The following is a 57,671-nucleotide window of genomic DNA, read 5'->3' on the forward strand; positions in this document are numbered from 1 at the left end:
ACGATAACTAGTCCATCCAAATGCAATCAACATTCCCATCAAGATACCAAGCGCTGCTCCTAAAACAGCATATTTTTTAGCAGATGGGCTAGTCTTGCTAGTAACATCCTTTTCCTTGGCGGGTGCAAGCAATTTGACTTCAGCAGAGGAAGGATTCATTTGTTTGAACTCATCTTTAAAGGCTTTAGCCACAGCATTGGCAATCTTAGGTGAATTCTTTTTGCTGCTCGTAGTTGCTTTGATTTCCATTACTAAAGAATGGTCTTCACTACTTACATGAACATCACTTTCAATCTCCTTAGCTGAATATTTTTTGCGCAAATTTTTGGGCAATAGCGAATGAGCTCGATTCATAACTTGTGGATCTTTAATTTGATCTTCATAAGTGTCCATCATGTTTAAATCTGACATTACCGTTGAGTTCCGATAATGAACCTTATCTAGATTATGACCAACAACGATGTTAGTTCGAGCAGAATATGTTGTTGACTGTTTATGCTTTGCATATAAACCTGCAAGGCCCCCGCCTAAAACCATACATACAACAATAATAATTATGTTTTTTACAATTAATTTAAAAAATCTGCCTAGACTGTATTCATTCTTCATCAATTTTTCCTCCAATGCGAGTATCCACATTCCTAGCAAGAAGAGCAATTAGAAATGGATTAAAAGTAATTTCCACCAAATGTTGATCAATCATACTACTAATCGTTACCAGCAAAAGTATTGTTGGCATCAAATACTGACCTTGTAAAGTTGAACGTAAAGAGATAACTACAATACACAATATTACCAGTAACCCAATTATGACTCCAAAGATCAATAACAAGCGCAAATAGGAAGAGTCAATAAAAAAGTACTTCCAAGGGTTTCTATGGAACATCTTTGCTCCATTAACGCCACCCCAACCGCGCTCTTTAATATGTTGACCAAGCAATGTACAGCCATACTCATCCAAGCCTTGTTTTCCTAATGATAATCTTCCTGACAAAGCATCATTAAGGTGTCGCAAAAGGTGATTTTCTTTTGAGTAAAACCAACTAACTAAAAAATAAGCATAAGGTAAAATCATGTCTAAGCCCCAATAGGCCTTCACTACATTAGAAGCCAATGGATGTTGATTATAAGCAAGCTTTGAAATATAGACACAAATTAGCGTTAAAAGAATTAGCAAAACATCTAAGCGAGCATTTGTGATTATGAATAATGCTGCATCCATTAAAATGATCAAGAAATACTCTTGCTTATGTAGAGACTGGTAATTTTTATATACCCATGCTAGTAAAAAATAAAAAGCATAGGCAGCTAAGTCTGTTGGATAATCAATCCCTAAGGCAAAACGAGGAATGTGATTTCGATAATAGGTTAAATTTACTATGATGCCAAATAAAGAATAAATGAAGATGGTGACTAATAAGCATCCATTGATCCATAAATAGCTATTGATAACTTTATGAAAATCCACTCCACGCGCAGCGATAACAAACGCAGTCATAATCATTAGAGATGTAATTTTACTGTGTCGCCATGAGATAACTGACAACCCAAAAATTGCAAACAATATTAATAACTGCCACCAGCGGTAATGATCAAACGTCACCATCTTTATAAGCAGAATACCCACCATCAAATAAGTGATGTAATTTAGGTACTTAACCACTAAATATGACATAAAGGTGGTATTAATAATAAAAGAAACGAACAGCACTACACCAAATGCAAATAAGTACAGGTCTTCCCCTGTAATCTCTGCATTCATTATTGCTTGCCATTTGTTCTTTATCTTTGAAGCCACAATGATTCCTCACTTAATATCAGTCAATTTCATCCAGGAATTTTGCCAGTGCTTCTTCCCAGGTTGGAATAGTAAAACCAGTTGCTTCCGCCTTCTTGAGACTCATGATTGAGTGACGCGGACGGTAAGCCTTTTGCGGATACTGTTCTGAAGTAACGGGCTCTACGTCAACTGACTTATCCTTCAAAATTACTTTTGCAAATTCGTACCAGGAACAGCTATCTTCATTGGATAACTGATAGGTGCCAAATTCACATTGATTTTGAATCAGGTACAGCATGAAGTTAGCCAACGTATTAGTCCAGGTTGGCCGCCCTACCTGATCATTCACAACCGTTAATTTATCATGACTTTCTGCCAGACGCAACATGGTGTAGACAAAGTTATGACCATATTTACCAAAGACCCATGAAGTCCGAACAATGTAGTAGTCATTTAAGGTGTTACGCACTGCTTGTTCACCGGCAAATTTAGCCCGACCATATTCATTCTTCGGGTTTGCTTCATCATCTTCTACATATTCTCCTTGGTTAGTCCCATCGAAAATGTAGTCAGTACTGATATAAACCATCGTTGCACCCACTGCCTTCGCAGCGTTAGCCACATTTTGGGTACCATCAACATTAACGTGCCAATTCAAATCCTTCTTTTTGTCTTCAGCCGCATCGACGGCAGTGAAAGCCGCACAATGAAAGATAACCTTGGGCTGTTCAGCCTTAATGACACTCATCGTCTTATCAGCATCCGTGATGTCCATCGTATCGGCATCATGGGCAGTGTAAGAAATACCCTTACTATCCAAGAGTTTGCGCAGTTCAGTACCTAATTGGCCGTTAGCACCAGTAATTAAATAATCAGCCATTATTAAACCTCCAAAAAAAGAGGGAGTGAATCTCCCTCCCCTTAATTCTTTACTTCAACTTGGCTTTAGCCTTCAATGGACGCCACCAATCTTCATGACTAGTGTACCAATCAATCGTCTTGATGATTCCGGTATCAAAAGTGTATTCTGGCTTCCAACCTAATTCAGTCTCGATCTTGGTTGGGTCGATACCGTAACGCTTATCATGACCCAGACGGTCTTTAACGTGTTCAATCAAGTCTTCTGAGGCGCCTAAGTGCTTAACAATCAACTGCACAATTTCGTTGTTGTTACGTTCGTTGTGGCCACCGATGTTGTAAACTTTACCAGACTTACCCTTCCGCATAACCAGGTCAATTGCCCGGCAGTGATCAGTAACATAGAGCCAATCACGGATGTTCTTACCGTCACCATAAATTGGCAGCTTCTTACCTTCCATGGCGTTGGAAACCATCAAAGGAATCAGCTTTTCTGGGAATTGGTAAGGACCGTAATTATTAGAACAACGGGTAATGTTAACGTTCATCCCGTAAGTGTTGTGGTAAGCACGTACGACCAAGTCAGCACTGGCCTTAGATGCTGAATACGGTGAGTTTGGTGCAATTGGAGTCGTTTCCTTGAAGAAACCATCCTTGCCCAAAGTACCGTAAACTTCATCGGTTGATACTTGCAAGAACTTTTCCACGCCTTCACGCTTAGCAACGTCCAGCAATGCCAAAGTCCCCTGCACGTTGGTTTCGATAAAAATTTCAGGATGTAAAATTGACCGGTCAACGTGAGATTCGGCCGCAAAGTTAACAATGTGGTCAATGTTAAACTCGTGAACCAAGTGGGTAACCAGTTCACGGTTCACAATATTGCCCTTCACAAAGTGGTAGTGAGGATTGTCCTTGATGTCATCCAAGTTGTGGATGTTACCAGCATAGGTAAGCAAGTCCAGGTTTACCAGATTGTCATCTGGATGAGCCTTTAACATATAGTGAATAAAGTTACTGCCGATAAAACCGGCACCACCAGTTACTAAAATGTTCATTCTACTTTTCCTCCCAAGTAAAGTTCATTTCAGCATCCTTGAATGATGGGTGATGCTGATCTTTTTCGGATAAGATCAAGTGGTCAGTTGGCATTGGCCAGTCAATTGCCAAGTCAGGGTCATCATAAGCAATACCCCGATCAGCTTCTGGAGCGTAGTAGCCATCAACCTTGTAAGCAACATTAACGTTTGGTGTCAACGTTACAAAGCCATGAGCAAAACCCTTTGGTACCAACAGTTGACGGTGGTTCCATTCGCTTAAGATAAAGCCTTGCCACTTGCCAAATGCAGGTGAACCCTTACGAATGTCCACAATGACATCGTAAATTGCACCGGTAACAGCCCGCAGCAACTTAGTCTGTGAGTATGGAGCTAATTGGTAGTGCATTCCCCGCAGAACACCTGGTTCAACGGATAATGATTGGTTATCCTGAGTAAATTCAACATTGATGCCGGCTTTTTCAAACTTGTTCTTGGTGTAAGTTTCAGTGAAGAAACCACGGTGATCACCAAAGACATCGGTTTCCACAATCTTGGCACCTGGTAATTTTGTATCAATAACCTTTAATGACATTCTGACGTTCTCCTTTATTTTCCTTGCTTTGCTAAGCGCAACATGTATTGACCATAGTCATTCTTCTTCAGTGGCTGTGCTAATTCCACCAGCTTATCGGCACTGATGTAACCCATCCTGTAGGCAATTTCCTCTAAGCAAGCCACTTTAAGGTTTTGCCGCCGTTCGATGGTTGCAATGAAGTTAGATGCTTCCAGCATGGAGTCGTGCGTCCCAGTGTCCAGCCATGCGTAGCCACGACCCATCAGCTTAACATCGAGCTTGCCTTCACGCAGGTATTCACTGTTAACATCCGTGATTTCCAGTTCACCACGTGCTGAAGGCTTAATGCCCTTAGCAATATCCACAACATTATTGTCATAGAAGTACAAACCGGTGATTGCGTAATTACTCTTCGGATGCTTTGGCTTTTCTTCAATTGACAGAGCGTGCATCTGGTCATCAAATTCAACCACACCAAAACGTTCAGGGTCGTTGACATGGTAACCAAAGACCGTAGCTCCTTCTGTCTTCTTAGCAGCAGACTGCAACAGCTTGGATAAGCCAGAACCATAGTAGATATTATCGCCTAAGATCAGGCAGACACTGTCGTTTCCGATAAATTCTTCACCCAGAATAAAGGCTTCGGCCAGTCCATTTGGCTTTTCTTGGACCTTGTAGGAGAAGTTCATACCGATATTAGAACCATCACCTAACAGATCCTGGAACAAAGGCATGTATTCTGGAGTGGCAATAATCAATACGTCCCGAATACCTGCCAACATCAACGTTGATAATGGGTAGTAAACCATTGGCTTGTCATAAACCGGAATCAACTGTTTTGAGATGCTACGGGTGATTGGGTACAGACGTGTGCCAGAACCACCTGCTAAGATAATACCCTTCATAATGACCTCCTCGATCATTTCAAACTAATTAAACACAATTGATATTTTACCATATTCACATGCTGACGAAGCATTAAGGGTGACCAATGATCTTACGTTTGAGGAAGTTGCCACCTTTTACCAACCAGTTGGTATGTTCCATGAACACGTAATCCACTTCTTGAGTCTTGTACTCTTGATGCTTGTCGAGCCAAACGTCTAATAGTACTTCGCTCAAGAAGCCGTACACCCGTTGTTCATAAGGTGTGTAGCTGGAAACATCGGTCTTAGCTTCCACCTTGCCCAAAACTTCAAAGAGCCATGACACATATTCATTCAGTGGTTGTTTCTTCATAATGAACATGTTGAACATGTGCGCCCAAGTCCGCTTCATCACCCGTTCAAAGGACGCGGAATATTCAGGGTATTCGTCATTGATAATTTGCCGAAGCGTTTCAAATGGGGCGTGTTCGTGTGAATGCAGGTAATGTGATTCGTTCGTTTCGATATAGTAACGACGCTTTTGCGGCAAAATGATGTCGGCAATCTTCAGTATTTCTTCCGTTTGATCCGTTGAGAGGATGGCCGACAAATCCTTTTCATGGTTCAAACTCAGGTAACGCCGATAATGAACCAGCCCTAAGGCATCATAATCGAGATTTTTCCATCCCCAATACAGAGCAGTCAGTTCATTGTAGTGGGCATTCTTTTTCGAAATATTGTCGCCAATGTTGTCGCCTTGAAAAGTATGGTTCACATCTGGATGCAGATCTTTACCAACAAAAACCGGCAGATACATCGGATCTGTCGGCATTTTGTAATTCTTATGGGTTGCAACTAAAACTTTGATATTCATCGTTGTTCACCTCAATAAGCACCAGTACTCTTGAAGATACTGATCACGTTTTTAAACATAATTCTTACGTCATACCAGTATGATGCATTATCAACATATGATAATTCCACATCACACCGGTCAGGATAAGGAATATTACTGCGGCCGGTAGCCTGCCAGAGCCCCATGGCACCAGGCTTTACTGACAAGAACTTATCGACACGATCGCCATATTCGGCCAGTTCTTCTTTGACAATTGGGCGTGGACCCACAATACTCATTTCACCCTTTACGATGTTGATAAATTGTGGAATTTCATCAATTGAAGTCTTACGCAGCCAATGACCTAACTTGGTGATCCGAGGATCGTCTTCCGGTTCCAGTTTGTAATTGTTCTCGACGTATTCTTGATACAACTTCTTATCGGCATGCAGAATTTCATCCGCATTTTCAACCATCGAACGGAATTTATACATTTTAAACGGCCGGCCATTCTTGCCAATCCGCGTTTGTTTATAAAAAAGTGGTCCTTTATTGTCACCCATATAGTCAGCAATCCGGACAAACAAAAAGATTGGACTAAAGACAATCAATGCCAGGATTGACAACACAATATCTGTCAATCGTTTCCAAAAAAGGTACCACAAAGATTGTTTTTTGATTTGACGATTCGTCATAATTCAACCTTATTTCTTATTCTATCAATCGCAGTCATCATTGACTGTATCTTCCTAATGATACCAGTATCTGAGTACTGTGGAAAGCCCTAATCGTCTTCCACATGCATTTCCAGCCACCGTTCCACATCATCTAGATCAAATCCTTTGCGGAACAAGGCTGCTTTAACCTTCATTTTGCGCGCATAGCCTTCTTGATTACGGTAATGGTACCAAGCCTTGCTGGCCGCCTGATCAAGAATTGCTTCTTGTTGTTCCTCGTCCTGTGACGGACTAACTCTGTCTTTAATCTCGTCAAACAAGTTACCATCAAAGCCGTGGGTCATCAATCCTTGTCGCACTTTTTCGGTTTGACGCCGCAACGGTTGTTTTTGATAACGCCGATAGAGTTTCTTAGCTAATTCAGCTGCCCGTTCAACTTGGCTGCCATGATCAAATTGTTCAAGAGCATGGTCGATGTCGATTTCACCAACACCTTTTTGCCGCAACTTCTGCCGGATCACGCGGGGCCCCTTGAGTTCCGTATTCATGATTGTCCGCACATAGCTTTGTGCATAATTCAGATCATCAAGATAGCCTTGTGCTCGCAGCTTGCGCATGACCGGTTCCACAAATTCCGGTGGGACGTTGGCCACCACCATTTTTTGCCGAACTTCCTTTTCCGTCCGCAATTGGTGGGCTAAGAAATCCAGCATTTTGGAATAAGCCTGTGCGATCTGATCATCGTCGCTGATTTTGGCAGCTAATTGATCATCAATTTCCATGCCGCGCATCAGACGGTACTTAATGAGGACGCTCTCCGCTACCGGAAAGGCATACTTCCCGTCTAGGTAGACATTATAGCGTCCCTTCCGCTTCTGAGCTTCAATTTTACTAATCTTTTTAGTCATTTAATAAATTCCCCGTTTACATATCAAGAGCTGAAACGTTATTAAAGGTGTAAGCAGTGATCACCACTTACCAAAATAAAAAATGATTGGAGTAAATTATTATGGATACAGAATTTAAGTCAAACAAGTTACAACTGAAGGTTACCAACCCTGCTGCCCCGCGTGCTTTCCATCGTTTGTTCAACAACGTGTGCCAAGCACCAACATCTGGTCAGGTAACGGCCGTCGTTGATATGCTACAAGTCTTAACCGCTGATCATGTGCAAAACATTAGTCTAGCAACGTCTCAACAAATCACGCTCAAGTAATCAGGAGGTAATTGAATATGAAGACTTTAAGCTTAATTTATAAGGGTTCTCTGGGCAAAACACACACGCTGCGTTTAAAGTACGCCAAGGATGGCTTGGATGCTAAGGAAGTCCGCCAAGCAATGACCGACTTAGCGACGGCCAACGTTTTTAAGAAGGATAACGAGGACTTGTTCGTTGTCCCGGTTTGTGCTAAGTACATTACGACCACCGAAAAGACCATTTTCGATGATCGGAAAGGCAAATCAGAAGCCAAGTAATTAAACCCCTGCAGAAGTAATTAGTCATGTAAATTGTTAGTGGTCATGTTGATTGGTCGCTAACTACACTAAGAGGTCTCGGTGCACAGCAGCACTAGAGACCTCTTTTTTGTCAATGAAAATCAAAATTGATCATGATTGTCTGCTTTGTGCCGCCGTGGAAAGCCATCCAGCCATTGGCGTAACTGCCGGCGTTCGGCAATCTCACCTTCGTGCATCTCCTGCAAGGTGGCATTGATCGTCGCACCCACCATGACCAGCATTCCGGAAAAGTCCAGCCAAATCATCATTGCCATGAAGGCACCAATTGTCTTATAAGACGTGATTCGCGAATTCATCAGGTATGCATACAGCGAGAAGATCCGCGACAGGCCCATCCAGCAAAGGGTGACCACCAATGAACCCACCAGTACGAAACGCAGGTGAACGTGGGCATTCGGCACAAAGTAATACAACAGCGTCAACGCGATGAACAGACCCATGAAAGTGACCGGCCAACGCAATTGGATAAATGTCTTCACGTAAGCCATGTTGTAATGGAAGATCGGTTGCAAGTGCTGCAGGATCGTTTCACCAATACCATATGTAATGGCCAAAACAAACAGGATCAAGATAACGACCAGCATCCATATAAATGATAAGACCCGGTTCATAATCGCGTTCTGGTTCTCTGCCACTCCATAGGCCCGGTTAACGCTACGCTGAAATGCAGCAATTCCTTGGCTGGTCGACCATAATGCCACAATGGCACCCGTTGTCAGCATGCCCCCGCTTCCGTGCTGGAGGAAGTCATAAACAATAGGTTGAATGAAGGAAAAGACTGATTCCGGCATGGCCGATTCAAGGTATGCGGACACTTCCTTCGCACCCAGGCCCACCATCGGCAACAGGTTACCAACGATCAGGATTCCTGGAAAAATCGACAACAAAGTGTAGTAAGCCAACGTTGCCGCCGATGAGGAAACCTGGGCCATGTGAAAGTGATGCATGAACAAACGCACACATTGTTTAATTTTACTATCTGGTTCTTCCATGCCGTCCCTCGTTCATTTCGTCCGGAGTATTAGTGGCCTTATTTTAACATGTGACCTTCGTCAGCGACAAAAAAGGAGCGTTACATAATTTAACGCTCCTTTGTTATTCAGTTTAATGAGCCTTATTCAAAGTCCTTAGCCACTTTAGCAGCGATCTCGCCGTAGTGTGCCAGTTCCTTGGCGTAATTATCATCGTACATGTACTTGGCATCAGCTTCTGGATCCTGTGAAGTCAAGATCTTTGGACCATCGTTGGTGATGACCAAGGTGTGTTCATATTGACATGACCAGCCACCATCAGCCGTCTTAGCCAGCCAGCCGCTTGGATCGCTAGTATCAGCTTCCCAAGTGCCGGTGTTAATCATTGGTTCAACCGTGATGGTCATTCCGTTACGTAAACGCAATCCCTGACCATGTTCGCCATAGTGCGGTACCATTGGGTCTTCGTGCATCGTTGGCTGAATCCCGTGTCCAACGAATTCACGCACGTCACCGTAGCCATTTTCGTCTTCAGTGTAGTGCTGGATCACGGCACCAATGTCACCAATCCGATTACCCGGAACACATTGGTCAATGCCCATGTACAAAGCCTTGTGGGTAACATCCATCAGCTTCTTGATTTCAGGCTTAACCTCACCAACTGCGTATGACCAGCAGGAGTCGGAGAAGAAACCGTCAATGGAGATGACAGTGTCGACTTTTGCCAGGTCGCCGTTCTTTAAAATCAGCTTCTTGCGTGGGAAGCCGTGACAAATTTCATCGTTCACGCTGACACAGGTTGCATATTTGTAGCCTTCGAAGCCAATCTGTTCAGCCTTAGCATGGATCGCCTTGAAATACTTGCGGGCGAACTCTTCAATTTTCCAGCTGGAAATACCTGGCTTGATAATGTGACGTAAACCCAGGTGCATGCCGGCCAAACCAGCACCAGCCACTTCCATCGCGCGAATTTCACGTGGCGACTTTAAACTAATCATGTCTAATTACTCCTTGTTTTTCAGTCTCGACTACTAGTATAGCACTCAGCCCCTTTTGTGCTATACTGTCAAGTGCTATTAAAAAACTGAGGAGTGAAATTGCCATGAAAGCAGTAGTCGTATATGCCACCATTACCGGTAATAACGAAGACGTTGCCGATATCATTACCGATGCGCTTGAAGAACACAATGTGGAAGTGGAAGAGAGTGAAATCTCCACTGCCGACGTGGCTGACTTTGAAAATGCGGACATCTGTATCGTCTGTCCTTACACCTATGATGAAGGTGCCCTGCCCGATGAAGGATTAGACTTCTACGATGACCTGAAAGAAACCAATTTGAAGGGTAAAGTTTATGGGGTCGCTGGTTCTGGTGACACCTACTATGCTGAATACTACTGCATGGCTGTTGACAAGTTTGGCAAGGCCTTTGACCAAACCGGTGCAACTAAGGGTGCCGAAAACGTCCACATCAACCTGACTCCTGATGAAGATGACGTCAAAAAGCTGGACCAATTCGTGAATGATTTACTGGCAAAGGCAAAATAGGTGAATCATGGCAGAGTTAATTCGGAAATGTTGGAATAAGTACAAGTCGATTATCGCCTACCTCTTCTGGGGTGTGGTAACAACCATTGTTAACATCGCTTCCTATCAAATCATGAGTCCGGTCTGGCACTGGAACTACGAAGTATCAACGGTAATTGCCTGGTTCTTGGCGGTTCTAGTTGCTTACTTCACCAATAAAGTCTGGGTCTTTGGCTCCCACTACACAACGGTTAAGGCCTTCGTGATTGAGATATGTCAGTTCTTCTTCTACCGAGCCTTGACCCTTCTGATCGACATGGCTTTCATGTGGGTCGGCGTGAGCATCTTGGGACTGCGATCGCCACTGCAGCAATTCATCGTCAAGACTTTGGATAACGTGGTGGTCATCATCGCCAACTACATCTTCTCTAAGTGGTTGATTTTCAAGACGAATGAAAAAATAATCGATAAGTAAAACAAATGGGAGCGTGACAGAAGCTACTAATGGCTTCGTAGTCACGCCCCCGCGAGCAACAATAGGCTCCAACGTTCGGCTTAGCCAGAACGTTGGGGCCATTGTTGTACCGCCTGTCAACTTTCGATGTATGTAAAAGGGATTATGTCACAAGGCCTTTTTTCATTTAGTAATGTTCTTTTAGTAATTTTACAATCCGTTCGGCCGCGTGACCGTCACCAAACAGGTTGCCGGCTGATGTCATCTTCTTGTAGAGATGGTGGTCGTTCAACAATTCAAAGACCGCCTGCTGAATGCTAGTAGGATCAGTCCCCACAACCTTGGCAGTCCCGGCTTTGACCGCTTCTTGCCGTTCAGTAATGTCACGTAAGAGCAGGACCGGTTTGTGGAAAACTGTAGCTTCTTCAACTGTCCCGGCCGAGTCGGTCAGAATAAACAGACTGCGGGCCGCCGTGTTCAAGAAGTCGCCCAGATTCATCAATGGCATGACGTGGATCCGGTCGCGGTTAGCCAAAATCCGGGTGGCAATGGTAAAGGCCTCCGAATCAGTGGCTACCGGACAAATGAGTTCAAGATCGGGGTTGGTCTCGATAACATCACGCAGCGTGCGGAAGACCCGCTCCATTGGCAGGCCGGTGTATTCAACCCGCCCCATCGTTGCCAGAATAAACTGGTGATTTGCTGGAATCGACGACAAGAGCTCGCTTTGATAATCGGCCCGGTAGTTTGCCTTAACCGTGTCCACGATCGGGTTGCCGGTGACGAAGATGCGATCAGCTTTGACGTTCTCCTTCAACAGATTGTCCCTTGCACTGTTGGTCGGGGCAAAGTAGATATTGGACAGTTCATCGGTGAGCCGCCGCTGCAGTTCATCCGGGAACGGCCGGTATTTGTTGTCGGTCCGTAAGCCCGCTTCGATGTGGGCCACCGGCAAATGATTGTAAAATGCCGACAAACTAGCAGCTAAGGTGGTCATCGTGTCCCCCACGACCAGCAAAAGATCTGGCTGGGCTGCACTGATCACCGTTTGGAAGTTGTGCAACAGCTGAGACAGGTGCTCGATCGATCCAATCTCTCTTGCCGAGCTGACATTCAAGTCAAAGTCAGAGGCAATGTTGAAGTAGCTGATGGCCTGGTGCAGCTGCTGGTATTGTCGGGAAGCTAGGACGACGATTGGCTTGAAGTTATCCGGATCAGCCTGCATCAACTGAATCACCGGCGCCATTTTGATCACTTCCGCCCGGGTACCAAATAAAATCATCGTTCGCAGCTGTGCCATTTTCTCACCACCTTAAAATTTGCTTAATTTATTGTAACTCACTTTTAGTGCTGGTATTTGATTTCTTTGTGAACTCAGTTGAAAAAGAAACAGAAAGGCCTGGCAAGCATGAACTTCCAGGCCTTATTTATATGGTTCTACCCGGACTCGAACCGGGATCAGCCGCTTAGGAGGCGGGCGTACTATCCAGTTATACTATAGAACCAGCACAAGAAAATTATCCCATGCTTACTGAAACGTGTCAAAATTACTGCTGCTTCTCGTGTTCCCGACGGTGGCGCAGACGAATCCCCTTGTTCTTGCGTTGCTTCTTGTGGCGCCGCTTGTGGGGTTTGCTAAAGCGATCCAGCGTCCGGTGCACCGTCTTCTGAATGCTGTCGGCACGGCGATGCTGCCCCTTTCGCAGTTCACGATTATTCTCATTGCGGACCGGTTCAGCGTCCTTATCCTTGCCACTTTTACCGTTCGTCAGCCGGTGAGCATGGATCGACATTGTTTCGAGCTTGTATTCCGTGTCAGCCAAAAGATGCTTCAAATCACGGAAGTCATGATCATCACCCAGGTTGATTACCACACCGGGTTCACCTTGTCGACCAGTCCGCCCCGTCCGGTGAATGTATTCATTAACCGACGTTGGCAACTCAAAGTTCACAACCGCTGGCAGCTTCGGAATGTCTAACCCTCGAGCCGCCACGTCAGTCGTCAAGAGCAGCTTAACCTGGTGCTTACGGAACTGGCGCATCACCTTTTCCCGCTCAACCTGGCGCTGGCGGCCGCCTAGAGAAGCTGCACTGATCCCGTCATGCCGCAGACGGCTGGCAGTGTAGTGCAGGGTTTTAATACTGGAGAAGAAGACCAGCGCACGAAAGTTCTTGGTGTAACTCAACTGTTCCAAGACTTGGGCCTTTTGCGCCATCGTCCGTGCGTAAAGGCAGCCGTGCTGAACGGGGCCGCGGCTGTGATCCTGCTTACGAACGTCGCACTTAACCACATCCCGGCCAAAAATCACTTCGGCCTGGCCCAATTGTGACGACATTGTGGCAGAGAAGAAGGCCAGTTGTGTGTCCAGTGGCGTTTGCCGTTCAATGTCCTCAACGACCGCTTCCGTATCATCGGCCAGCAAGTCATCCGCTTCGTCGATCACCAGCGTCTTCAAATCATTCAGTTTGAGGTAACGGTTGTCTAACAGGTGCAGCACACGACCGGGCGTCCCCACCACGACATCGGGACGGGACTTCCGCAGGCGCTCGCGTTGCCGGCGCAGGTTCGCACCACCAGTTAGGGACTGGACCTTTAATCCCAGCAAACCGGCCCATTCGCGCATGACCCGCGTGGTTTGCAGCGCTAGTTCTTGTGAGGGTTCCAAAACTAATACTTGAATGCCCGCACCAGCCGTGAGCCGGGGTAAAAGCGGCCAGGTAAAGGCCAGCGTCTTGCCTGATCCGGTCGGTGCAATGCCCATGACCGTTTTACCAGCAGCTAATGGTTCGGCCACCGCCGTTTGGATCGTCGTTGGTTGCTGATAACCCTTCTCTTTAAAATGTTTTTCAAATGCTTCAATCAAGCTAATCATCCTTTATTTTGTTATCGACTGTTTATCAATTGTCAGCGGGAAAATGCAAGTGAGCCGACTGCCGAAGCTCAAACATCACAGTGTTGACTTTTTTGGCCAACTGCAGACGCTCTTGATATTGCCGCTGACGTTCCGGATCAGTTGGGTGTTCGAAACTGTCCGCGAAGCTCAGCATTTCATCCAACATTCCGTTGCCATACAGGTGATCAGGAATCAGCTCATGCTCATGTTTTTCAGCATCAAAGTAACTGATCTTGCGAGTATCAAAGGCGTTATCAAACACAACAGCGTCCTTTAACCCGTAAACTTCGGTCGGCAGGTAGGAATTGGCGGTTTTACCAACGTTCAGCGTGACCGTAAAGCCGTCGTACCTGAGAATGGCAACTCCTTTTCCATCAACCCCACTAGTAGTCATTGTTGGGAAATACTGGACCTGCTGAGGCGTGCCAAACAAATCAACGGCAACGTAGACTGCATACACACCGAGGTCCATCAGCGCGCCGCCCGCAAAGTCTGGGTTGAAGATATTGGGGGTCGGTGCTGACTCATCCAAAACCTTGTCATAACGGGATGAATACTTCATCGCCGTGATGGTCGCGCCCTGAATGGTCCCCATTGACTGAACTTTTTGCTTAGCCAGTTGGTACAGAGGTGTGTACATGTGGCGCGCCGCTTCAAACAAGTGTGCCTGTGGGTGAGCTTGTAACAGTTGCAAAATGGCATCAAACTGGTGGGGATTAACGAAGGCCGGCTTCTCAACAATCACCTGTTTATCATGTTCAATCGCCAATTTAGCCTGGGCAAAGTGACAGCTGTTGGGTGAAGCAATGTACACCACATCAAAATCGCCCTGGTCAAAAAAGGTTTCTAGATCATCATAAAAATACTTGGCCCCATATGGCTGACCGAATTCTTTTGCCCGTTCGATGTGCCGTGAGTAAACGCTGGTCAGTCGATAGTGACCACTGGCATGTGCAGCCGCCAACATTTGTTTAGTAATCGTATGGCTACCGATAATCCCTAGTTTGAGCATGCTTGACTCTCCTTTGCTTTATGTCTTATTTTACCAATTATTGCAGCTTTTTAACAGAAATGAAATTTTAATAAGAGGATGAGCTGTGTATAATTAATTTAAACATATCACTATCAAACGATAAAAAGATTACTAACTTATTGGGGGAGATTTAAATGCGGAGAAAAGGAATGTTGCTATTTGGTGCGGGACTGTTGGCTGGAATTTCAAGTTCACTGGGTTTCAGCCACTCCCGTAAGCATCAAAAACATCAAGAAAGTCCTTCCCTCCCCTTGTTCTATACTGGTACCTGGAAGTACTTCGATGAGGAACGCAGCCGCACCCACACAGTGACCATCGATCCTGACTTGAAGCTCAAGATTGATCACCAAGAAATCCCGGCGACGGTTGAACGGGTCAACAGCGGCGAACTGGTTTACTTAGACAAGTTCGGTTACCACATCACCATCAAAGCCGATGATCAACAACCGGTCAGCCTGTTTGATGAGGCGGACGACCGGTCATACAAGATCCAAGCAGTTAAATAAACAACTACGAGCAACGGCCCAGCGTTTGTGCAAGCAGACGCCGGGTCGTTCTTTTCTGTCACTGTGTTAAAATGGATGCAATATTGTTTTTTGGAGATGAAGCAAATGATCAAGCGACTGGCAGTTTTTTGCGGTGCCAAGCCCGGCAATGATCCTGATTTCATGAACATGGCCCAGTCATTTGGTGCCGATATGGTGAAACGCGGTATCGACCTCGTTTATGGAGGCGGTCAATTTGGCCTCATGGGTGAGGTTGCAAACGCCGTGGCCGATAATGGCGGCAAAGTCTATGGGGTCATTACCGACCAGCTTGATGAACGGGGGGCAACCTTAACGTCACTACACCGGCTGGAAGTCGTCCCTGACATGGATACGCGCAAGCGCCGGATGATGGAACTGGCTGACGGCATTGTCGCCTTCCCTGGCGGTTTGGGAACGCTGGAAGAAGTCAGTGAGGCCGCTTCCTGGATTACATTGGGCAACAACAAGAAACCAGTAGTGATTTACAACTACAAAGGCTTTTATGATCCCCTGATCAACTTGCTCGATGAGATGCACAACCAAGGCTTCTTAGAGGAGCAATTCAAGGCCGCCGTTCACTTCAGCGACAATATCGATGATTTATTGCAGTTCATGAACAGCTATCACGCTCCTCATCACCGCGTTTATCATAATTAATTACTTGCCTGCATGGCCGCTAACTGTTGAGCAATCGCGTTAGCGGCCACTTTTAATTGTCCCGTTTCCAATTCATCTAATGGCAAGAGCAGGTAGTTGCCAACACCTTTGCGGCCGATCTGCACTGGAAAGCTGATGTAGCCGCCAAACTGTGGTTGATTGACGGCTAACGGATAGGTATCGCCGCTATCAGCAAAAATGCTTTTGATTACTCTTAGCGTCCAGGCAACCAGCGCCGTCCAGTCACTGGTGAGACCCTTGATCGCAGTGAAGCCCTTCATCCGCGCCTCAATCGCTGCCTGCTGCTGGTCAATCGTCTTTCCCATTACGGGCCGGTCCAAGAGCTGACCGTTGACCCGCCAAGTGGACCACGGCATGACCAGATTACCGTCGTGCTGACCGTCAACGAAGCCGGTCACCGCATTGTAAGACAGCCCCAGTTGATCGGCCATCGTCCGCCGTAAACGGGCCGTGTCGACAATTGTCCCGATACCAACTGTCTGCTTGGGCTGCAAGCGCCATTCCTGTTGAATGAAGGCGGTGCTGGCTTCGTTCGGGTTGGCTAAATTGAGAACCACGCCGGGAATGTCTGCGTCCGCCATCTGCTGTCCCAGATCATGGATGGCCTGGGCGTTAAAAGCCAGTTCACCAAAGCGATCCGCCGCTATGAGATCCCGCTTTCCTAAGGCGACCACCACGATGTCTGCCCTGCTGACACTGGACCAGTCCTGACTTGTGATCGCCGCATCCGGATAGGCATCGCCGAGATCCGTTGCCACGCCGACTGCCCGTTCGTCAGATTGATCGAGCAGGTCCAACTGGTCAACTGAATCGCTGGCCAACAACTGTGCTGCCAGGTTACTACCCACCTGGCCTAAGCCAATGATTGTAATTGCACGCATATGAAACTCCTTAACCGTATTCAAAAAGCGTGACTGAATGCCCTACTGGCGTTGGTCACGCTTTAATTAATTCAATTAATCTTGAGCCAACTGGGGGAACATCCGCTGTAATTCACCCAGCGGTCCATGAGGCATTTCGATCTCCAGCGTTGGTTCGATGGCCTTTCGCTGATCCTTGTAGCTGAACCAAACCTGGTGATTCTGGTATTCCACTTCAACACCAGAAACGATGGCTGCCTTAATCATATTTTGGATGGACTTGGAACAAACCTTGCCCATAACTTCCAGTGGTTGTCCGGACTGAACCTGGATGGAGAAACGGTCGTTGGCCAGTTTCAAACCAAAGGACATGAAGTTACCGGATTCGGTGTTGGCTACCATCTGCCCTGCGATGGTCAAAGATGGATCTTCAATCCGCCGTTGAACAAACTTCAAAGCCAGCCGGTACTGACGTGGTGCATCGTATTCATCACAGAACTTCTCCAGTTCATCCGTCAGCTTCGTGGCTGCTTCCTTGAGCCATTCAGGTTGTTCCAACGGATCCTGCATAGCCACTTCCTGGTTCCGGGCAATGGCCTTCTGCAAGTCATCCTGGCTGTAAGTCTTGGAATCACTCAACAGCGAGTGGACCATCACCAGTTCAACAAAGTTCAGGGTATCTTCACTCATGCCCGTCGTTGCAAATGGGTCCAGGTCAAACATCCGCAGTGAAAGGTAGGTTGCGCCACCTTGATGAAGGTCGCCGGATTCGTTGTGCAAGCAAACCGGTCCTTGGAATTCTTGCATGTTCTGGTAGGTGCCATCATGCAGGAATTGATTCAAGCTCTGTTCGTATTGATCAAAGGAACCGTAGTTAACCTCTTCATTGGTCAGGTTGCCATAACCCAACGAACTGTTGCGCAGGCTGCGAATCTGGTGATCCAGTTTCGGTGCCAGCACATCCTGAGCCATCGGCGGTACTGGACTGGCCCCAAACAGGTAGGTGAAGAGCCACTGCCAGAGAACATAGTGTTGGCCCAGCTTGAAGTACAATTCGTTGCGGAAGTTGACTTCATCCTTGTATTCGTCCTTGCCAAAGCGGTCGTAAATCCATTCGATCAGTTGGTGGTCGACACTGTAGCCAACGTGGACACCGGCCATCAGAGCTGGAATCTCGCCATACTTGGCAGTGAGTCGGTGACTAAAGTCCTTGAAGTCTGGCCGTGTACAGTTGTCCTTCAAGAAATCCAAGTCGTGCAGATAAACGGCAGTCGGTGCTAATGACAGTGGCCAGAGCCGTTCCTCACTGCTCAGATGACTATCAACGATTTGCTGCAACACCGCCATTTGCCGCACCGCTGACTTGGCGCCCTTAACGATGATGCCATTGAATTCCATCGTGTTATCGGAGTAGCCGCTGGTCAAATATGGGTTCGTCGTGCGGTTGCCTAAGCCTTTCGGATAATCGTGCTGGCTAGCTCTACCGGTCGTTAATACCCGCAATGCTTGCATCCGTAAACCGAATGAGCTATTGAATAAACGTTGGCTCATTGCTGGATCCTGCTTTAAAGCTGTCCGGAGCTCTTGCTTGTCCATTTTTTCACCTTCATCTCACGTATTTCTTTTATCTTTCTTAATATCTTAACGAAATCATTATATTCGTCTGCGAAAAATCGTCAATCCCTGCTTACCACAGGAAGTCCGCGATCCAGTTGTCCACCTGCTTGCTCTTGTGCAGGCCGGAATGCGTGGCCTTGCTGCTCTTCCAGCACTTGTTAACGACCTTGGTCTTTTGGTGACGCAACAAATAGTTAACCGACAAGGAAGAAGCATTGGTCACTAGTGTGTCGGAATTGCTGCCGTCACCGATGTTGCCATAGATGTTCAAGACCTTCACCGACCGTGGAAAGGTGCTGCTCAACTGCATCAGCCGTTCATAACTCGGGTAATACTGGTTAGCCGGGTACTTGATCGACGGATTGTAGTGGTTCTTAGCACTCACTTTGTTCTTGTTCGGCTGGTCGTTCAATGACAGGACACCGTCAAATGGCCCCGCCAAAATCACAAATTTCTTGACCGTCGGAATCCGGGATGGCTGGTAGGCCAACGCCTGGTAAACGGCCACGTTGCCGGCAGAATGTGCGACCAGATTGACTTGGTCGACACCTGACTTGGTCTTGAGATAATTCAGAGCTTTGATCAGCCAATGTGCGTTCTTCGTTGTCGGCGCCGAATTATTCAGGAAGTTAACCTGGACAAGCGGGTGTGCAACCTTTTGCATGTGGCCATGAACAATCAACCGGCCCGAGGAGGTCACGTTGATCGTCATCACCTTCTTGGTACCAGGATTGCGACGGCTCAGGTCCCGAATCATGGTGTCAGTCGATCCATGGGTCCCTTGCAGGCCATGCACAAAAACGGTCGTCGCCCCGGGATCACTGTTGGCCCGAGCCGAAATACCGGTCACAGTCAAAATTGCTAAACACAAACTGGCTACGAACAGCGCAAGTTTCTTCATATGAATCATTAATCCTTTTCTAAAATAATTACAAATTAACCATAACACAAACCACCGTCTAAAGAGCGATGTTTTTTAATGCGTTTTCAAGGACTTTTACCTATTTATGCAGGCAAATATGAAACGCCGGTCGACCCTGTGAGTTACTCGTCAACTCAGATCGGTTAAGCGGATAGCGGTTTGCCTATACAGAACGATAGTGGGCATTCAGCAGCCATTGCACATCCTGATCGCTGGCCTGGCCGTCTTCAAACCGGCGGGCACAGTAACGCAGGCGTCGAGTCGACTCCCACTGGTCACCAACCAAGCTTTGTTCACACCTGGCATGGGCATCCGGACCAAAACCTTTCCCTGCCTTCACCCGGTCTAAGCGCCAACTCGGCCAGGTCACCAAACGAGCCGCTGGGGTGCGTTCGTGCCAGCGTGCTTCGTATGACCAACCAGCTGCTTGCCAGCGGTATTTGGCCTGCCAGTAGCCGCCAGCCTTCTTCGCCATGGTAAAGCTGGCACATTTGGGGATCGGCCACGGAGCGTGAGTACGCAAATACTGGTCTTGACCCTTTACTGGCTGCTCCATATGATCCCTCCTTGTTTTTCGGCATGAGCAAAATTAGAATATAATTAATCTGTAAAGGTGGTGGAAGTGATGGCGGAAAAAAGTCTGCTGATGTTGTCAACTGGGGGCACGATTGCCTCAGTCAATACCAAGGAGGGCCTGGCCCCTGGTGAAAGCGGCCAAGACCTCTTGTCACTCGTTGGCAATATCCCTTATCAAATCACCGTTAAGGACATCTTAAATCTGGATTCTTCAAATATCCAACCAGAAGAATGGCAACTGATCGCTAAAAAGGTTTACCAGTACCGCAACGATTACGACGGCATCGTCATCTCCCACGGGACCGATACGATGGCCTATACGGCTTCAATGCTGACCTTCATGCTTCAGCACATCAACCTGCCCGTTGTGCTTACCGGGAGTCAAATGCCCATCACTCAACCATTAAGTGACGCCCCTGACAACTTGAAAGCTGCCTTCGCTGCCGCTGCCCAATGTGCGCCAGGAATCTATGTCGCTTTTGATCGTAAAATCATCCGCGGTTGCCGCAGCGTCAAAGTGCGGACGACCGCCTTCAACGCCTTTGAGAGTGTCAATGTTCCACCAGTTGCCGAGATCACTTCTGACGGTCTGGTCATGAATGAGCAACCCAAACCTGTTGACGGTGACTGCATTTTGAACACTAAAATCGATACCAACGTCGCCTTGATCAAGCTTTTTCCTGGCTTTGATCCGCACATCATTCAAGCGATGGCCGACAACGGTACTCGTGGCATCGTGATCGAAGCCTACGGAATTGGGGGCATGACCTATATCCGGCGTAACGTTGCCGCAGCGATCGCCAATCTCAGCCGTGCCGGAATCCCCGTCATCGCTTCCAGTCAGGTCTTATACGAGAAGAGCGACTTCACCCGTTACGAAGTGGGTCGCCAAGCCCTCCTCGCTGGTGCCATTTCCGCACGTGATATGACCAGCGAAAGTGCCATCACCAAATTAATGTGGGCTCTGGGCCAAGGCATGAATGTCGAACAGGTCAAACAATTCTTTCAGACCGATGTCGCCGGCGAAATCAGTTTAAAATAAGCTATAAGAAAAAGGATCAGCGCTTTGTTTCCGCTGGTCCTTTTGCGTTTAACTGCCAACCACTGCCTGAGTGCACGAACAGTGGTTGACCGCAAAATAATTCATTTAGGCCGCAAGCAGGATCGTACAAGCTTTGCGGCCTGTTTTTGTCATTTTTGTGAGTCTGAAAGCCAGAGCAGGTCTTGCCAAATGCTATTGGCAGTTGCATCGCCACCGGCTCCTGGCCCCATCAGGCTCAACTTTCCTAAATGTTCGGTAGTCAACTGAATCCAGTTGGTGACCCCATCAACGTGGGCTGGCAAATGACTAGCTGGCAATTGGTCCAGGGTAACCCGAATCTTCAGCTTTCCCTGAGCAATGGCGATGTGGCCTACCTGTTTGAGGACTTGATTGTGTTCGGCCGCTTGTCCAATATCCAGGTCGTCAGTGATCTCCGTGCGAGCCACCTTTTCCACCGGGTAAAACCGATGAAAGGCTAAGTTAGCTAGAATCACTAGTTTGTTGGCGGCGTCCCAACCCGTTAGATCTAAATCACTGCCCCGCTCGGCGTACCCTTTCTGCTGGGCCTCTGAAAGTGCCTGCTGAAGCGATAAACCTCCCTGCTGCATCGCCGTTAAGACGTAATTGCTGGTTCCATTTAAGATGCCATCAATTGCCAACACCCGATCACGGCGGACCAAATCACGCAGGGTATGAATGATGGGGATACCTCCACCCACACTGGCTTCAAAGCACAAATGGCAATGGTAGGTCTGGGCAAGTCGTTGTAATTGCGGCAATTGCCGGGCCAGCAAGGCTTTGTTGGCCGTCACGACATTCTTGCCCCGCTGCAAACAAGCACTTATGTATTCGGCCGCCGGGTGCAGGCCACCCATCACCTCAACCACGGTCTCAACGTCTGGGTTCTCAATGATCAACTGGGGATCGGTTACTAAGTCGACCTGCTTAAATTGACGATAGTGGTCTGGATGACGGACCAAGACGTGCCCGAGACTAAAGGACTTCCGCTGCCGTTGCGCCTGGTGCCAAACTGCTTGTCCAACAGTGCCAAAACCTAACATTGCCCATTTCATAAGATCTATCTCCCCTTAAAAAACAAAAAAGATAGTCGATACTTTCTTCAAAGACCTAACGAAAGTATCAGCTATCTTTAGTAATTTATTTCCCGGTGGAAACTGTATTAATTTAACTTGATCATAACACGATCAACGTCAATTTCAAACGACCATTTTACCAATCGTACTCTTCAGGATCCTTAAGTCCCATTCCAGTAGCGTGGTCGAGCATGATCCGCTGTTCGTAGTGAGCAACGTTACGCTTCGTCGTCTTAACCATGTCTGGGTTGACGGAAACGTAGTCGATACCGTGCTGGATCAGGAAGTTAGTGAATTCTGGGTATTCAGATGGTGCCTGACCACAAATGGAAACGGTCTTGCCGTCCTTGTGAGCCGTCTTGATCAGGTGAACGATTGCCCGTTTAACGGTTAAGTTACGTTCATCAAACAGGTGAGCAACCATGCCGTTGTTCCGGTCACAGCCTAAGAGCAACATAGCCAAGTCGTTGGACCCGATGGAGTAGCCGTCGACATAGTGGTTAAACTTGTCGGCACAGATGATGTTGGACGGGATTTCCGCCATCATGTAAACCTTGAAGTCGTGGCTCCGAACCAGGCCTTCACCTTCCATGATCTCGGTGATCCGTTGTGCTTCTGCCACTGTCCGAACGAATGGAATCATAACATTCAGGTTCTTCAGACCATACTCGTCACGAACCTTCTTTACGGCATCCAGTTCAAGCTTGAAGGCTTCGATGTACTTCGGGTCGTAGTAACGAGAGGCACCACGCCAGCCAAGCAGGTCGGATGGTTCGTGTGGTTCATACTTTTCGCCGCCCTTCAGCTTCCGGTATTCACTGGACTTGAAGTCGGACAGACGCAGGATCACTGGCCGTGGTGACATTGCCCGGGCAACTTGAGCAACCCCGTTAGCTAACTTGTTAACCACGGTTTCAGGATGACCCTTTTCAATCAAGTAAAGTGGGTGTTCATGAATGTAAGTCGTCCACAGGAATTCTTCCCGCATCAGACCGATCCCATCAGCTGGCAGGCCGGCATAACGGTCAACCAGGTCTGGGTCACCTAAGTTCATCATGACGCCAGTAGCTGTCGGTGGGAAGTATTCGGCAGCAGCGGCAACCTGCTGGGTAGCCTGCTTTGGCTTCTCCAGCATTTCTTCCACTTTACCTTGGTAAACAACCCCGTTCTTGGCATCGACGGTCACAACATCGCCGTCCTTGAAGACATCAGTGGCTGCTTTACCCTTACTCTTGGTCCCAACGATACATGGAATCTGCATTTCACGCGAAACGATAGCGGCGTGGCAGGTCATCCCACCGTTGTTGGTGATAATGGCGGCAGCCTTCTTCATTGCTGGAACCCAGTCTGGTGAAGTCATCAAGGTAACCAGCACTTCACCCTTCTTGAATTGATCAATGTCCTTCGGGTCGTCAATGACGTGGACAATACCGCTGGCCAGGCCTGGACTAGCTGGCAAACCACGAACGGCAACCTTCGTCTTGGCTGCTTGTAATTTCAGCTCGCCGTTTTCCTTGGTAACCGGGTTAGCAGCTTCCTGCTTCTTCCGCTGTGACCAAACCGTTTCTGGCCGTGCCTGAACGATCCACAGTTTGTTGGTGTTGGAGTCGAGGGCAAATTCCATGTCCATCAGGCAGCCATAGTGGTTTTCGATTTCCTTAGCATAACCGGCCAGTTCCAGTACTTGCTCATCAGTCAATACCTGCTTGTTCTGCAGTTCTTCTGGCACTGGTTCTTCCTTCGTACCACCGCCTGGCAGACGGGTTAACTGAACGGTTTGAGCGGTGATGGTCTTGTCAACGATCTTCATCGTCTTCTTGTCAATAATGAAGTGGTCAGGGGTTACCTTACCTAAAACAACGTATTCACCCAGACCATAAATTGGGTCGATCACGATCTGTGATTCATCCCCGTTGGCAACATTGACTGAGAACATGATCCCAGAAGCCTTGGAGAAGACCATCATTTGAACGGCAGCGGATAAGGCTACCTTGTCATATGGGAAGTTCTGCTTGTGCCGGTAGTAAGTAGCCCGGTCAGTAAACAGTGAAGCATAACATTCCTGAACCCGCTGAACAACATCGTCGGCGCCTTTAATGTTCAAGTATGATTCTTGCTGGCCGGCGAAGGATGCGTTTGGCAAGTCTTCGGCAGTTGCGGAGGAACGAATGGCCACGAATGGATCCGGCTGACCAACCTTCTGTGACAGCATCTGGTAAGCCTGACGAATATCCTTAGCCAAATCTTCAGGCATCTTAGCGGCCGTGATCAACCGACGAATCTTGTTGCAGGCAGCGTGTAATTCATCGCTGTTTTCGTAGTCCTGAATACTGTTCAGAATGTATTTAACTTGAGTATTCAGGTCTGTGGCACTCATAAAGTAACGATAAGCATGTGCCGTGGTAGCAAAGCCGTAAGGAACCGGAACGTTCATTTCCGAAGTCATTTCACCCAAAGATGAAGACTTCCCGCCGACCAAGTTAACATCGGAACGGTGCAATTCGTCAAACCATAATACATTGGCGTCATTTCGATCAGTCATTCGATTACCTCCTCTGAGTATCTTGTAAGCGTTTTCAACTACCTCTATTTTAGTCTATTTGGGGGTAAAATGGCTGACATTTTCGAATTTTTAATCAACAAATGTCGTAATCTTAAACAAATCGCAAAAAACGTCGATTCAAGCGATTAACTAAAAAACGTGACCAGCTCATCTTTTTAAGAGTTGGTCACGTAGTAATTTGTTGATTATTTTTTGATCAAATGATGCTGTAAAAGATAGCGGCGGGCAACATGCGCGGCACTCTGCTTCTTAACGGTCACGTCATAGTTCATCTGCTGCATTTCCTCAGTAGTAATTTTGCCAGACAGCTTATTTAGCGCCTTAACCACTTTAGGATTCTTCTTGGCAAACGACTCCTTCATCAACGGTGCACCTTGGTACGGCGGGAAGAAATGCTTGTCGTCTTGCAGCATTTTCAGATGATATTGCGGAATCTGCGGATCGGTCGTGTAACCGTCAACCACATTGACCCGGCCGTTCGCAATCGCCTTGTAACGAATTGACGGTTCCATCGTTTTGACCGTCTTGAAGTTATAGCCATAAGGCCCCTTCAGGCCAGGATAACCATCATGCAGCTGGTAGAAGTCAGGATCAAAACCGGCCTCGACCTGGTCATTCAAGGCCGACAACTGACTCATCTTGGTCAACTGATGTTCCTGTGCAAATTGGGGACTGGCAACGAGTGCGTAACCATTTTGATATTTCATTGGCTTTAGGTAACGCATCTGGTAACGACTAGCCAACTCACGCCGCGCCGTTTGATATGTCTTTTCCGGATCCGAACTGGTCTTACCCTTGAGCTTGATAATCTGCTGGTTCACCGTGCCCGTAAATTCCGGATAGATGTCAATCTGGTTGCTCTGCAAGGCCTTAAAAAGAAAGTTGGTTCCGCCAAAGTTTGGCTTCAAGGTCACATCCGCTTTTGGATCAGCATCTTTGATCAGGTCCTTGTACATGTGAATCAGAATATCCGGTTCGCTCCCCATCTTGCCGGCGATCACAATCTTGGTTGGTGCCGGCCAGACTGCTTGATAAGTTTTAAAGCCGCCAAAGCCGATCAAGATAAGCGCAATTCCAATTAGTCCAACCCGCATCCGCTTGGTGTTTTTGCTAATAAACTTCAACAGCCAGCTAAAGAAGAAGGCCAGTACAGCGGACAGCACGGCACCAATAATCACATAATCGTTGTTGTTGGATTGAATACCAGTCAGGATAAAAGTACCAAGGCCGCCACCGCCGATTAAGGCTGCCAACGTCGCGGTCCCAATGATCATGACCAACGAAATCCGAATGCCTGAAAGGATCATCGGCATTGCCATTGGCAGCTCCAAGCGTTCTAATTTCTTCCACTTAGTCAGACCAAATGCCGTTGCCGCTTCTTCGAGGTTGGGTGCGATGTCGGTCAATCCAGCATAGGTGTTTTGAAAGATTGGCATAATCGCATACAGGACTAATGCAATTACGGCCGGCACCGTCCCAATCCCGACAATGGGAATCAAGAGCCCTAAAACGGCTAGGCTTGGGATGGTTTGAATGATACCGGCCACCTGCAAGCAGGCTTCAGCAATCCGCCGGTGGTCCTTCAGCAAAATGGCTAACGGAATCGCAATGACCATCGCAATCAGCAAGGAGAGCAGCGAAATGCCGATGTGTTGCTCAAGCGCTTTGATGATTGCAACTTGTTGACTTTGCAATGTACTAAGCATTCTCGTGCTCCTTTCTGATCAGGTAATTCCAAACGTTATCTCGCTGAATGCGAAAGTCGCCGCTACCCAACCGGCAAACCACGGCGTCAGTATCATGATCGCGAAAGTAGGCCAACAATTGAGTCAAGCTGGTCATTGCCACTGCACTACCTGCGTCGGCATTTGTGATCCGCTGCCCCAGCACGTCGCAAACTAAGCGATCGAAGTCCGGTTGTATGCCATGGCCCTTGAAGAAATTCTTCACGAAGGCATTGGCCGGATGAAGGATGATGTCGTTGGGCGCGCCAACCTGTTGCAGAACGCCATCTTTGAGCACCGCGATCTTGTCACCCATCCTGAGGGCCTCGCGCATGTCGTGCGTTACAAACAGGATTGTTGTCGCCGTCGCATGGTGAATTTTTAACACCAGATCCTGCAGCTGTTTACGCACCACTGGGTCAAGCGCGCTGAATGATTCATCCATCAAGATGACGCCGGGCTGAGCCGCCAACGCACGGACAATGCCGACCCGTTGCTGCTCACCGCCAGACAACTCATTCGGCATCCGCTTGGCGTAACTTTCGTCCAGATCCACCTTAGTCAACAATTGACGGGCAATTTCGTGGCGCTGTTTACGGTCCATGCCTTGCTGCTCCAATTGAATACCAATGTTGTCCTCAATATTCAGATTGGGAAACAGACTGCTATCCTGCAGCACGTAACCGGTATGCAGACGCAAATCTTGCAGGTCATAATCTTTGATCTTTTTATGATTGAAGTAAACATTGCCATCGTCCGGGACGACGAGGCGGTTAAACATCTTCAAAAGTGTGGTTTTACCGCTACCACTCGGGCCCACCAGTACAAACAATTCACCCTTGTTGACGGTGAATGACACGTCTTGTAGAACTGTTTTACCAACAAAGCTCTTGGCAATGTGCTCATATTCGATCATTTCGTTGTGTCCTTTCTCGTAACTATACAAGTTACACGCATAATAGTATATTGCTGATTAACCTGTCAAATTATACGAATATCTTGTAACTTGCTTAGTTACAATTACTTTGATACAATGTCTGACAAAGGGAGATTTAAATATGGCAATTTCTACTCGTTATAGTGACGCCATTCATATCATGGCTTTTATCTACATCTATCAAAACACGAAGTTATCCAGTGAAAACATCGCTAAGAGTGTAATGACTTCACCTGTTGTCGTGCGGCGAATAATGAGTGCCCTGCAAAAGGCGGCATTGATCAAAACCACTCACGGCTCGCCCAATCCCGTTTTGGCTAAGGATGCCGCCAATATCACCTTATTGGACATTTATCTAGCGGTGGAAAATGATAAACCCCTGTTCACTGTTGACCACAAGACTAATCCGCAATGCATCGTTGGTAGTCAAATTCAGGGAATCCTGACCCAACACTATCACGAGGTGCAGTCTGCAGCACTGGGACGCCTCGAACGAATTACTCTCCAAGACATCATTGACGAAATCATTACAAATTACAAAAGCGGAAAGGATGACTAATATGAATTACTTGATTACCGGCGCAAGCGGTCACTTAGGACGAAAAGTAGCAACTCATTTGGCTCAAATGACAATGGAAGAAAATATCCGTCTTGGTATTCACAATCTTAAAAAACGATCCCTGTTTACAAACTTCGGTGGTGAGATTAGCCACTTAGACTACCACGATGTCGCTAGTATTGATCAAGCATTCAAAGACATTGATGTCCTGGTTTACATTCCGAGCATCACCTACAATCTGACCGATCGCATCAGCGAATTTGAAAACGTCTTGGCAGGTGCAAAACGTAATCACATCAAATCATTTATTTTCGTCAGTTTCTTCGCGGATCAAGTGAACAACCCATTCCAAATGTCGCCATTCTATGCCTACGTCCCTCGACGGCTAGCTGGCAGCGATATTGCTTACGCTTATGTCCGCAACAGTTTATACGCTGATCCATTGGTGCCTTACCTACCGGAATTAATTCAACGCGGTAATGTTATCTACCCGGTAGGATCACAAGCGATGTCGTTTATCAGCCGCGATGATAGTGCTAAGGCAATCGCCAGCTTAGCGGTTCAGCCAGTTTTACGCGATCATGGTCAAAGTTATCTCCTGTCAATGTCTCACAACTACAACATGGTCGAGTTAAGTCACATCATGTCACATGTAACCGGCAGACACATTGGCTATCAACCTGTTGCCATTCAAGAGTTTGCTAACATTTACGCCGCAGAAGGTGATGGCAAAGAGTTAGCTTCGATGTATGCCGGCGCTGCATTAGGTTTACTCAGCGAAACAAGCGATGATTTTCATCGTTTGACTGGTGATGCTCCACAGGACATGGCAGAATTCTTAAAAGCTAATTATGAAGCATCAAAATAACTACGTAAAATGGCTGCTAACCCTTGTGACAAGGCTAGCAGCCATTTATTTGTATCAATTAGTTAAGTCGCGTTCCATCAACTTGGCCGGCGTCGGACCGGTGTCAGAGTAATTCAAAATCAGGCTGGCACTCACTTGAAAACCCACTCGCTCGTAGGAACGCTGTGCTGGCAGGTTATCGGCAACAATGTCTACGTGGACAGCTTGGCCACCATTTTGTTTTGCCTGATTCAAAATATAAAGCAAGAACCGCCGCGAAAGGCCATGCCCTCGGTACTGTGGCCGTGTTGCAAAAAGATGTAAAACACGCACCTGTGATTGTGGAAAATTCCGTTGCCAATGACCCTGGCCGTAGATCTGATCATCACCCGTATAAAGAGCGCCAGCAGCGGCAATCCGTTGACTATCAACCGCAATCAGTAGCATTTTCTGTGGATCATCGATTGCGTCTCTCAGCATCTCTTCGGTTGGATGAACACCCCACTGCCATTCGGGACTGTATTGATCCACTTTCTGATGATCACAGACCTCTTGATAGAAAGACCGTAATTCAGGTATATCAGCTGTTTGCGCTTTTCGAAATTCCATCCAGGCACCCCCCTAAAATTACGGTCAATTATATTACCAAATCGAGCTAGTGGTCGTTTTTTGACGATAAATTGAGAACCCGTAGCGTGGCCTGCCATTGCTCGATAAAAGTGGCTCGTTGCCATTCGTTAACACGGCGATTGCGCACACCTACTGCCTGGTGTAAGTAAGTGACATGACCTCGCGACAAAGCTGGATGGCGGTTATGCAGGTGACCATAGGCAACATAACTGACATTGGGAAACGACTCTAGCAGTTCCCCTAGCCGATCACTGCCGAGCATTGCTTGGATCATCTCAAAGACTTTTTCGTGTCGCGGCGTATTGACTCTCGCTGGACGCGGGGCCAGCAATTCATGGCGCGGGGCAAAATGGGTTAAAAACAACACCCGGCGGCCATCCGCTTGCGCCTGCAGCAAACGTCCACGTACTTGCTGCAAAACTCTTTGCATCCGTTCTGGATCGCTCATCGGCTGTTCGGCGGTGCTATCCAACCAGTAAACCCGTTTCCAGCTAGCAACTCGCTCCGGTTGGTCGGCATATTGTGAGAAACCATAGTCGTACCAGCCGTTATTGCCGATCACCCGCCACTGGCTGCCTGGCAAATCAATAAAGCGATTGTGCAGGTAATGGGCATCCGGCAGTGATTCGAGTTGATCAAAACTGGCGTGGTTCATCATGTCATGGTTGCCAGCTAAATAATAGACGCGGGTCTGCCCAGCCAAGCGTTGCTGCAACTGCTGCATGTAGTCCTGGGTCTGGGCAAAGTCGTTAAACAGGTCACCAATGTGGAAGTAATAGTCAGCCGCAATTGACCGTAAATATTGAGCTTGCGCTGTCAAGGTTGCTTCTAAATCAACTCGATTCACATCCAGGTGATTGTCACTGGAGATCGCCACTTTTGTCACAATTATCCCCTTCTTCTGCTACTCTGGCCGGTCTTGCATAATTGCTTGGACCTGGCTCTTCAAATCTGGGAGAACTGTCGCACTAAACCACGGATTCCGGCTCATCCATACCCGATTTCGCGGTGACGGGTGAATGATCGGAAAGAACTGCGGCAGGTATTGCTGATAATTCTTGACCACCTGGGTGATCGGCGTACTCTTAGCCAAATGCAGGTAAGAACGGCAAGCATAAGCACCGATCAATATCGTTAGTTGAATATCGGGCATCAACTTCAGCAGCTGTGGGTGCCATTTGGCCGCAAAATCGGGACGTGGTGGCAGATCACCATGCGGACCATTTCCTGGGAAATAAAAATCCATCGGCATGATTGCAACCTTGCTGGAATGATAGAACTGGTCCCAACTAAGTCCCAGCCAGTCGCGCAGACGAACTCCGCTACGGTCATTCCAAAACATTCCCTGCTCCTGTGCCTTTTGTCCTGGTGCTTGGGCAATCAACAGGATTCGTGCATTCGGCCCCGCATAGTACAAGGGCTTGATCCCTTTTTGGGTGAAAGCCCGGTTTTCGGGATCGGACGCAATGGCTTGAAAAATCTGTTTAAAGGGGTCAGTCATGATTCTTCCTCTGGATTAACGCATCCTATCAGTCAATTAACCATGAATTAAGTTCCAGCCGCCATTCCAACTAATCTTCTTGTTAGCGGCTAAAGTCATCTGCAGAAAGCCCATCGCTTCCATTTCCCGGGCCCGCTTCAAAGCACCAGCATCAACAACCGTTAGTGGACTGCCCTTAAGTGCATCGCTGAAGGTGTCCTTCGCTGCCTGATCATTGCCAGCTACCAAAACGGTCGTTGTCTGATCACCATTTTTGCCACTCTTCAACGTTGCAGCAAAATTCGTGTTGAAGGCTTTTAAAACGGTACTTTGACCCAGTTGTTCCTGCAGTTGCTGTGCTGCTGAGCCATCCGCAGGTACAACCAGTTCGTCCCAAGTATCGAAGTTCAGCGGGTTGGTAATGTCGACAACGATTTTGCCAACCAACTCATTTGCGTATTGGGTTGCCAAGGACTTCAGAGCTGGGTACGGAACGGCCATAATCACGATCTGTCCTAAATCAGTGGCGTGGTCATGTGAACCATAGTATTCAACGGTATTGCCAGCTTCTTCGAAATTGTGGCCAATAGCCTGGCCCATGTTGCCTTTACCAAAAATCGTGATCTTCATTGCTAACATCTCCCTTTTAATTTACTTACATTTTATAAGTGATTTAACAATTCGGCAACCACTTTGCTTAACGACTTTAAAAAATATCTCTTGAATATATATCATATTCCGTATATATTATATGAGAATGATATTATCCGGAGGAACTATCGTATGAGTTGGTTAACTATTTGCCTCACCTTTATTGCAGTTAATCTCGACTTTTTCTTTATCCTGATTTGTTTAATGCGCAAATACACCTTACAGTCTGTTATTGTTGGCTATCTGGTTGGCATTCTAATTCTCGTATCGGCTAGCTTTGTTGCTGGCAAAATGTTAGCAACTTTCTTGCCGGAGTGGTTGTTGGGCACACTGGGCATCTTACCAATTTGGTTGGCATTTCATGATGACGACGAGGAAGCACCAAGCGACAAACACCACTTACATGGCTGGCTGGAAGTGATGCTTACCTATTTGTCGGTCTGCACAGGTTGCAATCTTTCAATCTTTTTACCCGTCCTGACAACAGTTTCACTTTTTCAATTCATTCAAGTCTTACTATTGCTTACCATTTTGACCGTTTTATTGGTATGCTTATTGAAAATAGTCGGCGATTTGCCTGCTGTGGACCGTATGATGAAACAATACGGCGATCGCATCACAAAAGTCATCTACGTGGGTGTCGGTCTTTACGTATTTTTTGACAGTGGCCTGATCAGCCATTTAATGACCCTCCTTTGAAAGGATTAGCAACAAATGGAAATTCCAAGTGAACAAATTGAAGAAGCAGCTAAAATTTATGGCGTCTTGAGCAACAGCATCCGGATCAAAATCTTGTATTTCCTCTACTATCAGGAAAATGATGTGCCCGTGAACGAAATCGTCCATGAACTGGGCTTGTCACAGCCGGTGGTTTCACGGCAGTTAGCGATTCTCCGTCAATACCAGCTCGTCCGTTTTCATCGCGAAGGCAAACAGGTCTTCTATGTCGTCGATGACCCGCATGTGGTCGAGATGATTAACGACATGCTCAACCACGTCAAACATGAAATCAAGGGCTTGCCCCATCCCAAACAATAACTTGCAAAAAAGGATCCAGTTACCAAAAATGGCATCTGAATCCTTTTTCTGTGTGTCCAGATTTTGTCTGTTATTACTTGCTACCTTCTGCAGCGGCGATTCCTGCCCGCAAACTCTGCAGGTCTACCTTACTCTGCCGATAATCCTGATCTTCAACTGGCAGGTGTTGTTCCAGCGTGTCGAAGATTTCAAAATCACCCTTAAGCTGGTCAGCACTAAAGCCGAGCAGGTGGCCGGCAAATTGACGATCATCGCTAATGAAGTGCAGGTGCCAACCGGCAGCGGTAATGCTACCGAAGACATCCGGTGCATAGTAACCCAGGATCGTTCCGTCAATATCCTGACGATGGAATTCAGGCTGACCCTTGGCAACTTCCAAGAGGCTCGGATATGGCCGTTCCTGCTTCGGTGCGATCCGCGTGTGGACCTTCTCAAAATGCCCGCTTAACTTTAGAAAAGCAAAAACGTTTGCCAGTTGATGATCGTCTACAAATTGCCCGTTCAACAAATCAAAGTTGACTTGTTGCAATGTGACTGGCGTTGGCTTATCCGGAAAGTGAACGGACGCAAACGGCATCTTAGCATCGCGCTCAGTCACATGATTGACATGGCCATCGCTCACCGCTTGGTAAACCTCGCCATTCAAGATGATGACTTCGCCGTTTAAGCCATCAAAGGTGCCGATCCCTGTATTACCGTGCTTCAACAAATCACCGACTGCGATCGTTCCGGCCATGTTGCCGGCCATCAACGCAGCCAACGTACCGTGTTCATAAAGTTTGCTCATGTATCTGCCTCCTTAGCCCAGTTGAGAACTAATCAACTTAGCAGCCAGGTCACGGTTGCGTGAGTAGTCAACTGGAACGTCAACGACTACCGGGCCATCAGTCTTGAAGGCCTTTTGCAGTGTGTCCTTCAATTCCGTCGGCTTGTTCACCCGTAATCCGGTGGCGCCACAGCTTTCGGCGTACTTAACAATGTCAACTGCACCAAATGTGACCCCAGCGGCTTGTGGGTACTTCATCTCTTCTTGGAATTTAACCATGTCATAGTGACCGCCATCGTTCCAGACAATCACAACCACGTTCAAGTGATGCTGAACGGCGGTGGCTAACTCGGCACCGGAGAAGAGGAAACCCCCATCCCCGACGACGGCGACCGCTTGATGTTCGGGATGAAGCATAGCGGCTACCATTGCCCATGGCAGACCAACACCCAGCGTTTGCATACCGTTACTGATCAACAGGTGGCGCGGTTCGTAACAACGGAAGTGACGGGCCATCCAGATGTAGTGGGAACCAACATCCACGGCCACCGTCATATCATCCGTCACATTTTCTTGGATTGCCTGCACAATGGCCAACGGGTGGTTTGCCCCATGTTCTTTTGGCACCTGCAATTGCTTGTCGGCATCCAATTGTTGCTTAAACTTAGCCAAAGTGCCCTTCGCCGCCTGCGGATAGCTGTAGCCACTCAGTAAACTGTCAAGTTCCTGCAGACTCGTAGCGATATTACCGATCAGCTGCATGATTGGCGTGTAGTGGTTGTCAATCTGTGCCGGCAGGGTATCCAAGTTAACGATGCGCAGGTCATCGTTGGCGTTCCAGTTACGCGGTTCATACTCAATGGCATCGTAACCAACCGCCAGTACCAGGTCACTGGCTGCCAATAATTGGTCACCAACCTGGTTACGGAATAAGCCGACCCGACCAAAGTAGGATTGAGCTTCCAGATCACGGGAAACCACACCCGCAGCCTGATAAGTTTCGACGACTGGGAAGTGGTAATCGGTCATCAAGCGCCGCAGAGCAGCTGTAATTTCCTCGTCGGCACCCCGTTGACCAACCAAGATGACGGGTAACTTAGCACTCTTAATTAAGTCCACCAGTTTCCGTAAATCTTGCGGATCAGCCGGTCCCATCCGCGGTGTCTGATAGATCGGCAATGCCGGTTCCGTCACCGTTGCGTCGTCCACGTCTTGCGGCAGACTGACAAAGGCCGTTCCCTTGTGGCCATTCTGACTGGCTTCAAACGCATTCGCCATGATTTCAGAGATGTTGTCGGGATCCTGAATTTCTGCACTGTATTGGGTAATTGGTGCCATGATTTCAGTTGATGGCGTACTTTGGTGAGTTGCTCGATGCAGGTCTTTTCGCTGCACTTGGCCACCAATTGCGAGGACCGGGTCGCCTTCCGCGTTGGCCGTCATAATACCGGTGGTTAGGTTGCCGACGCCGGGGCCAGAAGTAGAAATAGCAACCCCGGTCTTTCCGGTTAAACGGCCGTAAGCTTGGGCCATAAAGACAGCATTCTGTTCGTGACGGGTCACAATCAGTTTCGGTGAATCCTTGCTGTCCTGACCGTCCAAGGCTTCAAACAGGCGGTCGATCTTGGCACCGGGAATCCCAAACACCATATCGACACCATGTTTACGCAGACTATCGATCACAACGTCTGCACCAGTCATCTTTTTCATCTCAACACCTCATTTAATTGCATAATAAAAATCATTTTCTACAGATTACGCTTATTTGCTCAATTTCACAAGAATGTATCTTTGTTCACATGGCGTTAATGGTACGATGTTAACGTGTGCATAAGTCAGAAAATTTTGTTAATTTCACAAAGTTGTGGCATGTTGCACAAAGTGAATTCAAAACAAAAAAGCATCCGTAGTTGGCGGATGCTTTAATACTATTTAACTGGAATACGAATAACGGTTTTCATGCGCTCTGGTTTAACGCGCCGCGGGTCAGACAAGTAGATTTCATGATGATGGCGGCGATCAGAATAATCGAGCTGCAAGCCCTGACTGGCAACGAACTCATGCAGCTTAGCGACCGTTGCAGGTTCGTCATCGTAAGGGCCGATGTGCATGATCTGAGCACACTTGCCTTCCGTGATGGTCGTCAACTGCACCTTTGATGCGTCGACCTTTTTCTTGTTGGCAGCTTCAGTGATCGCCCACTTTAAGACGTCCGGGTTGACAAAACCAGGCATGCGGATCGCCGAAATAAAGTGGAATGTTTCCTTATGCTGGTAATCAACGCCCTTCACGCCTGGCTGCCACCAGAAGCCTTCCAGCGGCGGAACCACGAAATCAAAGTAGTCCTGAATATGATGATCACCCATCTTGCTCATCTTGATGGTGTAGGCCACCGTGTACAATTGCTGCAATGCCTTGGCATACTGGCCGCCAGTCTGGTTGGGATCTCCGTCGCCAGTCACCGTAATGAACTGCATTTCTGGAACGTCAATCAATGCTGGTTTGGTCGTTGGCCGATAAAGCGCGCGGTTCTCCTTCTTGAAATCGTAAGCCATTTTCACTTTCACCTTTCATCTCGTCACTACTTGAAATAGACCTTGGCCACCTGGTTCGATAGATTATCCGTGTCCTTTGACGACATGGAGTTGGAGAACAGGATCATCGTCTTTTTTCCATTCGTGAACACGTTGCAAGTGTAGCCTTCAACGGTCCCGTTTGAATGCAAGATCCCGTCACGCACGTAGCCACCGGCAAAGTAATGACTGTCCGGTGCCACTTTGGCATGCATGATCTCCTTAAATAACGGCCGGTGACTGTTAAACGCCTGCGTCAGAATTACCCAGTAGTCGGCGGGACTGATCAGCATGTCGCCCGCACCCAAGTAGGTGGATAACTGCCGCTTAATATGGTGCCAATGACTCTGTTGATTACCAGCCAACATGCCGGTTCCCAGCACTGTCTGCGGATCCTTGACCTGGTAGTAGAACTTGGTCTGCTTCAGGTGGTTAGGTTTGATGTAATAGTCCTTCACCATGTCAGCGTAGGATTCGTGGTAGATCTTCGACAAAATCCCGCTCAACAAGGCATAGTTAACGCTGGCATAAATCCAACCATGACCACCACTCGACGATAAGTGGCTCAGTGAGTAACCCAGCTGCGCGTTCTGGTCGGGCAGCGGTTGGTCAGAAAAACGACTCTTGTCTGCCAAACCACTGGTGTGAGTTAACAGCTCCCGCACGGTAATCTGCTTGCTGTTCGGGACTTGCGGGAAGTACTTACTCAGCTTGGTGTTAAAGGATAGCTTGTGATCCTTCACCGCGCGCAGAACCAACATCCCCGTCAGTAACTTCTGGGTCGAGCCAATCGGGAAGAGTTTCTTCTCCGTGATGTACTGTGGCGAATCCTTAGGCACTGTGCTGTGCTGGATCCGAACGGGTTGACGGCGGTGTTCCCCATCAACCAGCACCATCACGTTGGCGTTGGACTTGTTGAGCACGGTTTGGATCTGGTGCTCCTCTTTTTTGGTTATCGCTGCTTTCGCCAAAATCGGCTGGTTAACATTCATTAATAGCAAAAACAAGATGATCAAAATGGTCAGCTTGTGTGATTGATACCACTTCATTCTCCTATACCACAGACACTACCTGTGATTCCTCCCAACTTCTTGTTCACGAAAAATATTATTATACCGTCAGTTTTGGCCTGTCAACATGGATTAGCAATTACCACTTGTGAAAAATACAAAATGTTTGCTAATTCCTTATCACCAGGCCAGTCGCCTACTTGTCTGCAACATTAACTTTTTTGATCAAGATTGACCGTTTCTTCAGATATATGTGGGCAACCTCATAGCCATAATCCAGCAGTTCCTTCTTGTAATTCAGGAAGGAGTGGTCAAGCGGCACACCACCCCACTCTTTAACCTGATCAAACGACAAAGTTAACTGGTCCTGACCACTGGCTGCAATTTTCTCCCATAGTTGTTGATACTTACTCATCTGCTATTCCTCTTTTAATCATGTCTTTATCCATCCTAGACCGGTCAACGACACAAAGCCAGTGTCTTAACGCAAGGCGTGCCGGAATTGACTGTTGTATAAGCGCGCATAGAAGCCGCCCTTGGCCAGCAATGACTCATGGTTGCCCGTTTCGACAATATGACCGTGGTTCAACACAATAATCTGATCGGCATTCTGAACCGTCGACAAACGGTGGGCCACAATGAAGGTCGTCCGGTTGGCCCGCAGGTTATCCATCGCCGCTTGAATCAGCGACTCGGTCCGGGTATCAACGGAGCTGGTGGCCTCATCCAGAATCAAGATTTCCGGGTTGGCGGCAAAGGCCCGTGCGATCGTCAACAGTTGCTGCTGGCCAGTCGAAATCTCCGTGGACCCTTCGCCCAGAACGGTTTGGTAGCCATCCGGCAAGGTGCGGATAAAGTGGTCGGCACGTGCCAGCCCCGCAGCTTGGTAAACATCTTCCGCGCTGGCGCCGGGGTGGCCGAATGAAATGTTGTCCATAATCGTGCCGTGAAAAAGCCAGGTCTCTTGTGGAACAATGGCAAAATGCCGCCGCAAGTCCGCCCGCGTCATGTCCTGGGTGTTGACCCCATGTAAAAGAATCTTCCCCGCATTGACGTCATAAAAGCGCTCCAGCAGGTTAATCAACGTGGACTTACCCGCTCCGGTCGGCCCCACGATAGCGATCGTCTGCCGCGGTGCCACATCCAGGTTGAAGTGATCAATCAAAGGCTGGTCAGGACGATAACTGAACTTCACATCTTTGAAGGTAATCACCGGCCCACTGGTTTGTGCCGGTTGTGCTTTCTTAACCGTATCGGACTTCATTTCTGGCTCGTCCAAAATGGCAAAGATCCGTTCCGATGAGGCGATCGTCTGTTGGAAAACGTTGGCTAAGTTAGCTAATTGGGTGATCGGCCGGCTAAACTGCTCCTGGTACTGCAGAATGGCCTGGACGGCACCAATGGCCAGCTGACCTTGCGCAACCAGGAAGGAACCAACAACAGCCACCATCAGGAAGCCCAGGTTCCGGACAAAGTTCATGGCCGGGAAGACCAGGATGGAGAAGAACTGCGCCTTCCAGGCAGCATTGAAGTACTGCTTGTTGCCCTTTTCAAAGCGCTCCTGCTCACGTTTTTCGTCACCAAACAACTTGACCACTTGCTGGCCCGTATAGGTTTCTTCGACCTGGTTGTTGATCGTGCCCAACGTGGCCTGTTGCTTGCCAAACAGCCGCTGCGCTTTCGGTGAAATCACGCCAACGATGACCATCCCAATCGGAATCGTGATTAATGCCACCAGTGTCAGCCGCAAACTGATGGTCAGCATCAAGACCAGCACGCCAATGAAGGTGAAGGCACTCGTAACAATCTGTATTAGTCCTTGTTGCAGAGTGGCGGCAACGTTGTCCATGTCGTTGACCATCCGGCTCATGATATCACCGTGGTCATGCGTATCGTAGAAGGAAACCGGCAGGCGCCGCATTTTGCGTTTTAAATCACGACGAAGGGTATAAACCACTCGCTGAGCCAGCTGGGTCGTCAACAATTGTTGCAACAAACTGAAGATTGCCGAGCAGCCATACAGGATCAGTACTTGGACTGCGTAGTGGCCAACCTTGTGGAAGTCGATCGGCCACTGGCTCACCGAAGCGCCCATTGCCCGGCCACGCTTGACCCCCGCATAAATGGTCGTCGTTGCTTGCCCCAGAATCTTCGGGGCGGATACGGAGAAGATCACCGCCGCAATGGCAAAAATGATCGACAAGAAAAGGAGCCAGTGCCATGGCTTCAGGTAACGCAAAAGCCGCCAGGTCGTGCCCCAGAAGTTCTGTGCCTGTTCCGCTTTGCTTCGTTGCCGCAAATGAGGTGCAAATCCGTTATGCATGCTGTCCACCTCCCTGCTTCAACTGTGATGCCATGATCTGCTGGTAAGTCTGGTTCGTGCGTGCCAACTCTTCGTGAGTGCCGCAGCCAACCAGCTTGCCATTGTCCAAAACAATAATCTGGTCTGCGTTCAGCACGGTGGCAACTCGTTGAGCAACGATACAAATCACTTTGCCTTTCATCTGTGGATCAGTGGCCAGAGCCATCCGCAAGTTAGCATCTGTCTGGAAGTCCAAAGCCGAGAAGGTGTCATCAAAGACGTAAATGTCGGCGTTAGCAACTAAAGTCCGGGCGATGGCTAACCGTTGCCGCTGACCGCCAGAAAAGTTGTGACCGCCCTGTTGAACCGCTGCATCCAAGCCGCCTGCATTTTTCACAAAGTCACTGGCTTGGGCGATATCAAGAGCATGCCATATTTCGTCGGTCGTTGCGTGCGGATTGGCTTTCAATAAATTGGTCCGGACCGTACCAGAAAAGAGGACCGTCTTCTGCTGAGCCACCGTTAAGTAATGGTGGAGCTGGTTAGCCGGAATGCTATTGACCGGCCGCCCCTGCACCAGCACTTGACCGGATGCAGGTTCATACAGGTGCGCCAGCAAATCGATCAAGGTCGACTTGCCCGCACCGGTACCGCCAATCACGGCAATCGTGCTATCCCGAGGCACCTTAAAGGACACATCATCCAGAGCTAACCGTTCAGCACCTGGATAACGGAAACTCACGTGACGGAATTCGATTGCTGGGACCGACGATTGGCCTGTTTCTGGATTGCTTGACGTGGTCTGTTGACTGGCGTCAGTGGTTGTCGGCTCATAACGAACAGAATGTGGTGTCTCCAGGACTTCGTTGATCCGCTTGGCAGAAGCAGAAGCCCGTGGCAGACTGACGAACATCCGTGACAGCCGCATGAAACTCGTCAAAATCTGCGTCGTATAGGTAATGAACGCAATCAGGTCGCCAACATTCAACGTTTTGAAGGCAATCATGTGACCACCATACATGATGATCCCAACATCCGTCAGAGATAGAACCAACGTCATCGCTGGGAAAAGGCAAGCCACTAGCGAATAAGCCTTTACCCCAGTTTGCGTGTAGTCACGGTTGACCTGGTCGAAGCGTTCCTGCTCGTGGTCTTCATGATTAAAGGCACGAATCACCCGCACCCCAGTCAATCCTTCACGGAAGATTTGGTTAATATGGTCCGTTTTGCCTTGAATGCTGTGAAATAACGGGGTCGCATAGTGCAGCACTAACAGGCAAAGGACAGTCAAGATCGGTAAAGTGATTAGATAAATAACCGTCAAGCGCGGGGCTTTGATATAGGCCAACACACAGGCCGTAACTAAAATCATTGGCGACCGCAACATTTGCCGCAAGACTTGAAACATGACCGTCTGCACTTGGACCACATCATTCGTCGTCCGGGTAATCAACGTTGACGTGCCAAAATGGTTCATTTCCTGACCGGCGAAGTTCAGTACTTTGGAATATAACTTGCTCCGCAGCATGGCACCGATCTTCATTGACTGTCGCGATGCCAGAAAAACGTTCACCGTGGCCGCTATCAAACCTAGTCCGGCAACAATCAGCATTCGGCAGCCAATCGCGATGATATAAGGAAAATCGTGTTGCAGAATCCCCTTGTTGACCAGATTGGCTGTGATTGTTGGCAAATACAGGTCACAAACAGTTTGACCAAACAGAAATAAAACCGCCATGGTAGCCGGCAAAAAATCCATGTAACGATGAATTATTTTAAACATGAGTCATCATCTTTTTCCAAACGTTATCATCAATTTTCATAAGCGCCCAACCGCATATCATTGACTGGCGCTCACCCTAAATAAGACACCCTCATTGTAAGCGTTTAACAGTCGTGAAGGAAGCGTTTGGTCAAACTTTTTTCACGTGAACATTTTGTATAAAAAATCTCGCCATCACAGCATGCCGGGCCCTTATTTCTGATTTTCAGATACTGTAACGACGAATTTGTTTTACTATGACTCAAACGTTAGCTTTAGAATTTATTAATAATTCATTTTATACTTTGCATTTTTCGTTTTATACTTCTGAGATTGTTCACTTATTAGAGCTGCGACCGGCAACGCCAACATTCGATTTTTTTATATCGATGGCTTCACCGACGTTAATAAAGACTCTGTGGATGCATCTCGCGATGATTTAGTCAAAGAACTGAAGAAAATTTTCCATGCGAATGTTGAGTCTGGTTTCGTTGACAAAGATCACCCTGAATTTGAATGGGATTAAGAGTGATAATGATATATTTACTGAAGACTAATCGCAGCCATGTTTGAATCCTTAAATGCATGGTCCATCAAATCAACGTTTCCAAAGTAATCACGGAAGCACTGAAAGACATGCGCAAAGCATAAGCATCTACTAAAAAGCGGTCATGAACTATTACCGGTTCACGGCCGTTTTTGTAAGCTACTATAGTTATCTAAACACCTTAAACTATCTTTGATTCTAATAATAACCTACTACGTTCATTACCCAATGATAATCAAGTTTACTTGGTTTTGACTTGAGTTTTATTAAGTCGTTGTTCAATTTGATTTAACTCAGCCAGCAATTCATGATTTTCTTGATGTAGCTGACGAATCTCTTGCTTCATATCACTGTCATCTTGTTGACTGAAGAAATTCGTTAAGTTACTGGTCAACATTCCAATTAATCCTATCCCAATTAACATGTCGACTATCGCTGCAAACTTACCCAGGGCAGTATGAGGAGAAATATCACCATAACCTACTGTCGTTGCGGTTGTAATTGACCACCATAAAGCCGTACTAAAATTAACTTTTTCCGCAATCGAATAGAGTGACGATGTAACCACAAGTACGGCAATCGCTAGATAACAGTAATAAACTAACCCATTCATCTTTAAAAACTTTTCTAGGCGGCCAAGCAAGCCAATCAATCTAGTCATTCGTAATAATCGGGTAAACTTTAATAACCGGAAAAGTCGCCCAATTCTGTTAATACGACAAAATGCAAAAATACCATTAACAGGAATGATAGAAAGTAAGTCAAATAAATTATTCTTGAAGAACTGCTTTTTGCTCTTTGATAAAAGTAAACGAGTAAAGTAATCTATTGTAAAAATAACTAATATGACATTGTCAATTAACGCCCAATATCCTGTGTCAATGTCAATTTTATCAGCGTAATCGAGTGTCATTAATACGACAGAAATAACTGCTAAGAGTGCCATGACTGAGTTATAGATTTTTGAATGATTAATGAATTTCATAATGATCTAAGCTAATTCATAATTGTTATCAAATTTTGTTGCTGCAACTTAGACTATTGTAAAACTTGCTTGCACATAAGCGAAGTATAGAAATAGCCTTGAAAAAAAGAGGCGAGATACTGGATCTCCACCTCTTAAATTGCCTTAAAAAGAATATGCATTGTGGTCAAAATGTCGACTTGACAGACCAGAGAACGAACTAATTACTTTTCAAAGGCTATTCAATTAAACATCATTGATTTGAAGTACATCTAAAACCACCTACTTCATTTAAACACTTTTTCGAGTTTTTAAATGACATGGATCAAATGTACAACAGAAACAGTATATTATGGCAAACGTCATATAGCAAAATTTAAACATCATTGATCTGAAGTACATCTAAAACTAGTATGAGTATCACGCCATGCGCGTTCTGGATTTAAACATCATTGATCTGAAGTACATCTAAAACCTAATAAAACAGGAATATTGATTTCGGTAACGTCCGAAATAATGTCACTAAATTCTTGTCTATCTAAGTAATTAGATAAATTACAAAAACAAACAACACTATCCAAGTCACATTCTAAATGCACCTTAAGATCGTGATTAATTATATCATATGGTTCAATTGTAGATTCATTTATGAAGTGTAACCAACAATATGTCAGTAATCGTTTCAAGTCACCGTCATAATTTAAAGTTAGTGGTAAATCAGCCATAAGAATTGACTCTTGAATTACTTGAATCACTGTAGAGTCCTTGATCCAAGTCAACCAGCTGTCATCTGAGCTTGTCATCATAATTCTGAATTGATAAAATATATTTGTTGGTTAGCTACCAACTTTTAAACATCATTGATCTGAAGTACAGAGTTAAAATCAAACAGTACATTTTGAGTACATAGTTTCCACTTATGAGTCAGTTATCTGACCAAAAAGGAGGAACCGTTCAGTTGAACGATTCCTCCTTTTCTTTATTTATTCAGCTTATTTAGTAAGGCTTTCAAATAAATTCGGTGTTCAAATAAACCTGTTGGTGACTGGTTAACGATGACTGCATTACTCGACATTGTGATCCCTGACTGCGTTTGTAGCATCCCAAATGGTGTCTTAATCCCCAGTGGCTTCAAATTCCCTGTACTTGCATCATCGTGCAGTCCTAAGAGAATCTCGTTGAGGATCTCAACTTTGCCTGCTTCTTCCTTCTTATTGCCGTTGAACTTTGGAAGAATCGGCAATTGTACAAATTTATCTCTTGCACCATTTAAAGCCTTCCTGAACTGATTTTTGTCATAGAGCGGCAGGCAACGGTTAACCTTGTCCAAGATATCGTCATAGACAGCAATCAATTTCTGATTTTGTTTATCCAAATCAGTCGTTACTTTACTAAAATCGGTTACTAAGACTTCCATCGACTTTTCGGAAAGCACTAGTTGACGGGCATTGTATTGATATGCTGAACTGCCCAACGTATATTTCAATCCGCCGTCAATAATCAGCTGACGATAACGTAATTTCGGGATAATAATCTGAAATTCTTTCTTCTGACTTTTTGCAATCACCTGTCGTAACTGATCCAGATAGGCATCATGGCCACGCTTCTCCGCACGGTTCAAACTTGCCAATGATCGCGATGGTACACCAACGACTTTGTACTTATCTTCCTTCTTATCAGGAACCCGAATTAGCGACATGTAGGCATCAGTACTGCTGCTATAGCCACCATAAATATCCGTCGGCCGGTCTTTCTTGATTGGGATTAATCTGCTCTTATTGGAACCTGCAGGATAAATTGTCTGATCAAATAACGGGCCGGTCTTAGTAAATACTTCCTGGGATACCAGCATAAATTTATATCGGTATACCCATTTGATTTGTTCAATCAACTTGGACTTTTCGCCCACAATTTCACCAGTACTCTTCACCACAATCTGGTCATTATCTCTGTCAGTCAAATCGTACAAGAAATTGAAGCGATTAAACTTCATATTCTCTTGGACTTGTTTGTCAAAGAACCGTTGATATTGGCCATATACAAAGTACGACTGCAAACTCGGGTACCGATGATACAGGTACTGCCCGACAAAGGCACTCAGATAACCGTCAACTGCGTGGTGATAATCATTGACTTGCCGGTTCTTGTATAAGTGCAGTGATTGCCGTAGTTGGTGATTCAGATTGGCCTTCACTTCGATAATTTTGGTATCTTCAGTTGAATAACGGTTAGCCAAAATGTTTGCGGCCAACTTGATGATTTGACGAGTTTCAATCAGTTGACGGTTAATGAAACCATTTGCTTTGTATTTATCAATCGCATCTGGATTCGTCATCAAATGTTCATACTTGCGCTTGCTAATCAACTGATGGTCTTTCCACATCTTCCAGATAGGTTTCATTTTGGCGCCAAACAGCTTCAACGGAACATTGTTTGACTTACCGTTATTTACGGCACGCTTGACTAACACCTTATTATCAAGCGAATCATCTTTGATAAACGCTCTTGGGAAAATATGATCAATATCATATTTAGTGGAGATATCATCAATATTAATCCGCTCTCCCGTGTAAGCATCACGGCCCAATTGAGTGAAGTAAAGGAAAAGCCGATCGTTTAAGTCCTTGACATTCCCAAGTTCTTCGCGGATTTGGTCATTGGCAACCAATTCCTTAGTCGTCGTTTCATAGATCTTCTTGATTCTTGATAGACGTGATTGTGTTCTCCGTGACTCTTGGTCTTCACGAGCAAATTCCAGCGAGATAAATTTAGGTGCTCGCCCTGCTGCCCGGACAATGTCGTCAACTACTTTAATGACCTGGCGAATCGCCTTCTTATTCTGCGGGGAAGTGTAAGCGTCATGCAGAACCGTTTCATAATCATCTTCATCCAGTTGGTCCTGATTGGCATCCTTTATCTGCTCTGCGAAAACTGGTTCGTTAATGATCTCAATGAAACTCTTTTGTGTATTCCACATACGGTCAATAATCGATTGGCCCTTTTTATTAGTCAATTCTGTGAGCAGCTTTCGTGACAATCTGCCCCAACCACTGTAATTCTTGTTGATTAAGGCATTGATCTGCTTTTCATCAAGCCAAGATAGCTCACTCAGCTTAGTTTTTAAAATGTCTTTGTCATCAAAAATTGTGATCCATTCAATAATCTTTTCAAAATCTTCCTGTCGGTCAGGTTGATTAATTTCATCACCAAGAATTTTGGCAAAATTATTATAGGTGCCTAAGGAAGTGTTGAATTTAGCGGGGTCAGACAAGCCCGTAATTCTTGGTTGCGTCGGCAGGCCACTGGCCATTAATTGCTTGATGAGTTCGCGAGTCTTGACGGTTTTATGTTTTTGGAACAGTTTCTCGAAAACATCTTGCTTCTGTCCCACACTCAAGCGATGATTGTTGACCCGGATCATATTCAACTCGTTCAACACCTTGAAACGTTCATACAACAAGCTGTGTGCTGGCAGAACATCTTCGCCGATCAGGTAGGTATCCTTCGTGGTCATCCGCTTGATGAAACGATTGGCCGTGGCAATCCGGTCAACTTTTTCGTCGAAGTTCCATGGCGTAATGCGCCCTTCTGATTTACGAATCATCCACGCAAAATTAGCGTTGGAAGTCTTCTGCTGCTCTTCCTGCGTGATCAGCGGACCCACGTAATATGGAATTCTAAATGCGACCAGTTCGCTAAGCTTATACTTTGCTTTGCCCCGCCGTTTTTCATTCGGATTTAGTTCGGCTAGCCACGGATAATACTTGCTCTGATTTTCAATAATCTGATTAAGTTCTTTCAGGTGTAATTGATAAGGAATGACGCCGTTTTGGTTTGTCCGCTGCTTTGGCATGAATTCATTCTTAGCAATTAATTCCGCAATCTTTTGACCGAGTTTGGAATCATCTAAATACCGTTTAATCTTTTTATAGAAGTCATCTTGTGAAATCTTCTTTTGGGCTTTGGAAGATGCTGATTCGGGGATATTGCCGATATACTCAGCGTAAGCTTCCATCACCTGTCCGTAGTCTTTTTTGGAAAGCGACCGGGCAAAATCTTTCAGCATTTTTAAGTGCTTTTTGTGGGCTTTGTATTTTTCAATCATCGCTTCACTCAACGTCATCCCGCTTGGAACGATGTCATTTAACGTAATTTGTGAATACAGCCTAGACAAAACATTTAAAATATCGAGTTGTGCTTCATTCAGTTCTCCAGTCAATTCAGCTAACCGACTATCGATATTCTCATCACTTAGCTGGAGTTTCCACTTATTATGGTCATCACTGTCGATGTTCAGAACAACAGCTAGATCAAACTTGTAGCCAAGCAGTGCTTTACAAATTTGCTTGATGGTCGTGTTGTTGATCTTATCTTGTTTCTTGTCACCACTCTTTTGCGCTAGCGCTTTAGCGGCCTGCTTCTGTTTATCCAGATTACTTAACTTGTTATCAAGAAGAATTCGCGAAACTTGATCAGCCTGATCAGTATCTAACTGTACTGGGTTGCTGGAATTGATTTGCAAATAAGCAGCGTTGACCGTCTCAAAATCGTCAACAAGATTTATCTTATCAGTGCTAAATGAAGCAATTGGCGCGCTGTTCAAGAAGTTACCGCGGTATTTAACGATGTGGTGAATGGCAAGGAAAATCTCTCGCAGGTCAAACTTTCGCGAATCATTCATCAAATGGTAGCGCAGATGATAGATCGTCGGATATTCATCGTAGAATTTACTATCCGTTGTTTTCGGGAAAAGCAAGGAGCCCGTAAACTTTTTGTTCTTATCTTTAGGGAAAAGATTTGATTGCTTCAAGCGGGCAAAGAAAGTTGGATCGACCTTTGCCATGTACGGATCAAAAATTTCCTCGAGCAGTGATAAGCGCCACTTTCTGCGATTGAGCCTGCGACGAGTCGTTCTAAAGTTACGCCGTTCTGCCGCCGTCTTTCCTTCTTCAAAAAGACGAACCCCGATTACCCTCTTACCCTTGAGGCGAATCGGCTGGTAGTCATCGTCAATTGCCGCAAAGCCAACGGACGTCGATCCAATATCCAAGCCAACGGTGTAGTCTTTCTTGTACATACGAATTCTCCTTGTCAATAATGGTTAATATTTAGAATATAGCACAGGCAAATTAAAACATAGTCATTTTACAAAAAACACCATCCCCGCGTTCTGCGTAAGGATGGTGAAACTGTGTTGTTAATCTTGATCGACTAGAAAATCGTTGGCACCAAACCGCCATCTAGGCGTAAGGCCTCGCCAGAGAAGGAAGAGGAGTAAGGACTAGCCACGAATGCGGTGAAGCGCCCTACTTCTTCCGGACGAATTAAGCGCTGAATCTGTGAAAGCGGGCGGTGATGCTTCATAAAGTCACTCTCCCACTCACTTTCTGGCAAGCCGCTGTCTTTGTACATGTCGACTAGCATCTGCTGAACACCTTCAGTCAGCGTCGAGCCTGGCATAATCGTGTTAACCGTCACGTGTGTCCCCTTCGTCAACTTCGACAGACTCTTAGCCAATGACAAGTTCATCGTCTTCGTCAAAGAATACTGTGGCATCTCGCCAGATGGCATAATCGCCTCTTCACTAGCGATAAAAATAATCCGCCCAAAGTCACGATTCAGCATCTTAGGCAAGTAGAACTTCGCTAACGCATTGCCACTATGGAAGTTTACGTCAATGAAGTGTTGCCAAGTCGCTTCGTTGATGTCAAAGTAATCCATCGGTTTGAAAATTCCCATGTTATTTACCAAAATATCGACATTCGTCACCTGAGCAAACAGTTTTTCTCGTTGAGCCACGTCCGCAATGTCGAAAGCCGCGCCTTGAGGGTTAGTATCGGGAAAGTGCTGCTTGATCTCGTCAACCGTGGTATTGACTACCGGTTGCTTGCGACCATTAATAATGACATTGGCCCCTTCCTTTGCCATTTCAATTGCGATTGCTTTGCCGATTCCTTTGGTAGAACCGGTAATCAGTGCTGTTTTGCCTTTTAAACCAAGATCCATTTTGCTGTATCCTCCTGTGATTTTCTAACATTGTAGCATATCACTTACTTTTTACAAGCAGCAATTCAAACAGTGGCTAACCTGCCTTTGGTAACGTAAAACCAGTTGATCCAAAAACTCTGCTAAATTTTGATTCATTGGATGACAATCAATCTGACGAATCGCTTCCGCTGGCTGAACGAACGGGTATTGTTGATAATTAGTAACATCAGTCCCCATTTGATCAATTAAAATACAGTAATCTTTTGGAGTCAGTTCCATGTAACATTGCAACCCATAAACTAAGTCACCGTAACGGACGGTCTGTCTTGGGCATCCCTCACTATAAGCCAACACTAGAGTATCATCATTGATACCCATCATGTCGTTATGCCATTCACCAAGTTGCGTGCCATCCTGAAAATTTTCGAAAAGCGGATCTTGCTTCCCCTTTCTTGTTAACCAGGCCGGAGTAGCTCCATCTTCCTTGTGTGGACTATGTTCATATGGAATCCCTAATGCTTCGCCAATGAGCTGCCCACCTCCACCATCCGCTGATGATCAATAAAGTCTTTGATAGTTTCACGTTCTGCTTTCGCATCAAAATAAGGACACTCATCCAAAGTTGTATGAGGGTTCTGTGGCCCTCCCAAAATCACAAGCATGTCTGCGTTGGCTTGGTTTGATGACAGTCAACTATCTGCACCATATAATGGTGAAGCTGAGCCCACGTAAGGTAATAACCAGGCGCTACATATGGCTCGTGCTGGATAAAACAAATATTCATATGTTTCCTTTCCATCAACGGCAAATATTGTTTTAGGGACCGCCTGCAAATACATAAGAGGGTTTCATTATAGTGCAACAACTCAGATGTAAAAATTTTAACTTAGCCTTCGCTTTTAATTGAAAAAAGCATCCCATGAACACCAAACTAACAGTGTTTATGAGATGCTAATTCTTTAAATTGAGTGGATTTTAGTTCCAACCAGCTGGGACGTCATCATCGTCAGCCGCAATGCCGGAAAGATCACCGAGTGACTTCATCATCTTTTGGAAGTCAGGATTCTTCTTCAAACTAAATTGATCAGCTTCCAAAGCATTGAACTTTTGAACCAAGTAGTAAGCACTCAGATAACGCATCAAGGCTTTCTTGCTGGCCTTAATATCACTTTCATCTGTTAATTGAGATCCACTAACGACGGCACGTGCAAACTTATCTGGGTCAATCTCTAATTTCTTATCCTTTTTCTTAGCCATTAGTAAACATCCTTTCTATTTCACAAGCTCTCCTACACATCTATTATAATAATCACTAATGTTCACGTGTGCAACTGTTTTATAACAAGGATTACGCCAAATCAAGAAAAAGATTATTACCCACGTTAATAAAAACAGAGTAAAGTTAAAGATGATAAAAGGAAGATAAGGATTTAAAAATGCCAAAAAACATCCCCCAACCAATTATTTACGAAACAAAATACAACCAAAAGAATGCCTCTAATCTCAACAAAGATATTGAAAAGGACATTCAAGCAGACAAGCAAAACTACCTGATTAACTATCCAACTGTTTACATTATTAATGAAGGTAATCAGGCAAAAGCTAAGTATACGGTCTATGTCGGTGAGACTAATGATATTCAGCGCCGTACTCTGCAGCATTTGGATGCCGATCCAATCTCCAGAGAAGACTGGCGGCAACTAAAGGCAACTCCTGACGCGACGATGTTTGTCATCGGTCACCAGCATTTTAATAAATCGTTGACCCTGGATATTGAAAATCGTATGATGCACTATCTGTCGGGTGTCAGCACTGTCAGTCATTTAAATAACCGCCGTGACAATGCGCAGAGAGATTACTATGCCTCTGAAGAAATGAAACCCATTTTCGACAAGATTTGGCGGCAACTCCATAAGCGCAAGCCGGATCTATTCCCTCTTCAAAGGATCGTTGAGGAATCCGCTCTGTTCAAAGCCTCGCCATTCTTCAAATTAACTGCCGAACAATTGCGAGCGAAGAATCAGATTTTAGAGACGGTTGGTCAGGCATTAAAGACTAACAAGACCAATCAGCTGATTCTGGTTGAAGGTGAAGCTGGCGCGGGTAAAACTGTGTTGATGAGTAATATCTTCTTCGACCTCGCAAAACAGAACAATTACCAATTATCCGTTACGATGATGGTTAACCATCCGCAACAGGAAAAGGTCTATCGGCAAATCGTTGACAAGTTGGATATTCCTAATGCCAAAGTGCAAAAGGTGGTTACGTTCATTAATAAGCATACACCTGAGCAGACCGCTGATATTGCATTCGTTGATGAAGCTCATTTGCTACTGACTAAGCGCAGTCAAGCATATTATGGCCACGGGAATAACGAACTGCTGGATATCGTTAAACGGGCGAAAATCACAATCGCCGTTTACGATGAACACCAAGTTCTCAGCAATAACCAGATTATCGAAAAGGACGACAAGAAAGAGCTGCTGAAATATAAACCCTACATCGTGCCGCTCCATCATCAGATGCGGATTGATGCGTCAGCTGCAATGGTTAATTGGCTAAGAAACCTAGTTGATGACCAGGTTATTAGCAAGGCACCACATGACAAAAAATACGATTTAAGAGTGTTTGATGATCCGGCTAAAATGCAAGCAGCCATTGATAAAAAAGCCAATGAAGATGGCAAAAACGGTATCAGTCGAATGCTAGCTACCTTTGACTGGCCATATTCAAGCGCCAGCAAAAACAAAAATGATTCGAAGGGATTATGGCAAGTCTCACAAGGCAATTGGCAAATGCCTTGGAATCTACAGCTGCGTCCCGATAAAGCTGATAAACATTCAATCTCCGGGGTGAAATATTCTGATTTGTCTTGGGCCGAACAACCACACACCGTGAAAGAAATCGGCTCAACATACACTGTTCAAGGTTCTGATCTCAATTTTGCAGGAGTCGTCATCGGTCCATCAATTAAGTATCGGGATGGCAAAATTGTTTTTGATCCTTCCGCTAGTCGAGACAAAAAAGTTTACCAATACCGATTGATGCACGATGGATCTAAGCAACAATTCGGCGAAAAGCTCATTCAAAATGAATTCAACGTGTTGATGACCCGCGGTGTTCATGGCCTGTATATCTATGCTGTCGACCCAGAACTGCAAGCAGTCTTAAGGAAGGCAATCCAATAAAACAAAAGACAAGGCAGTCATCATCAAGTGCTACCTTGTCTTTTTGTCGTAAAAAAGTGTCATCCTCGATCATTTACGTAATTAGTATGTAGAGATACAAAAGATCGAGGTTATTTAAAATGAAAAATAAACTAACACGTGATGAAGAAATCGCCTTGCTTTACGAAAAATGGCAGAAAATGACCATTACCAGTGATCCTATGTTTGGAATGGTGATGCAAAACAAAGAAATCTGTCTAGAACTGATTAATCGCGCTTTACCCCACCTCAATGCAAAGAGAATTATCCAAATAGACACTCAGAAGGATATCAATCTTGTTAGTGCTCACCGGGTACGCTTTGATGTGTATGTCCGTGACGATAAAAACAATATTTTCGTGATTGAAATGCAGATGAATGACCAAAATAATTTGCCCGCACGTTTGCGTTACTATCAAGAACAAATTGACCATGAAGTGCTGCGTCCCGGAAACGACTATTCAGTGCTCAATCAGTATCCCACCTACGTCATTATGTTCTGTAATTTTGACTATTTTAATCGCGGTTGGGCACGTTATGAATTCAATCTGACATGCACTAAAGATCGCAACTTAAAGTTTGGAGATAAACGGCATATCATTGTGTTCAATGCTCTGGCAAACACTTTTGACAAGAATGATCAACCCATTAGAGATTTTCTTGCTTTAATGCGTAATCAGGTTGACAATAAAAGTGAATTTATTACCCAGATTCAAAATGAAATTAATAAAGTAAAGCAAGATCCAGAAAGGAGGAATGGTTTTATGAAGTATGAAGTGAACATGATGGATGCAAAGCGAAGGGCTCGCGAAGAAGGACTTAATGAAGGCCGAGAACAAGGTATTAAAGCTCTAATTAATTCTCTGCAGGAACTAGGCATTGATTCCTCTACCATAAAACAGAAAGTTATCGAGCAATACCATTTAAATGAGGACGAAGTGGATAAATTAATTAAATAAACTCTTTAGATACAAGCGAAGCACCTTTTCATTTGGCGAATTGTCAGTGAGAAGGTGCTTTTTTCTTAATATTGCCGATTTCAAATATAGACGAAAAAGCACAAGAACCTAGTTGAATGAATATTCCTTTAACTTTGTGAGGTAACGTTTGCGCTTAAGTTCAGATGAACTAGAAATCCCACCAAAATTCAGCCATTTGCATCGGTGGAATCCAAGTTGATGCAATGTTTTATTAATAAAAATCTTTTGAATTGCATTGCCACAAAAGAAACGCAAGTACCAAGTTGGCGAAGTTGAAGTAGTCAGGACATAACAATGCTTTACATTCGACAAAAGACCTTTCACTCCAGTTCTGGTGACAACATGCGAGCGTCCTGGTCCCTCTTTCATTACTTTGTCGATAAAGCCCTTCAACATTCCCGGTATTGAATTCCACCAAATCGGGGTAATAAAAATTACTGTGTCGGCAGTTTGCAAAGCTTTAAGGTATCGTTCAACCAGTGGATCAAGAGTTTTTCCTTGGTGATATAAAGCAAGTTCAGATTTTGAGTAAACAGGGTTAAAACCATCCACTTTATATACAAAAAAGCCCCACCCTGCTAGATTGAAATCTAACCAGGATGGAACATTTCAAAGCAGAAATTATATATGAACGTAATTTTACTTTTCGTGCTTTTTATTAATTTTGGAAATATCTAAATGTGGATACTCTGTCATAAATTCTTTTCTTGTCATTTCTTTATTGTTAAACGTTATAAAACTATAAGGTGATTCTTTATTGATATGTTTAACCACCAAATTATCATTTCGACAACCATGTCTGTAGCGAAACCTTATTTCATCAACTGATGTTTTATACATATCGGCTAATTTGTGAATCTCAATTCTCTTGTCATGAAAAGGTACTCTTGTAAGCATCAAATCTTCACCTCACTAATCTTCATCAGTGTATTAAAATTCATAAAGTGGTTGAATAAAAAATCACTCAAAGGGAAGATAAGATACTCAATGTGTATTATGTACACAACAAAAGCACCTTACTCAGTCAATCAAATGACTTATGTAAGGTGCTATCAAATATTATATGTATAAAAATAATAATTTCATCTAATTATCACTTTAAGTATTAAGAGCAAGGGAGTGTTTGCCTGCAATATGCCATTAGTTTAACGAATGGTTGCGTTTGAATAATATTAATCAGTGATTTTACTTCAACAATGCTCATTATCTGACTATTGGCCATCCAGAAACAAGTTAGATCGATGATTAAATGAGAATAGAGAATTTTCACTGCAGAAAAAACATTTGAATCGTTTGCCTTTATTTCGTCATATGATGCCCCAAAATAATATGGCAATCGTTTTGTAACTTCTTCACTACCTAGCTTATAAATTCGATTAAGGAATCTGATATCTCCATTTGATGATAATAGATTCGAAAACCAGGTTTTGTTCTGATCACAAAAGGCAATCGTGTGATCAAAAGAATCATCAGCCAGTTCATCAAGTTTTGCAAGTGGATATTTTTTAAGGTGCGATAGTTCTTGGCGATCTTCTTTAAGCGACTTTCTTAAGCCATGAATTAAGTTGTCTTCGATCTCCTTTACCAATGCAAATTTGTCAGAGTAGTAAATATAAAAAGTCTTCTTGCTGACTTGAGCAACTGAAAGAATGTCAGAAACTGTGCACATTGCAAAACTCTTTTCATTCAGTAATTCTATTAGGCCGGCTTGGATACGCCTTTGTGTAGTAAGTTTTCGTATATCCATAGTTCACTCTCCATTCTTATACAAAATAGATTGATTTGTAAACGTATTCAGAGTAGCTATTCGATAACGTGTAGTCAAGATCATTATACTAATGGTTTCCAAGTACTACTCGTAGTTCCTCTCACCTATTGTTAACGAATTTAGTCTATAAAGTTACCATCGATCTTGCAATTAAATTGCTTACAAAAAGCTAAGACGTTGACGTGAGTATTTAGCATTTAAAATTATGGCTTTGATGACGTTTGACATACCCAAATTAGGATAATAAAAAAGCAGCCAGTCACCAACATAAAGTTGATGAGCTTAGCTGCTAAATAATCTCAATATATTGCCAGGTCTCGAAAACTACACCCTCGAAAAAAGGTAACGTAACATTATGGCCTATGAAAATCGCTGGTCGAGCCAATTGACAATGTCTTTCTTAACGACGTGTGCGTTCTTCTCAAAGAGGATCTCGTGACGCATTTTTTGATAGATTTTAAGCGTCAAATCGCGATACCCGGCGTTTTTCAGCATATCAATGGAGCTTTTAACTTCTGACCGATTGCCTGCACAGGGATCATCCGCGCCTTTGAGAAACAAGACCGGCACCGGATGCTTGCTCGTGAAATGACGTAACCTGCCTAGTTCGCCCATACCATCATATAAATCGCTATAGCCTTGATTGGTGAACGGAAAGCCACACGCTGCGTCATGAATATAAGATTGCACATTCGATCGATCATGGGATAACCAGTCAAACTTTGTTAAAGGATGACTGACCTTCTTGTTGAAGCCACCTGTTGTTAGTTTTGCCAACAACCTGCTTGTCCGGTGACCACCTCTAAAATGAATGATCGTATTACTGAGCAGTTTGCCTACCCGCCATAATGGATTGTAATAAGGTACACCCGATAAAATCATGCCGTCAAAATCCTGGTAACGTTGCAGATAACTGCGAATAAGAATGGATCCCATGGAATGGCCGAACAAAATAATGTGCTGTCCGGGAAATTGCGCATGAGCCTGTTGAACATACTGATGAAGCTGCTCTAACAGGTTACGCCAGCCATGCTTGCCAAAGTAGCCGCGTTGTTGAGCGTCCAGCTTTTTTCCGTGTCCTAACAGGTCATAGCGAATACTAGTGTAGCCGTGGTCATTTAAATATTTGCAGAAGTCAGCATAACGGTCACTATACTCCTGCATTCCGTGAACCAAAATAACAACTGCCTTTGAATGTGGTACTTCAGAAATCAATTCAATAACTCCTGTCTTAACCTAACATTTCATATTTTTCATCTAACAATCTCAAGCCATTTTAAACCATCCCGAATCATAAAAGCCATCGTTTTAACGTGACAAGGCTTAATTGCGCTGTAGCCATTTAATTAAAAACGTTAAGGTTAGTTTCAAAATTCGACTATAGTAACGACACAACAGAAAAATTCACTAAATGATCAAGATAATCAGGCAGAATCAGATAACTACTTTTGAACTTTCATCACTTAATTTACCGGATTCATTCTCAACATATGGCGAAAAATAATCAGGTTTTTAACGTCTACCGGTTACAACTAACCAGTGACTCAGAAAAAAGTTAAAATCGTGAGTCAGGCGACCAAATTAATCGAGAAGTTATCCGAGGATCCTGGGACTATGGAAAGGAAAAATTACCTGTCTGAAACAAGCTGATTATGATTTCAATTCAAACTCAAAAACTTGTTAATCAACCACCATTCTAATTTATACCCATGGACTACGACATACAGGCTTTTTGTGGTTCCTGTGATAAACTATCATTAGGCTGGAATTGATGGGTCGCTCCCATTATGGAAGGCTTAGCAGTTAACGTGGCTACACACCCCTCAAATAATCTGAACTGCGGAGGTGAAAGTCATGTTATTTAGGAAAAGACTGGAGGAGTGGCAATTGGCCAGCTAGTCATTGACTGTGCTAAAGCCTACGCGATAATAAAAAAAGCTAACCATAATGGTTAGCCATCCTTCAGTCACCTGAACTGCGTTTGAGGGTAACGAGGGGCAACTCGTTGCTCTCTTTTCATTTACAATCATATCTAATCTATCTTGATTTTTCAACTTTTAGCTGGTTTTCTGCCAGCTTTTTTATTTTACCATGGTTTACTTTTCCACTTTTCCTGGCTTATCAGTGGAGGTAATTAAACATGGCAAAAAAAGTACAATCAGTGACTCATCAACCACTGCAACAAGCTAGCAACAAAATTAACTCTGAACAACTCATGAACGACTTGCACTATCAGCAATCGCGGCAAATTATTCAGGAGCTACTTAAAAAGGGCTTAATCACGCCTGATGAATTCAACCAAATCGATACCTTAAACAAGCAATCATTTTCACCACTATTAGGCCCTGGAAATGTTGATACATCAAGGTTCTAGAGCTAACATACCACACTGATGAAAGGAGGAATGTCATGTCAACCATTACCAAAATTCAAGGTTACCAACGTGATGTCAAACAACTCCGTGTGGCGGCCTATTGTCGAGTTTCCACTGATAATATCGAACAACTTGAAAGTCTTGAAAATCAGCGTTCCCATTATCAAAAGTACATTAACAACCACCCCAATTGGGAGCTGGCTAAGATCTACTATGATGAAGGCATCTCTGGAACTAAATTAACCAAGCGCAATGCCCTAAAAGAACTGCTGACAGATTGTCGTAATCACCGGATTGATCTTGTAGTTACCAAGTCAATCAGCCGTTTATCGCGGAACACAACTGACTGTCTGGAAATCGTTCGAGAACTGCAGCAATTAAATATCCCAATCATCTTTGAGAAGGAACACATTAATACCGGAGAGATGGCCAGTGAATTATTCTTGTCCATCTTCAGCAGCCTTGCCCAAGACGAATCCCACTCGACGGCAGGTAATTTGCGTTGGGCGATCAGGCAACGATTTGCTAGTGGTAAGTTCCACGTATCTTCAGCACCCTATGGCTATTCAATTAAAGATGGCAACTTAGTCATCAACCATACTGAAGCCAAGACTGTACGACAAGTCTTTCAACGCTTTTTAAGTGGCATATCAGCCAGCCAAAT

General features: G+C 45.5%; 58 protein-coding genes and 1 tRNA gene (2 of these 59 cut by a window edge). 15 read left to right on the forward strand and 44 right to left on the reverse strand.

All coding sequences use genetic code 11. The annotated features are described in order from the left end of the window. The 9 genes from IV45_RS05110 to recX form a co-directional block, all read right to left on the reverse strand. Positions 1 to 609: the 5' portion of a YveK family protein gene (locus IV45_RS05110; protein ID WP_057741298.1), read on the reverse strand. The gene continues 12 nt to the left of window position 1, outside the view; the window shows 609 of its 621 coding nt (coding positions 1-609); it begins with the start codon at positions 607 to 609; its stop codon lies beyond the left edge, outside the window. Next, the gene (locus IV45_RS05115; RefSeq protein ID WP_057741299.1) at positions 599 to 1,798 is read right to left on the reverse strand and encodes a hypothetical protein; all 1,200 of its coding nucleotides are present in this window, start codon (positions 1,796 to 1,798) and stop codon (positions 599 to 601) included. The genes IV45_RS05110 and IV45_RS05115 overlap by 11 nt, the downstream gene beginning before the upstream one ends. Before the next feature lie 19 nt (positions 1,799 to 1,817). Next, positions 1,818 to 2,660 carry a dTDP-4-dehydrorhamnose reductase gene (rfbD, locus tag IV45_RS05120; protein WP_057741301.1) on the reverse strand — a complete coding sequence of 281 codons (843 nt, stop codon included), beginning with the start codon at positions 2,658 to 2,660 and terminating at the stop codon, positions 1,818 to 1,820. A 49-nt stretch (positions 2,661 to 2,709) separates the two neighbouring features. Further along, positions 2,710 to 3,693 (reverse strand): dTDP-glucose 4,6-dehydratase, encoded by a 984-nt coding sequence (rfbB, locus tag IV45_RS05125; protein WP_057741303.1) that lies wholly within the window; start codon positions 3,691 to 3,693, stop codon positions 2,710 to 2,712. A 1-nt stretch (position 3,694) separates the two neighbouring features. Next, the gene (gene rfbC, locus IV45_RS05130) at positions 3,695 to 4,267 is read right to left on the reverse strand and encodes a dTDP-4-dehydrorhamnose 3,5-epimerase (protein ID WP_057741305.1); all 573 of its coding nucleotides are present in this window, start codon (positions 4,265 to 4,267) and stop codon (positions 3,695 to 3,697) included. A 14-nt stretch (positions 4,268 to 4,281) separates the two neighbouring features. Then, the gene (rfbA, locus tag IV45_RS05135; RefSeq protein ID WP_057741306.1) at positions 4,282 to 5,154 is read right to left on the reverse strand and encodes a glucose-1-phosphate thymidylyltransferase RfbA; all 873 of its coding nucleotides are present in this window, start codon (positions 5,152 to 5,154) and stop codon (positions 4,282 to 4,284) included. A 73-nt stretch (positions 5,155 to 5,227) separates the two neighbouring features. Then, positions 5,228 to 5,989: a DUF4422 domain-containing protein gene (locus IV45_RS05140; protein WP_057741308.1), complete on the reverse strand. Its 762-nt coding sequence runs from the start codon at positions 5,987 to 5,989 to the stop codon at positions 5,228 to 5,230. 11 nt (positions 5,990 to 6,000) lie between these two features. Further along, entirely contained in the window at positions 6,001 to 6,645 is a 645-nt protein-coding gene (locus tag IV45_RS05145) for a sugar transferase (RefSeq protein WP_057741309.1), read from the reverse strand. A gap of 89 nt (positions 6,646 to 6,734) precedes the next feature. Further along, a complete protein-coding gene (gene recX / locus IV45_RS05150; protein WP_057741311.1) occupies positions 6,735 to 7,535 on the reverse strand; it encodes a recombination regulator RecX in 801 nt (266 codons plus the stop codon). Between the two features lie 101 nt (positions 7,536 to 7,636). On the opposite strand from recX, the gene IV45_RS05155 reads away from it, so the two are divergent. After that, on the forward strand, positions 7,637 to 7,843 hold the full coding sequence (locus IV45_RS05155; protein WP_057741312.1) for a hypothetical protein: 207 nt from the start codon (positions 7,637 to 7,639) through the stop codon (positions 7,841 to 7,843). 17 nt (positions 7,844 to 7,860) lie between these two features. Next, on the forward strand, positions 7,861 to 8,103 hold the full coding sequence (locus tag IV45_RS05160) for a DUF2922 domain-containing protein (protein WP_057741314.1): 243 nt from the start codon (positions 7,861 to 7,863) through the stop codon (positions 8,101 to 8,103). A gap of 122 nt (positions 8,104 to 8,225) precedes the next feature. On the opposite strand, the gene IV45_RS05165 is transcribed toward IV45_RS05160, so the two are convergent. Next, positions 8,226 to 9,137, reverse strand: coding sequence for a YihY/virulence factor BrkB family protein (locus IV45_RS05165; RefSeq protein WP_057741316.1), 912 nt, complete (start codon positions 9,135 to 9,137; stop codon positions 8,226 to 8,228). 122 nt (positions 9,138 to 9,259) lie between these two features. Continuing rightward, positions 9,260 to 10,114, reverse strand: coding sequence for a type I methionyl aminopeptidase (gene map / locus IV45_RS05170; protein WP_057741317.1), 855 nt, complete (start codon positions 10,112 to 10,114; stop codon positions 9,260 to 9,262). A 104-nt stretch (positions 10,115 to 10,218) separates the two neighbouring features. Between map and IV45_RS05175 the strand changes: the two genes are divergently transcribed. Next, entirely contained in the window at positions 10,219 to 10,662 is a 444-nt protein-coding gene (locus tag IV45_RS05175; protein WP_057741319.1) for a flavodoxin, read from the forward strand. Positions 10,663 to 10,669: 7 nt separating this feature from the next. Beyond that, positions 10,670 to 11,116: a GtrA family protein gene (locus IV45_RS05180; protein ID WP_057741320.1), complete on the forward strand. Its 447-nt coding sequence runs from the start codon at positions 10,670 to 10,672 to the stop codon at positions 11,114 to 11,116. Positions 11,117 to 11,282: 166 nt separating this feature from the next. Here the strand turns inward: IV45_RS05180 and wecB are convergent, their stop codons facing one another. The 4 genes from wecB to IV45_RS05200 all read right to left on the reverse strand — a co-directional run bounded on the left by wecB (position 11,283) and on the right by IV45_RS05200 (position 15,001). After that, a complete protein-coding gene (wecB, locus tag IV45_RS05185) occupies positions 11,283 to 12,395 on the reverse strand; it encodes a non-hydrolyzing UDP-N-acetylglucosamine 2-epimerase (protein WP_057741321.1) in 1,113 nt (370 codons plus the stop codon). Positions 12,396 to 12,527: 132 nt separating this feature from the next. Continuing rightward, positions 12,528 to 12,600: transfer RNA gene (locus tag IV45_RS05190), tRNA-Arg, on the reverse strand. A gap of 42 nt (positions 12,601 to 12,642) precedes the next feature. Beyond that, positions 12,643 to 13,959, reverse strand: a complete 1,317-nt coding sequence (locus IV45_RS05195) for a DEAD/DEAH box helicase (RefSeq protein ID WP_057741323.1) — start codon at positions 13,957 to 13,959, stop codon at positions 12,643 to 12,645. A gap of 34 nt (positions 13,960 to 13,993) precedes the next feature. Beyond that, complete coding sequence (locus IV45_RS05200; protein WP_057741324.1) at positions 13,994 to 15,001, reverse strand: Gfo/Idh/MocA family protein; 1,008 nt, start codon at positions 14,999 to 15,001, stop codon at positions 13,994 to 13,996. Positions 15,002 to 15,156: 155 nt separating this feature from the next. Here IV45_RS05200 and IV45_RS05205 point away from each other — a divergent pair, with 155 nt between their 5' ends. Both IV45_RS05205 and IV45_RS05210 read left to right on the forward strand, forming a co-directional pair. Beyond that, positions 15,157 to 15,528 carry a DUF4828 domain-containing protein gene (locus tag IV45_RS05205; protein WP_057741326.1) on the forward strand — a complete coding sequence of 124 codons (372 nt, stop codon included), beginning with the start codon at positions 15,157 to 15,159 and terminating at the stop codon, positions 15,526 to 15,528. Positions 15,529 to 15,633: 105 nt separating this feature from the next. Further along, complete coding sequence (locus IV45_RS05210) at positions 15,634 to 16,206, forward strand: LOG family protein (RefSeq protein ID WP_057741328.1); 573 nt, start codon at positions 15,634 to 15,636, stop codon at positions 16,204 to 16,206. Here the strand turns inward: IV45_RS05210 and IV45_RS05215 are convergent. From IV45_RS05215 to IV45_RS05230, 4 genes are all read right to left on the reverse strand, one after another. Beyond that, complete coding sequence (locus IV45_RS05215; RefSeq protein ID WP_057741329.1) at positions 16,203 to 17,108, reverse strand: lactate/malate family dehydrogenase; 906 nt, start codon at positions 17,106 to 17,108, stop codon at positions 16,203 to 16,205. The genes IV45_RS05210 and IV45_RS05215 overlap by 4 nt on opposite strands. Positions 17,109 to 17,183: 75 nt before the next feature. After that, the gene (locus tag IV45_RS05220) at positions 17,184 to 18,683 is read right to left on the reverse strand and encodes a glutamate--cysteine ligase (RefSeq protein WP_083487271.1); all 1,500 of its coding nucleotides are present in this window, start codon (positions 18,681 to 18,683) and stop codon (positions 17,184 to 17,186) included. A gap of 91 nt (positions 18,684 to 18,774) precedes the next feature. Beyond that, positions 18,775 to 19,605, reverse strand: a complete 831-nt coding sequence (locus IV45_RS05225) for an alpha/beta hydrolase (RefSeq protein WP_057741331.1) — start codon at positions 19,603 to 19,605, stop codon at positions 18,775 to 18,777. A 184-nt stretch (positions 19,606 to 19,789) separates the two neighbouring features. Beyond that, on the reverse strand, positions 19,790 to 20,182 hold the full coding sequence (locus IV45_RS05230; RefSeq protein ID WP_057741332.1) for a hypothetical protein: 393 nt from the start codon (positions 20,180 to 20,182) through the stop codon (positions 19,790 to 19,792). Positions 20,183 to 20,251: 69 nt separating this feature from the next. Here IV45_RS05230 and IV45_RS05235 point away from each other — a divergent pair, with 69 nt between their 5' ends. Next, positions 20,252 to 21,244 carry an asparaginase gene (locus IV45_RS05235; protein ID WP_057741334.1) on the forward strand — a complete coding sequence of 331 codons (993 nt, stop codon included), beginning with the start codon at positions 20,252 to 20,254 and terminating at the stop codon, positions 21,242 to 21,244. Positions 21,245 to 21,393: 149 nt separating this feature from the next. On the opposite strand, the gene IV45_RS05240 is transcribed toward IV45_RS05235, so the two are convergent. The 4 genes from IV45_RS05240 to IV45_RS05255 all read right to left on the reverse strand — a co-directional run bounded on the left by IV45_RS05240 (position 21,394) and on the right by IV45_RS05255 (position 27,541). Then, positions 21,394 to 22,317, reverse strand: a complete 924-nt coding sequence (locus IV45_RS05240) for a homoserine dehydrogenase (RefSeq protein WP_057741335.1) — start codon at positions 22,315 to 22,317, stop codon at positions 21,394 to 21,396. A 157-nt stretch (positions 22,318 to 22,474) separates the two neighbouring features. Then, entirely contained in the window at positions 22,475 to 24,880 is a 2,406-nt protein-coding gene (ppsA, locus tag IV45_RS05245; RefSeq protein WP_057741337.1) for a phosphoenolpyruvate synthase, read from the reverse strand. Between the two features lie 206 nt (positions 24,881 to 25,086). After that, positions 25,087 to 26,607: an ABC transporter permease/substrate-binding protein gene (locus tag IV45_RS05250; protein WP_057741338.1), complete on the reverse strand. Its 1,521-nt coding sequence runs from the start codon at positions 26,605 to 26,607 to the stop codon at positions 25,087 to 25,089. After that, complete coding sequence (locus IV45_RS05255; protein ID WP_057741340.1) at positions 26,600 to 27,541, reverse strand: ATP-binding cassette domain-containing protein; 942 nt, start codon at positions 27,539 to 27,541, stop codon at positions 26,600 to 26,602. Before IV45_RS05255 ends, IV45_RS05250 begins: the two co-directional genes overlap by 8 nt. 142 nt (positions 27,542 to 27,683) lie before the next feature. Between IV45_RS05255 and IV45_RS05260 the strand changes: the two genes are divergently transcribed. Both IV45_RS05260 and IV45_RS05265 read left to right on the forward strand, forming a co-directional pair. Then, positions 27,684 to 28,121 carry an Rrf2 family transcriptional regulator gene (locus IV45_RS05260; RefSeq protein ID WP_057741342.1) on the forward strand — a complete coding sequence of 146 codons (438 nt, stop codon included), beginning with the start codon at positions 27,684 to 27,686 and terminating at the stop codon, positions 28,119 to 28,121. Between the two features lies 1 nt (position 28,122). After that, a complete protein-coding gene (locus IV45_RS05265) occupies positions 28,123 to 28,989 on the forward strand; it encodes an NmrA family NAD(P)-binding protein (RefSeq protein WP_057741344.1) in 867 nt (288 codons plus the stop codon). Between the two features lie 54 nt (positions 28,990 to 29,043). Here the strand turns inward: IV45_RS05265 and IV45_RS05270 are convergent, their stop codons facing one another. The 4 genes from IV45_RS05270 to IV45_RS05285 are packed head-to-tail and all read right to left on the reverse strand — an operon-like array spanning position 29,044 to position 31,708. Further along, entirely contained in the window at positions 29,044 to 29,577 is a 534-nt protein-coding gene (locus IV45_RS05270) for a GNAT family N-acetyltransferase (protein ID WP_057741346.1), read from the reverse strand. Between the two features lie 46 nt (positions 29,578 to 29,623). Then, a complete protein-coding gene (locus IV45_RS05275) occupies positions 29,624 to 30,484 on the reverse strand; it encodes a metallophosphoesterase (RefSeq protein ID WP_057741347.1) in 861 nt (286 codons plus the stop codon). A gap of 18 nt (positions 30,485 to 30,502) precedes the next feature. Continuing rightward, on the reverse strand, positions 30,503 to 31,099 hold the full coding sequence (locus IV45_RS05280; RefSeq protein ID WP_057741349.1) for a uracil-DNA glycosylase family protein: 597 nt from the start codon (positions 31,097 to 31,099) through the stop codon (positions 30,503 to 30,505). A gap of 36 nt (positions 31,100 to 31,135) precedes the next feature. Further along, positions 31,136 to 31,708, reverse strand: a complete 573-nt coding sequence (locus tag IV45_RS05285) for an NADPH-dependent F420 reductase (protein ID WP_057741351.1) — start codon at positions 31,706 to 31,708, stop codon at positions 31,136 to 31,138. 153 nt (positions 31,709 to 31,861) lie between these two features. Between IV45_RS05285 and IV45_RS05290 the strand changes: the two genes are divergently transcribed. Continuing rightward, a complete protein-coding gene (locus IV45_RS05290; RefSeq protein WP_057741353.1) occupies positions 31,862 to 32,428 on the forward strand; it encodes a cadmium resistance transporter in 567 nt (188 codons plus the stop codon). 15 nt (positions 32,429 to 32,443) lie between these two features. Then, positions 32,444 to 32,767 carry an ArsR/SmtB family transcription factor gene (locus tag IV45_RS05295; RefSeq protein WP_057741354.1) on the forward strand — a complete coding sequence of 108 codons (324 nt, stop codon included), beginning with the start codon at positions 32,444 to 32,446 and terminating at the stop codon, positions 32,765 to 32,767. A 73-nt stretch (positions 32,768 to 32,840) separates the two neighbouring features. On the opposite strand, the gene budA is transcribed toward IV45_RS05295, so the two are convergent. The 13 genes from budA to IV45_RS05350 all read right to left on the reverse strand — a co-directional run bounded on the left by budA (position 32,841) and on the right by IV45_RS05350 (position 49,936). Then, complete coding sequence (gene budA, locus IV45_RS05300) at positions 32,841 to 33,554, reverse strand: acetolactate decarboxylase (RefSeq protein WP_057741356.1); 714 nt, start codon at positions 33,552 to 33,554, stop codon at positions 32,841 to 32,843. Between the two features lie 12 nt (positions 33,555 to 33,566). Then, positions 33,567 to 35,243 (reverse strand): acetolactate synthase AlsS, encoded by a 1,677-nt coding sequence (alsS, locus tag IV45_RS05305; protein WP_057741357.1) that lies wholly within the window; start codon positions 35,241 to 35,243, stop codon positions 33,567 to 33,569. 218 nt (positions 35,244 to 35,461) lie between these two features. Beyond that, positions 35,462 to 36,088, reverse strand: coding sequence for a GyrI-like domain-containing protein (locus IV45_RS05310; protein ID WP_057741359.1), 627 nt, complete (start codon positions 36,086 to 36,088; stop codon positions 35,462 to 35,464). 26 nt (positions 36,089 to 36,114) lie between these two features. After that, a complete protein-coding gene (locus IV45_RS05315) occupies positions 36,115 to 37,155 on the reverse strand; it encodes a serine hydrolase domain-containing protein (RefSeq protein ID WP_057741360.1) in 1,041 nt (346 codons plus the stop codon). A gap of 157 nt (positions 37,156 to 37,312) precedes the next feature. Then, a complete protein-coding gene (locus IV45_RS05320; RefSeq protein ID WP_057741362.1) occupies positions 37,313 to 37,531 on the reverse strand; it encodes a hypothetical protein in 219 nt (72 codons plus the stop codon). 66 nt (positions 37,532 to 37,597) lie between these two features. Next, entirely contained in the window at positions 37,598 to 39,439 is a 1,842-nt protein-coding gene (locus IV45_RS05325; protein WP_057741363.1) for an ABC transporter ATP-binding protein, read from the reverse strand. Beyond that, positions 39,432 to 41,201 carry an ABC transporter ATP-binding protein gene (locus IV45_RS05330; protein ID WP_057741365.1) on the reverse strand — a complete coding sequence of 590 codons (1,770 nt, stop codon included), beginning with the start codon at positions 41,199 to 41,201 and terminating at the stop codon, positions 39,432 to 39,434. Before IV45_RS05330 ends, IV45_RS05325 begins: the two co-directional genes overlap by 8 nt. A gap of 767 nt (positions 41,202 to 41,968) precedes the next feature. After that, positions 41,969 to 42,712 (reverse strand): ion transporter, encoded by a 744-nt coding sequence (locus IV45_RS05335; RefSeq protein ID WP_057741367.1) that lies wholly within the window; start codon positions 42,710 to 42,712, stop codon positions 41,969 to 41,971. A 428-nt stretch (positions 42,713 to 43,140) separates the two neighbouring features. Then, entirely contained in the window at positions 43,141 to 43,497 is a 357-nt protein-coding gene (csn2, locus tag IV45_RS07785; protein WP_083487273.1) for a type II-A CRISPR-associated protein Csn2, read from the reverse strand. A 173-nt stretch (positions 43,498 to 43,670) separates the two neighbouring features. Next, positions 43,671 to 47,768, reverse strand: coding sequence for a type II CRISPR RNA-guided endonuclease Cas9 (cas9, locus tag IV45_RS05340; RefSeq protein ID WP_057741369.1), 4,098 nt, complete (start codon positions 47,766 to 47,768; stop codon positions 43,671 to 43,673). Positions 47,769 to 47,902: 134 nt separating this feature from the next. After that, positions 47,903 to 48,697 (reverse strand): SDR family NAD(P)-dependent oxidoreductase, encoded by a 795-nt coding sequence (locus tag IV45_RS05345; protein WP_057741371.1) that lies wholly within the window; start codon positions 48,695 to 48,697, stop codon positions 47,903 to 47,905. A gap of 51 nt (positions 48,698 to 48,748) precedes the next feature. Next, a complete protein-coding gene (locus IV45_RS07880; protein WP_157051214.1) occupies positions 48,749 to 48,958 on the reverse strand; it encodes a hypothetical protein in 210 nt (69 codons plus the stop codon). A gap of 696 nt (positions 48,959 to 49,654) precedes the next feature. Beyond that, positions 49,655 to 49,936, reverse strand: a complete 282-nt coding sequence (locus tag IV45_RS05350) for a hypothetical protein (protein ID WP_057741372.1) — start codon at positions 49,934 to 49,936, stop codon at positions 49,655 to 49,657. Positions 49,937 to 50,115: 179 nt separating this feature from the next. Between IV45_RS05350 and IV45_RS05355 the strand changes: the two genes are divergently transcribed. Both IV45_RS05355 and IV45_RS07790 read left to right on the forward strand, forming a co-directional pair. After that, positions 50,116 to 51,867, forward strand: coding sequence for a DUF2075 domain-containing protein (locus IV45_RS05355; protein ID WP_057741374.1), 1,752 nt, complete (start codon positions 50,116 to 50,118; stop codon positions 51,865 to 51,867). A gap of 119 nt (positions 51,868 to 51,986) precedes the next feature. Next, the gene (locus tag IV45_RS07790) at positions 51,987 to 52,844 is read left to right on the forward strand and encodes an Rpn family recombination-promoting nuclease/putative transposase (RefSeq protein WP_083487274.1); all 858 of its coding nucleotides are present in this window, start codon (positions 51,987 to 51,989) and stop codon (positions 52,842 to 52,844) included. Positions 52,845 to 52,952: 108 nt separating this feature from the next. Here IV45_RS07790 and IV45_RS07795 read toward each other — a convergent pair whose 3' ends face one another. The 4 genes from IV45_RS07795 to IV45_RS05375 form a co-directional block, all read right to left on the reverse strand. After that, positions 52,953 to 53,417 (reverse strand): NAD(P)H-dependent oxidoreductase, encoded by a 465-nt coding sequence (locus IV45_RS07795; RefSeq protein ID WP_083487275.1) that lies wholly within the window; start codon positions 53,415 to 53,417, stop codon positions 52,953 to 52,955. 87 nt (positions 53,418 to 53,504) lie between these two features. Continuing rightward, on the reverse strand, positions 53,505 to 53,762 hold the full coding sequence (locus tag IV45_RS05365) for a hypothetical protein (protein WP_083487276.1): 258 nt from the start codon (positions 53,760 to 53,762) through the stop codon (positions 53,505 to 53,507). Between the two features lie 208 nt (positions 53,763 to 53,970). Further along, complete coding sequence (locus tag IV45_RS05370; protein ID WP_057741375.1) at positions 53,971 to 54,612, reverse strand: TetR/AcrR family transcriptional regulator; 642 nt, start codon at positions 54,610 to 54,612, stop codon at positions 53,971 to 53,973. Positions 54,613 to 54,993: 381 nt separating this feature from the next. After that, positions 54,994 to 55,848 (reverse strand): alpha/beta fold hydrolase, encoded by an 855-nt coding sequence (locus IV45_RS05375; protein WP_057741377.1) that lies wholly within the window; start codon positions 55,846 to 55,848, stop codon positions 54,994 to 54,996. Between the two features lie 925 nt (positions 55,849 to 56,773). Here IV45_RS05375 and IV45_RS05380 point away from each other — a divergent pair. Together IV45_RS05380 and IV45_RS05385 are read left to right on the forward strand one after the other, a co-directional pair. Then, positions 56,774 to 57,007, forward strand: a complete 234-nt coding sequence (locus IV45_RS05380) for an SHOCT domain-containing protein (protein WP_057741378.1) — start codon at positions 56,774 to 56,776, stop codon at positions 57,005 to 57,007. Between the two features lie 35 nt (positions 57,008 to 57,042). Beyond that, positions 57,043 to 57,671 carry the beginning of a recombinase family protein gene (locus IV45_RS05385; RefSeq protein ID WP_057741380.1) on the forward strand. It continues 1,033 nt past the right edge of the window, so 629 of the gene's 1,662 nt are visible here — the first part of the coding sequence; its start codon is at positions 57,043 to 57,045; its stop codon lies off the right edge, out of view.

Origin of the sequence: Limosilactobacillus secaliphilus (assembly GCF_001437055.1) — a bacterium.
Taxonomy (GTDB): domain Bacteria; phylum Bacillota; class Bacilli; order Lactobacillales; family Lactobacillaceae; genus Limosilactobacillus; species Limosilactobacillus secaliphilus.

What these genes read in the sequence shown, in the direction of transcription:
- IV45_RS05200 (WP_057741324.1), bottom strand. Translation starts at nt 15,001, where the DNA reads ATGCTCAAACTAGGGATTATCGGTAGCCATACGATTACTAAACAAATG.
- ppsA (WP_057741337.1), bottom strand. Translation starts at nt 24,880, where the DNA reads ATGACTGATCGAAATGACGCCAATGTATTATGGTTTGACGAATTGCAC.
- IV45_RS05235 (WP_057741334.1), top strand. Translation starts at nt 20,252, where the DNA reads ATGGCGGAAAAAAGTCTGCTGATGTTGTCAACTGGGGGCACGATTGCC.
- cas9 (WP_057741369.1), bottom strand. Translation starts at nt 47,768, where the DNA reads ATGTACAAGAAAGACTACACCGTTGGCTTGGATATTGGATCGACGTCC.
- IV45_RS05225 (WP_057741331.1), bottom strand. Translation starts at nt 19,605, where the DNA reads ATGAAGAAACTTGCGCTGTTCGTAGCCAGTTTGTGTTTAGCAATTTTG.
- IV45_RS05160 (WP_057741314.1), top strand. Translation starts at nt 7,861, where the DNA reads ATGAAGACTTTAAGCTTAATTTATAAGGGTTCTCTGGGCAAAACACAC.
- alsS (WP_057741357.1), bottom strand. Translation starts at nt 35,243, where the DNA reads ATGAAAAAGATGACTGGTGCAGACGTTGTGATCGATAGTCTGCGTAAA.
- IV45_RS05165 (WP_057741316.1), bottom strand. Translation starts at nt 9,137, where the DNA reads ATGGAAGAACCAGATAGTAAAATTAAACAATGTGTGCGTTTGTTCATG.
- IV45_RS05230 (WP_057741332.1), bottom strand. Translation starts at nt 20,182, where the DNA reads ATGGAGCAGCCAGTAAAGGGTCAAGACCAGTATTTGCGTACTCACGCT.
- IV45_RS05330 (WP_057741365.1), bottom strand. Translation starts at nt 41,201, where the DNA reads ATGTTTAAAATAATTCATCGTTACATGGATTTTTTGCCGGCTACCATG.
- IV45_RS05335 (WP_057741367.1), bottom strand. Translation starts at nt 42,712, where the DNA reads ATGAAATTCATTAATCATTCAAAAATCTATAACTCAGTCATGGCACTC.
- IV45_RS05380 (WP_057741378.1), top strand. Translation starts at nt 56,774, where the DNA reads ATGGCAAAAAAAGTACAATCAGTGACTCATCAACCACTGCAACAAGCT.
- rfbA (WP_057741306.1), bottom strand. Translation starts at nt 5,154, where the DNA reads ATGAAGGGTATTATCTTAGCAGGTGGTTCTGGCACACGTCTGTACCCA.
- IV45_RS05145 (WP_057741309.1), bottom strand. Translation starts at nt 6,645, where the DNA reads ATGACGAATCGTCAAATCAAAAAACAATCTTTGTGGTACCTTTTTTGG.
- map (WP_057741317.1), bottom strand. Translation starts at nt 10,114, where the DNA reads ATGATTAGTTTAAAGTCGCCACGTGAAATTCGCGCGATGGAAGTGGCT.
- IV45_RS05295 (WP_057741354.1), top strand. Translation starts at nt 32,444, where the DNA reads ATGGAAATTCCAAGTGAACAAATTGAAGAAGCAGCTAAAATTTATGGC.
- wecB (WP_057741321.1), bottom strand. Translation starts at nt 12,395, where the DNA reads ATGGCACAGCTGCGAACGATGATTTTATTTGGTACCCGGGCGGAAGTG.
- IV45_RS05260 (WP_057741342.1), top strand. Translation starts at nt 27,684, where the DNA reads ATGGCAATTTCTACTCGTTATAGTGACGCCATTCATATCATGGCTTTT.
- IV45_RS05280 (WP_057741349.1), bottom strand. Translation starts at nt 31,099, where the DNA reads ATGACTGACCCCTTTAAACAGATTTTTCAAGCCATTGCGTCCGATCCC.
- IV45_RS05215 (WP_057741329.1), bottom strand. Translation starts at nt 17,108, where the DNA reads ATGCGTGCAATTACAATCATTGGCTTAGGCCAGGTGGGTAGTAACCTG.
- IV45_RS05255 (WP_057741340.1), bottom strand. Translation starts at nt 27,541, where the DNA reads ATGATCGAATATGAGCACATTGCCAAGAGCTTTGTTGGTAAAACAGTT.
- IV45_RS05320 (WP_057741362.1), bottom strand. Translation starts at nt 37,531, where the DNA reads ATGAGTAAGTATCAACAACTATGGGAGAAAATTGCAGCCAGTGGTCAG.
- IV45_RS05310 (WP_057741359.1), bottom strand. Translation starts at nt 36,088, where the DNA reads ATGGCTTACGATTTCAAGAAGGAGAACCGCGCGCTTTATCGGCCAACG.
- IV45_RS05285 (WP_057741351.1), bottom strand. Translation starts at nt 31,708, where the DNA reads ATGAAGATCACGATTTTTGGTAAAGGCAACATGGGCCAGGCTATTGGC.
- IV45_RS05210 (WP_057741328.1), top strand. Translation starts at nt 15,634, where the DNA reads ATGATCAAGCGACTGGCAGTTTTTTGCGGTGCCAAGCCCGGCAATGAT.
- IV45_RS05270 (WP_057741346.1), bottom strand. Translation starts at nt 29,577, where the DNA reads ATGGAATTTCGAAAAGCGCAAACAGCTGATATACCTGAATTACGGTCT.
- IV45_RS05370 (WP_057741375.1), bottom strand. Translation starts at nt 54,612, where the DNA reads ATGGATATACGAAAACTTACTACACAAAGGCGTATCCAAGCCGGCCTA.
- IV45_RS05220 (WP_083487271.1), bottom strand. Translation starts at nt 18,683, where the DNA reads ATGGACAAGCAAGAGCTCCGGACAGCTTTAAAGCAGGATCCAGCAATG.
- rfbC (WP_057741305.1), bottom strand. Translation starts at nt 4,267, where the DNA reads ATGTCATTAAAGGTTATTGATACAAAATTACCAGGTGCCAAGATTGTG.
- IV45_RS05315 (WP_057741360.1), bottom strand. Translation starts at nt 37,155, where the DNA reads ATGAAGTGGTATCAATCACACAAGCTGACCATTTTGATCATCTTGTTT.
- IV45_RS05140 (WP_057741308.1), bottom strand. Translation starts at nt 5,989, where the DNA reads ATGAATATCAAAGTTTTAGTTGCAACCCATAAGAATTACAAAATGCCG.
- IV45_RS05290 (WP_057741353.1), top strand. Translation starts at nt 31,862, where the DNA reads ATGAGTTGGTTAACTATTTGCCTCACCTTTATTGCAGTTAATCTCGAC.
- IV45_RS05365 (WP_083487276.1), bottom strand. Translation starts at nt 53,762, where the DNA reads ATGCTTACAAGAGTACCTTTTCATGACAAGAGAATTGAGATTCACAAA.
- budA (WP_057741356.1), bottom strand. Translation starts at nt 33,554, where the DNA reads ATGAGCAAACTTTATGAACACGGTACGTTGGCTGCGTTGATGGCCGGC.
- IV45_RS05265 (WP_057741344.1), top strand. Translation starts at nt 28,123, where the DNA reads ATGAATTACTTGATTACCGGCGCAAGCGGTCACTTAGGACGAAAAGTA.
- IV45_RS05175 (WP_057741319.1), top strand. Translation starts at nt 10,219, where the DNA reads ATGAAAGCAGTAGTCGTATATGCCACCATTACCGGTAATAACGAAGAC.
- recX (WP_057741311.1), bottom strand. Translation starts at nt 7,535, where the DNA reads ATGACTAAAAAGATTAGTAAAATTGAAGCTCAGAAGCGGAAGGGACGC.
- IV45_RS07880 (WP_157051214.1), bottom strand. Translation starts at nt 48,958, where the DNA reads ATGGAACTGACTCCAAAAGATTACTGTATTTTAATTGATCAAATGGGG.
- IV45_RS05180 (WP_057741320.1), top strand. Translation starts at nt 10,670, where the DNA reads ATGGCAGAGTTAATTCGGAAATGTTGGAATAAGTACAAGTCGATTATC.
- IV45_RS07790 (WP_083487274.1), top strand. Translation starts at nt 51,987, where the DNA reads ATGAAAAATAAACTAACACGTGATGAAGAAATCGCCTTGCTTTACGAA.
- rfbD (WP_057741301.1), bottom strand. Translation starts at nt 2,660, where the DNA reads ATGGCTGATTATTTAATTACTGGTGCTAACGGCCAATTAGGTACTGAA.
- csn2 (WP_083487273.1), bottom strand. Translation starts at nt 43,497, where the DNA reads ATGATGACAAGCTCAGATGACAGCTGGTTGACTTGGATCAAGGACTCT.
- rfbB (WP_057741303.1), bottom strand. Translation starts at nt 3,693, where the DNA reads ATGAACATTTTAGTAACTGGTGGTGCCGGTTTTATCGGCAGTAACTTT.
- IV45_RS05355 (WP_057741374.1), top strand. Translation starts at nt 50,116, where the DNA reads ATGCCAAAAAACATCCCCCAACCAATTATTTACGAAACAAAATACAAC.
- IV45_RS05345 (WP_057741371.1), bottom strand. Translation starts at nt 48,697, where the DNA reads ATGGATCTTGGTTTAAAAGGCAAAACAGCACTGATTACCGGTTCTACC.
- IV45_RS05325 (WP_057741363.1), bottom strand. Translation starts at nt 39,439, where the DNA reads ATGCATAACGGATTTGCACCTCATTTGCGGCAACGAAGCAAAGCGGAA.
- IV45_RS05250 (WP_057741338.1), bottom strand. Translation starts at nt 26,607, where the DNA reads ATGCTTAGTACATTGCAAAGTCAACAAGTTGCAATCATCAAAGCGCTT.
- IV45_RS05155 (WP_057741312.1), top strand. Translation starts at nt 7,637, where the DNA reads ATGGATACAGAATTTAAGTCAAACAAGTTACAACTGAAGGTTACCAAC.
- IV45_RS05205 (WP_057741326.1), top strand. Translation starts at nt 15,157, where the DNA reads ATGCGGAGAAAAGGAATGTTGCTATTTGGTGCGGGACTGTTGGCTGGA.
- IV45_RS05240 (WP_057741335.1), bottom strand. Translation starts at nt 22,317, where the DNA reads ATGAAATGGGCAATGTTAGGTTTTGGCACTGTTGGACAAGCAGTTTGG.
- IV45_RS05350 (WP_057741372.1), bottom strand. Translation starts at nt 49,936, where the DNA reads ATGGCTAAGAAAAAGGATAAGAAATTAGAGATTGACCCAGATAAGTTT.